At 62.4% G+C, this 55,322-nt stretch carries 56 protein-coding genes and 1 tRNA gene (2 of these 57 cut by a window edge); 28 read left to right on the top strand and 29 right to left on the bottom strand.

What is annotated here, in order from left to right; genetic code table 11:
• From NH195_RS20565 to recN, 14 genes are all read left to right on the top strand, one after another.
• Positions 1–263: the 3' portion of a UDP-N-acetylglucosamine--N-acetylmuramyl-(pentapeptide) pyrophosphoryl-undecaprenol N-acetylglucosamine transferase gene (locus NH195_RS20565; protein WP_066705525.1), read on the top strand. 835 nt of this gene lie to the left of the window's left edge; the window shows 263 of its 1,098 coding nt (coding positions 836–1,098); its start codon lies off the left edge, out of view; its stop codon occupies positions 261–263.
• A 37-nt stretch (positions 264–300) separates the two neighbouring features.
• On the top strand, positions 301–1,704 hold the full coding sequence (gene murC / locus NH195_RS20560; protein WP_066705523.1) for a UDP-N-acetylmuramate--L-alanine ligase: 1,404 nt from the start codon (positions 301–303) through the stop codon (positions 1,702–1,704).
• An 86-nt stretch (positions 1,705–1,790) separates the two neighbouring features.
• Positions 1,791–2,114 (top strand): hypothetical protein, encoded by a 324-nt coding sequence (locus tag NH195_RS20555; RefSeq protein WP_066705521.1) that lies wholly within the window; start codon positions 1,791–1,793, stop codon positions 2,112–2,114.
• Between the two features lie 43 nt (positions 2,115–2,157).
• Complete coding sequence (locus tag NH195_RS20550) at positions 2,158–3,360, top strand: APC family permease (RefSeq protein ID WP_066705519.1); 1,203 nt, start codon at positions 2,158–2,160, stop codon at positions 3,358–3,360.
• Positions 3,361–3,380: 20 nt separating this feature from the next.
• Positions 3,381–3,611 carry a DUF2484 family protein gene (locus NH195_RS20545; protein ID WP_157779714.1) on the top strand — a complete coding sequence of 77 codons (231 nt, stop codon included), beginning with the start codon at positions 3,381–3,383 and terminating at the stop codon, positions 3,609–3,611.
• A gap of 5 nt (positions 3,612–3,616) precedes the next feature.
• A complete protein-coding gene (locus tag NH195_RS20540; RefSeq protein WP_066705515.1) occupies positions 3,617–3,877 on the top strand; it encodes a DUF2484 family protein in 261 nt (86 codons plus the stop codon).
• Positions 3,874–4,839, top strand: a complete 966-nt coding sequence (murB, locus tag NH195_RS20535) for a UDP-N-acetylmuramate dehydrogenase (RefSeq protein WP_066705513.1) — start codon at positions 3,874–3,876, stop codon at positions 4,837–4,839. Before NH195_RS20540 ends, murB begins: the two co-directional genes overlap by 4 nt.
• 129 nt (positions 4,840–4,968) lie before the next feature.
• The gene (locus NH195_RS20530; RefSeq protein ID WP_202906496.1) at positions 4,969–5,880 is read left to right on the top strand and encodes a D-alanine--D-alanine ligase; all 912 of its coding nucleotides are present in this window, start codon (positions 4,969–4,971) and stop codon (positions 5,878–5,880) included.
• Positions 5,868–6,851 carry a cell division protein FtsQ/DivIB gene (locus tag NH195_RS20525; RefSeq protein WP_081423844.1) on the top strand — a complete coding sequence of 328 codons (984 nt, stop codon included), beginning with the start codon at positions 5,868–5,870 and terminating at the stop codon, positions 6,849–6,851. The genes NH195_RS20530 and NH195_RS20525 overlap by 13 nt, the downstream gene beginning before the upstream one ends.
• Positions 6,848–8,179 (top strand): cell division protein FtsA, encoded by a 1,332-nt coding sequence (ftsA, locus tag NH195_RS20520; protein WP_066705511.1) that lies wholly within the window; start codon positions 6,848–6,850, stop codon positions 8,177–8,179. The genes NH195_RS20525 and ftsA overlap by 4 nt, the downstream gene beginning before the upstream one ends.
• Before the next feature lie 399 nt (positions 8,180–8,578).
• On the top strand, positions 8,579–10,213 hold the full coding sequence (ftsZ, locus tag NH195_RS20515) for a cell division protein FtsZ (RefSeq protein WP_066705510.1): 1,635 nt from the start codon (positions 8,579–8,581) through the stop codon (positions 10,211–10,213).
• A 312-nt stretch (positions 10,214–10,525) separates the two neighbouring features.
• The gene (gene lpxC / locus NH195_RS20510; protein WP_066705834.1) at positions 10,526–11,461 is read left to right on the top strand and encodes a UDP-3-O-acyl-N-acetylglucosamine deacetylase; all 936 of its coding nucleotides are present in this window, start codon (positions 10,526–10,528) and stop codon (positions 11,459–11,461) included.
• Positions 11,462–11,668: 207 nt separating this feature from the next.
• Positions 11,669–12,505, top strand: coding sequence for an outer membrane protein assembly factor BamD (locus NH195_RS20505; RefSeq protein ID WP_066705509.1), 837 nt, complete (start codon positions 11,669–11,671; stop codon positions 12,503–12,505).
• Between the two features lie 13 nt (positions 12,506–12,518).
• Positions 12,519–14,171 carry a DNA repair protein RecN gene (recN, locus tag NH195_RS20500; protein WP_066705506.1) on the top strand — a complete coding sequence of 551 codons (1,653 nt, stop codon included), beginning with the start codon at positions 12,519–12,521 and terminating at the stop codon, positions 14,169–14,171.
• A 166-nt stretch (positions 14,172–14,337) separates the two neighbouring features.
• Here the strand turns inward: recN and NH195_RS20495 are convergent, their stop codons facing one another.
• The gene (locus NH195_RS20495; protein ID WP_066705504.1) at positions 14,338–15,705 is read right to left on the bottom strand and encodes an FAD-binding oxidoreductase; all 1,368 of its coding nucleotides are present in this window, start codon (positions 15,703–15,705) and stop codon (positions 14,338–14,340) included.
• Positions 15,706–15,822: 117 nt separating this feature from the next.
• On the opposite strand from NH195_RS20495, the gene NH195_RS20490 reads away from it, so the two are divergent.
• Positions 15,823–17,508, top strand: a complete 1,686-nt coding sequence (locus NH195_RS20490) for a chloride channel protein (protein ID WP_066705832.1) — start codon at positions 15,823–15,825, stop codon at positions 17,506–17,508.
• Between the two features lie 272 nt (positions 17,509–17,780).
• On the opposite strand, the gene NH195_RS20485 is transcribed toward NH195_RS20490, so the two are convergent.
• From NH195_RS20485 to cobT, 4 genes are all read right to left on the bottom strand, one after another.
• Positions 17,781–18,332, bottom strand: coding sequence for a fasciclin domain-containing protein (locus tag NH195_RS20485; RefSeq protein WP_096804459.1), 552 nt, complete (start codon positions 18,330–18,332; stop codon positions 17,781–17,783).
• Between the two features lie 501 nt (positions 18,333–18,833).
• Positions 18,834–19,175, bottom strand: a complete 342-nt coding sequence (locus tag NH195_RS20480) for a DUF427 domain-containing protein (RefSeq protein ID WP_066705502.1) — start codon at positions 19,173–19,175, stop codon at positions 18,834–18,836.
• 73 nt (positions 19,176–19,248) lie between these two features.
• Positions 19,249–21,033, bottom strand: coding sequence for an aminopeptidase P family protein (locus tag NH195_RS20475; RefSeq protein ID WP_066705500.1), 1,785 nt, complete (start codon positions 21,031–21,033; stop codon positions 19,249–19,251).
• Positions 21,034–21,077: 44 nt separating this feature from the next.
• Positions 21,078–22,952, bottom strand: coding sequence for a cobaltochelatase subunit CobT (gene cobT, locus NH195_RS20470; RefSeq protein WP_066705498.1), 1,875 nt, complete (start codon positions 22,950–22,952; stop codon positions 21,078–21,080).
• A gap of 202 nt (positions 22,953–23,154) precedes the next feature.
• On the opposite strand from cobT, the gene NH195_RS20465 reads away from it, so the two are divergent.
• On the top strand, positions 23,155–23,742 hold the full coding sequence (locus NH195_RS20465; protein ID WP_066705496.1) for an NADPH-dependent FMN reductase: 588 nt from the start codon (positions 23,155–23,157) through the stop codon (positions 23,740–23,742).
• A 78-nt stretch (positions 23,743–23,820) separates the two neighbouring features.
• On the opposite strand, the gene NH195_RS20460 is transcribed toward NH195_RS20465, so the two are convergent.
• The 3 genes from NH195_RS20460 to cobS all read right to left on the bottom strand — a co-directional run bounded on the left by NH195_RS20460 (position 23,821) and on the right by cobS (position 25,849).
• Positions 23,821–24,252, bottom strand: a complete 432-nt coding sequence (locus tag NH195_RS20460; protein WP_066705491.1) for a hypothetical protein — start codon at positions 24,250–24,252, stop codon at positions 23,821–23,823.
• 107 nt (positions 24,253–24,359) lie between these two features.
• Complete coding sequence (locus NH195_RS21390; protein WP_155846117.1) at positions 24,360–24,503, bottom strand: hypothetical protein; 144 nt, start codon at positions 24,501–24,503, stop codon at positions 24,360–24,362.
• Between the two features lie 377 nt (positions 24,504–24,880).
• Positions 24,881–25,849 carry a cobaltochelatase subunit CobS gene (gene cobS, locus NH195_RS20455; protein WP_066705490.1) on the bottom strand — a complete coding sequence of 323 codons (969 nt, stop codon included), beginning with the start codon at positions 25,847–25,849 and terminating at the stop codon, positions 24,881–24,883.
• A 227-nt stretch (positions 25,850–26,076) separates the two neighbouring features.
• On the opposite strand from cobS, the gene NH195_RS20450 reads away from it, so the two are divergent.
• A complete protein-coding gene (locus NH195_RS20450) occupies positions 26,077–27,054 on the top strand; it encodes a DUF808 domain-containing protein (RefSeq protein WP_066705489.1) in 978 nt (325 codons plus the stop codon).
• On the opposite strand, the gene NH195_RS20445 is transcribed toward NH195_RS20450, so the two are convergent.
• Positions 26,999–27,547, bottom strand: coding sequence for a hypothetical protein (locus tag NH195_RS20445; RefSeq protein WP_066705488.1), 549 nt, complete (start codon positions 27,545–27,547; stop codon positions 26,999–27,001). The genes NH195_RS20450 and NH195_RS20445 overlap by 56 nt on opposite strands.
• A gap of 128 nt (positions 27,548–27,675) precedes the next feature.
• Positions 27,676–28,311, bottom strand: coding sequence for a J domain-containing protein (locus NH195_RS20440; RefSeq protein ID WP_066705485.1), 636 nt, complete (start codon positions 28,309–28,311; stop codon positions 27,676–27,678).
• A 69-nt stretch (positions 28,312–28,380) separates the two neighbouring features.
• Here NH195_RS20440 and NH195_RS20435 point away from each other — a divergent pair, with 69 nt between their 5' ends.
• Positions 28,381–28,638, top strand: coding sequence for a BolA family protein (locus NH195_RS20435; protein WP_066705479.1), 258 nt, complete (start codon positions 28,381–28,383; stop codon positions 28,636–28,638).
• Here NH195_RS20435 and NH195_RS20430 read toward each other — a convergent pair whose 3' ends face one another.
• The 4 genes from NH195_RS20430 to gatB form a co-directional block, all read right to left on the bottom strand.
• The gene (locus NH195_RS20430; RefSeq protein ID WP_066705477.1) at positions 28,639–29,094 is read right to left on the bottom strand and encodes a DUF4177 domain-containing protein; all 456 of its coding nucleotides are present in this window, start codon (positions 29,092–29,094) and stop codon (positions 28,639–28,641) included.
• Between the two features lie 233 nt (positions 29,095–29,327).
• Entirely contained in the window at positions 29,328–29,594 is a 267-nt protein-coding gene (locus tag NH195_RS20425; protein ID WP_066705475.1) for a hypothetical protein, read from the bottom strand.
• Positions 29,595–29,663: 69 nt separating this feature from the next.
• Positions 29,664–30,149 carry a thioesterase family protein gene (locus tag NH195_RS20420; RefSeq protein WP_066705471.1) on the bottom strand — a complete coding sequence of 162 codons (486 nt, stop codon included), beginning with the start codon at positions 30,147–30,149 and terminating at the stop codon, positions 29,664–29,666.
• A gap of 72 nt (positions 30,150–30,221) precedes the next feature.
• Positions 30,222–31,739 (bottom strand): Asp-tRNA(Asn)/Glu-tRNA(Gln) amidotransferase subunit GatB, encoded by a 1,518-nt coding sequence (gene gatB / locus NH195_RS20415; protein WP_066705469.1) that lies wholly within the window; start codon positions 31,737–31,739, stop codon positions 30,222–30,224.
• 132 nt (positions 31,740–31,871) lie between these two features.
• On the opposite strand from gatB, the gene NH195_RS20410 reads away from it, so the two are divergent.
• Positions 31,872–32,612: a transglycosylase SLT domain-containing protein gene (locus NH195_RS20410; protein ID WP_238379729.1), complete on the top strand. Its 741-nt coding sequence runs from the start codon at positions 31,872–31,874 to the stop codon at positions 32,610–32,612.
• On the opposite strand, the gene NH195_RS20405 is transcribed toward NH195_RS20410, so the two are convergent.
• Together NH195_RS20405 and NH195_RS20400 are read right to left on the bottom strand one after the other, a co-directional pair.
• The gene (locus NH195_RS20405) at positions 32,596–33,699 is read right to left on the bottom strand and encodes a Hint domain-containing protein (protein WP_066705467.1); all 1,104 of its coding nucleotides are present in this window, start codon (positions 33,697–33,699) and stop codon (positions 32,596–32,598) included. The genes NH195_RS20410 and NH195_RS20405 overlap by 17 nt on opposite strands.
• A gap of 21 nt (positions 33,700–33,720) precedes the next feature.
• Complete coding sequence (locus NH195_RS20400) at positions 33,721–34,848, bottom strand: Hint domain-containing protein (RefSeq protein WP_066705465.1); 1,128 nt, start codon at positions 34,846–34,848, stop codon at positions 33,721–33,723.
• 297 nt (positions 34,849–35,145) lie between these two features.
• On the opposite strand from NH195_RS20400, the gene NH195_RS20395 reads away from it, so the two are divergent.
• Positions 35,146–36,276, top strand: coding sequence for an aminotransferase class V-fold PLP-dependent enzyme (locus NH195_RS20395; protein ID WP_066705463.1), 1,131 nt, complete (start codon positions 35,146–35,148; stop codon positions 36,274–36,276).
• Positions 36,277–36,376: 100 nt separating this feature from the next.
• On the opposite strand, the gene NH195_RS20390 is transcribed toward NH195_RS20395, so the two are convergent.
• From NH195_RS20390 to NH195_RS20380, 3 genes are all read right to left on the bottom strand, one after another.
• The gene (locus tag NH195_RS20390; protein ID WP_066705462.1) at positions 36,377–37,591 is read right to left on the bottom strand and encodes an FAD-dependent monooxygenase; all 1,215 of its coding nucleotides are present in this window, start codon (positions 37,589–37,591) and stop codon (positions 36,377–36,379) included.
• Between the two features lie 119 nt (positions 37,592–37,710).
• Positions 37,711–37,941, bottom strand: coding sequence for a hypothetical protein (locus tag NH195_RS20385; RefSeq protein ID WP_066705460.1), 231 nt, complete (start codon positions 37,939–37,941; stop codon positions 37,711–37,713).
• 176 nt (positions 37,942–38,117) lie between these two features.
• Positions 38,118–38,771, bottom strand: a complete 654-nt coding sequence (locus NH195_RS20380; RefSeq protein ID WP_066705459.1) for a pyrimidine 5'-nucleotidase — start codon at positions 38,769–38,771, stop codon at positions 38,118–38,120.
• Between the two features lie 130 nt (positions 38,772–38,901).
• Between NH195_RS20380 and NH195_RS20375 the strand changes: the two genes are divergently transcribed.
• On the top strand, positions 38,902–39,546 hold the full coding sequence (locus NH195_RS20375) for a GntR family transcriptional regulator (RefSeq protein ID WP_066705458.1): 645 nt from the start codon (positions 38,902–38,904) through the stop codon (positions 39,544–39,546).
• A 124-nt stretch (positions 39,547–39,670) separates the two neighbouring features.
• On the opposite strand, the gene NH195_RS20370 is transcribed toward NH195_RS20375, so the two are convergent.
• On the bottom strand, positions 39,671–42,046 hold the full coding sequence (locus tag NH195_RS20370; protein WP_420795683.1) for a glycosyltransferase family 2 protein: 2,376 nt from the start codon (positions 42,044–42,046) through the stop codon (positions 39,671–39,673).
• Positions 42,047–42,426: 380 nt separating this feature from the next.
• Positions 42,427–43,596 (bottom strand): glutamine-hydrolyzing carbamoyl-phosphate synthase small subunit, encoded by a 1,170-nt coding sequence (gene carA / locus NH195_RS20365; RefSeq protein WP_066705456.1) that lies wholly within the window; start codon positions 43,594–43,596, stop codon positions 42,427–42,429.
• Here carA and NH195_RS21500 point away from each other — a divergent pair.
• The gene (locus NH195_RS21500) at positions 43,595–43,735 is read left to right on the top strand and encodes a hypothetical protein (protein WP_162265858.1); all 141 of its coding nucleotides are present in this window, start codon (positions 43,595–43,597) and stop codon (positions 43,733–43,735) included. The two genes, carA and NH195_RS21500, sit on opposite strands and share 2 nt — an antisense overlap.
• Before the next feature lie 60 nt (positions 43,736–43,795).
• Entirely contained in the window at positions 43,796–44,254 is a 459-nt protein-coding gene (locus NH195_RS20360; RefSeq protein ID WP_066705454.1) for a GatB/YqeY domain-containing protein, read from the top strand.
• An 86-nt stretch (positions 44,255–44,340) separates the two neighbouring features.
• On the opposite strand, the gene NH195_RS20355 is transcribed toward NH195_RS20360, so the two are convergent.
• A complete protein-coding gene (locus NH195_RS20355) occupies positions 44,341–44,865 on the bottom strand; it encodes a DUF2244 domain-containing protein (protein ID WP_066705452.1) in 525 nt (174 codons plus the stop codon).
• 7 nt (positions 44,866–44,872) lie between these two features.
• Between NH195_RS20355 and NH195_RS20350 the strand changes: the two genes are divergently transcribed.
• Genes NH195_RS20350 through NH195_RS20340 form a run of 3 tightly spaced genes read left to right on the top strand, consistent with a single transcriptional unit; the run spans position 44,873 to position 45,661 of the window.
• The gene (locus NH195_RS20350) at positions 44,873–45,220 is read left to right on the top strand and encodes a hypothetical protein (protein ID WP_066705450.1); all 348 of its coding nucleotides are present in this window, start codon (positions 44,873–44,875) and stop codon (positions 45,218–45,220) included.
• A complete protein-coding gene (locus NH195_RS20345) occupies positions 45,201–45,446 on the top strand; it encodes a hypothetical protein (protein WP_155846116.1) in 246 nt (81 codons plus the stop codon). Before NH195_RS20350 ends, NH195_RS20345 begins: the two co-directional genes overlap by 20 nt.
• Before the next feature lie 20 nt (positions 45,447–45,466).
• Positions 45,467–45,661, top strand: coding sequence for a hypothetical protein (locus tag NH195_RS20340; RefSeq protein WP_066705443.1), 195 nt, complete (start codon positions 45,467–45,469; stop codon positions 45,659–45,661).
• Here the strand turns inward: NH195_RS20340 and NH195_RS20335 are convergent.
• The 6 genes from NH195_RS20335 to lipB all read right to left on the bottom strand — a co-directional run bounded on the left by NH195_RS20335 (position 45,658) and on the right by lipB (position 52,227).
• On the bottom strand, positions 45,658–46,107 hold the full coding sequence (locus tag NH195_RS20335; RefSeq protein ID WP_066705441.1) for a hypothetical protein: 450 nt from the start codon (positions 46,105–46,107) through the stop codon (positions 45,658–45,660). The genes NH195_RS20340 and NH195_RS20335 overlap by 4 nt on opposite strands.
• Before the next feature lie 164 nt (positions 46,108–46,271).
• Positions 46,272–47,963 carry a cytochrome c oxidase subunit I gene (ctaD, locus tag NH195_RS20330; RefSeq protein WP_066705432.1) on the bottom strand — a complete coding sequence of 564 codons (1,692 nt, stop codon included), beginning with the start codon at positions 47,961–47,963 and terminating at the stop codon, positions 46,272–46,274.
• 257 nt (positions 47,964–48,220) lie between these two features.
• Positions 48,221–48,709: a hypothetical protein gene (locus tag NH195_RS20325; RefSeq protein ID WP_162265857.1), complete on the bottom strand. Its 489-nt coding sequence runs from the start codon at positions 48,707–48,709 to the stop codon at positions 48,221–48,223.
• 387 nt (positions 48,710–49,096) lie between these two features.
• The gene (locus NH195_RS20320) at positions 49,097–49,606 is read right to left on the bottom strand and encodes a c-type cytochrome (RefSeq protein WP_066705426.1); all 510 of its coding nucleotides are present in this window, start codon (positions 49,604–49,606) and stop codon (positions 49,097–49,099) included.
• Positions 49,607–49,879: 273 nt separating this feature from the next.
• Complete coding sequence (locus NH195_RS20315; RefSeq protein ID WP_066705423.1) at positions 49,880–51,400, bottom strand: hypothetical protein; 1,521 nt, start codon at positions 51,398–51,400, stop codon at positions 49,880–49,882.
• A gap of 104 nt (positions 51,401–51,504) precedes the next feature.
• A complete protein-coding gene (lipB, locus tag NH195_RS20310; RefSeq protein WP_274377274.1) occupies positions 51,505–52,227 on the bottom strand; it encodes a lipoyl(octanoyl) transferase LipB in 723 nt (240 codons plus the stop codon).
• A gap of 127 nt (positions 52,228–52,354) precedes the next feature.
• On the opposite strand from lipB, the gene NH195_RS20305 reads away from it, so the two are divergent.
• Both NH195_RS20305 and NH195_RS20300 read left to right on the top strand, forming a co-directional pair.
• Complete coding sequence (locus NH195_RS20305; protein WP_081423842.1) at positions 52,355–53,674, top strand: peptidoglycan-binding domain-containing protein; 1,320 nt, start codon at positions 52,355–52,357, stop codon at positions 53,672–53,674.
• Between the two features lie 146 nt (positions 53,675–53,820).
• Positions 53,821–53,907: transfer RNA gene (locus tag NH195_RS20300), tRNA-Leu, on the top strand.
• A 485-nt stretch (positions 53,908–54,392) separates the two neighbouring features.
• Here NH195_RS20300 and NH195_RS20295 read toward each other — a convergent pair.
• Positions 54,393–55,322, bottom strand: the 3' portion of a protein-coding gene (locus tag NH195_RS20295; protein WP_066705418.1) for a formylglycine-generating enzyme family protein. It continues 60 nt past the right edge of the window; the window shows 930 of its 990 coding nt (coding positions 61–990); the start codon falls outside the window, past its right edge; it ends in the stop codon at positions 54,393–54,395.

The raw sequence follows: 55,322 nt of genomic DNA, 5'->3' as shown, positions 1-55,322 counted from the left end.
GTCCGTCGATCCTGATCCCCTATGCGGCCGCCGCTGGCGATCATCAAACCGCCAATGCGCGCGGGTTGGTCGAAGCAGATGCCGCCGTGATGATCCCCGAAAGCCAACTGACGCCGGAGAGCCTGGCCGAACAGATTTACAACGTGCTGGCTCACCCGCAGGGCGCAACGATGATGGCCCATGCCGCGCTTTCGGTCTCGAAACCGATGGCGGCAGAGGAACTGGCGGCTCTGGTCGAAGAGCTGGCCTTCAACAAACAATGATGGCCCGAACGGGCGACAGACGAGTGAGACGAAACAGATGAACGCTTCCGTGACCAAGCTTCCCACAGAGATGGGCGCAATCCATTTTGTCGGCATTGGCGGCATCGGCATGTCGGGGATTGCCGAGGTGCTTTTGAACCATGGCTATCAGGTGCAGGGCTCCGATCTGAAAGCGTCGAAAATCACCGACCGGCTCAAGGCGCTGGGTGCGGTGATCTACGAGGGGCAGCGCGCGGAAAATCTGGACAATGCCGAGGTCGTGGTGATCTCAAGCGCGATCAAACCCGGCAACCCGGAGCTTGATACCGCCCGCGCCAAAGGCCTGCCGGTGGTACGCCGCGCCGAGATGCTGGCCGAGCTGATGCGCCTGAAATCCAACGTCGCCATCGCGGGCACCCACGGCAAGACCACGACCACCACGCTCGTCGCTGAATTGCTCGTCGCGGGCGGCATCGACCCGACCGTGATCAACGGCGGCATCATCCACGCTTACGGCTCCAACGCCCGGATGGGGCAGGGCGACTGGATGGTCGTCGAGGCCGATGAGAGCGACGGCACGTTCAACCGTCTGCCCGCCACCATCGCCATCGTGACCAACATCGACCCTGAGCACATGGAACACTGGGGTACGATCGAGAACCTGCGTCAGGGCTTCTACGATTTCGTCTCCGGCATTCCGTTCTACGGCCTCGCGGTCTGCTGCACGGATCACCCGGAGGTTCAGAGCCTCGTCGGCAGGATCACCGACCGCCGCGTCGTCACCTACGGGTTCAATGCTCAGGCCGATGTGCGTGCTGTCAATCTGACCTACAAGAAAGGTGTGGCGCATTTCGACATCGTTCTGGCCGCCGACAATATGGTGATCGAAGGTTGCACCCTGCCCATGCCCGGAGATCACAACGTGTCCAATGCTTTGGCCGCCGTTGCTGTGGCGCGTCATCTCGGGATGAAAGCCGAAGAGATCAAAAAAGCGCTGGCCGCTTTCGGCGGCGTCAACCGGCGCTTCACCCGTGTGGGTGAGGTGAACGGCGTCACCATCATCGACGATTACGGCCACCACCCGGTCGAGATCGCGGCCGTTCTGAAAGCCGCGCGTCAGGCCTCCGAGGGGCGCGTCATCGCCGTGCATCAGCCGCACCGCTACTCGCGTCTGCATAGCCTGTTCGACGATTTCTGCACCTGTTTCAACGAAGCCGATGTCGTCGGCATCGCCGAGGTTTACGCCGCAGGCGAGGAGCCGATCCCCGGCGCGTCCCGCGACGATCTTGTGGCCGGTCTCATCCGTCACGGCCACCGCCACGCCCGTGCGGTGACCTGCGAAGACGATCTCGAACGGCTGGTGCGCGAACAGACCCGTCCCGGCGACATGGTTGTCTGCCTCGGGGCCGGGACCATCTCGGCTTGGGCGCATAACCTGCCCGAGCGCCTGTCGAAAGGCTGAGCATCGCAGGCCGTGTCATGTGAGGTCCGCGTCTGTGGGGGCACACATATTCCGACAGGTCGTGTGATGAGAAAGGTGAGCCTCACATGGAGCGGCTGATCATTGTTCTGATCTTTTGCGGACTGGGTGGTCTCACGGGGCTGTTCATGGCCTTTTCACAGGTGCGGACGAAACGCGGGCTCTTGGCGCTGCTTCTGCCTTGGGGGGTGCTCTTCTGTCTTGGGCTTCTTTGGGTCAGGTTCGGGGTGCTTTCGGTCGATGCGATCTTGGATATGCAGTATTATGCCGCTTACGCCTTGTTTATGTGGCCGCGCGTGCTGATCTATAATGCGGTTTCAGCACTGTTGTTTTTCGCTCTCGGACGCGGCGCTCGAAAGCTTTTGCGCCATCTCAGATACAAGGCCGGTTGAAGTTGATACTCTCGGCTTATGTCGTCCCTGTTGAGGCACTCTCATGTCCCCCAAACCCCAAGCTTCCCAACTCAAACGCCGCATTGGCCCCGGATTGCTCACGGCTTACGGCGTGGGCGTCATGGTCGGGGCGGGGATTTACGTGCTCGTCGGCACGGTCGCGGCCGAGGCCGGGCTTTACGCGCCCCTGGCCTTCCTTTTGGCCGGGCTGATCGCCGCGCCCTCCGCGCTCTCTTATGCCGAATTGTCCACCCGTATCCCCGAGGCGGCGGGCGAGGCGGCCTATGTCGAGGCGGGAACCGGATCGCGTTTTCTCGGCCTGCTCGTCGGGCTCGCCATCGTCGCGGGGGGCACCCTGTCGGCGGCGGCGGTGCTCAGGGGCGGGGCAGGCTATCTCATCGGGGTCGTCGATGTCCCATTCGCCGTTGCCGTGGTGGGGCTCGGCCTCGCGCTGATCGCGGTCGCCCTGGTGGGGGTGTTGGAGAGCCTCGCCGTTGCGGCGCTGTTTACCGTGGTCGAGGTCGGCGGGCTGGCACTGGTGATCTGGTCCGGTTGGCATGCTCCGGTCTCCCCGGATTTCCTCAGCCCCGCAGAGCCGTATTTCCCGGGCATCGGGGTGGCCGCGACGCTGGCCTTTTTTGCCTTCATCGGGTTCGAAGACATCGTCAATATGGCCGAGGAGGTCAAGCGCCCCGAACGCACTCTCCCCATTGCCATCATCGCTTCTCTGGTCATCACGACGCTGCTTTATGCCGGTGTCACCATCACCGCCGTGCGTGCCGTGCCGCTCGAAAATCTCGTCGGCTCCGAGCGCCCGCTCGCATTGGTTTTCGAAGCGGGCGGCGGGCCGGTGGCCGTGCTCTCCGCCATCGCCGTTGCCGCCGCGCTGAACGGTGTGCTGGCGCAGATCGTCATGGCGGCCCGTGTGCTCTTCGGTCTTGGCAAACGCGGCGGTTTTCTGGGCCTGTTCCATCACGCCCATCCGCGTTTTGGCACGCCGGTTCTGGCCACGCTGCTGATCGGGGGGGCGGTTCTGGGGGCGAGCCTCGCCTTGCCGGTCGCCGATCTCGCGGGGGTGACCTCGACGATCCTTCTGGTCGTCTTCGCTCTGGTGAACGGCGCGCTCATCCTGTTGAAGCGCCGCACCCCGCAGGCGCCCTTCCGTATTGCGGACTGGGTGCCCGTGGCGGGCCTGGTCTTCGCCGTTCTGGCGCTTCTGGCCTTCGCCCTCGGAGGCGTGTCGTGACCCTGTTGCAGGAACCATTGGTGGCGCTCGCAATTTGGGCGCTTGCCACCATGGCCCTCGCTCCGTTACCCTTGCGCTATCAGATTCTCCCCGGATTGGCGCTTTTGCTCGTGCTGCCCGTGGTGCTTCTCTGGACCGGTCGGGTGCATGGATACCTGCCGGTGTTGCTCGGTTTCGCTGCTGCCGTGTCTTTGTTTCGAAAGCCGCTCAAGGTGCTGTGGAGGCGACTTGTGCGGCGAACCAGGAAGTAGGCCGCATGACTCTGTCCCTCACCCTTGCCTGTCTCTGGGCGGTGCTCGCCAATGTGATCGCGATGTTTCCCTCGCGACGCAATCACTGGCCTGCGGCCTATGCGCTGATTGCGCTGGGGGTTCCTCTTCTAGGATTTGTCACCTATGAGAACGGTCCATGGATCGGGCTTTTTGTCTTCGCGGCGGGCGTCTCGATCCTGCGCTGGCCTGTGGTGTATCTGGGCCGGTGGATGCGGCGCACATTGGCAAAGGACCCTGCGGAATGATCTATCCCGAAACCCGTGGCAAGCTGACCGAGAACCGGACGCTTTCCGATCTCACGTGGCTGCGTGTGGGCGGGCCGGCGGATGCGTTGTTTCAGCCTGCCGATCTTGCGGATTTGCAGGGATTTCTTGCCGCGCTCGATCCCTCCGTTGCGGTTTTTCCGATGGGCGTGGGGTCGAACCTGATCGTGCGCGATGGCGGCATTCGGGCCGTGGTGATCCGCATGGGGCGGGGCTTTAACGGCATTGGGATCGAGGGCAATCGCGTGACCGCAGGTGTCGCGGCGCTCGACGCTCATGTGGCGCGCAAGGCCGCCGAGGCCGGGCTCGACCTGACTTTCCTGCGCACCATCCCAGGTGCCATCGGTGGCGCTGTGCGGATGAATGCTGGCTGCTACGGCTCCTATGTCGCCGATCATTTCGTCTCGGCCAGGGCCGTGACGCGGGCAGGGGAGTTGGTGACGCTCACCGCCGAAGACCTGAGCTTCCAATATCGCCAGACCGACCTGCCCGAAGGCTGGGTCATCGTCGAAGCCACGTTTGAGGCCGAGAGCGCCGATCCCGAGATGCTCAACTCCCGCATGGACGACCAGCTTGCCAAACGCGACGCCACGCAGCCCGTCAAGGAGCGCAGCGCGGGCTCGACCTTTCGCAACCCGGCGGGATTCAGTTCGACAGGGCGCGCCGATGACGTGCACGATCTCAAGGCCTGGAAGGTGATCGACGAGGCCGGGCTCAGGGGTTTTTCCATCGGCGGGGCACAAATGAGCGAAAAACATTCCAACTTCATGATCAACACCGGTGTGGCCACCGCGCACGATCTCGAGCTTTTGGGAGAAACGGTGCGAAAAAAGGTATTTCAAAACGCGGGTCTCACGTTACAATGGGAAATCAAACGCATCGGTGAATTTTCCGGCGATCCGATCCCGGACGGTCTTGCCGAAGCACAGCAGTCCGGCGCATAAGAGCTGGAACAGCGTCCTGAGCAGGGCGTGAAGACAGATCCCGAAACGGGGCGTTTTTCAAAGGGTCGCGCTAGACGACCCAAAATGGAGCGGGTCGCAAAAGACGATCCCATATTGAGGCGAGTGGACATGTCGAGCAGGCAGTCCCCGAAAGTGGCCGTGATCAAGGGCGGGCCTTCGTCAGAGCGCGAAGTGTCTTTGTCCTCCGGTCTGGAATGCGCCAAGGCGCTTCGGGGTGAAGGATTCGAAGTTGTTGAGATCGACGCGGGCGAGGATCTGTGCGCGCAATTGGCCGCGTGTCAGCCCGATGTCGTGTTCAACGCGCTGCATGGCCGGTTCGGCGAAGACGGTTGTGTGCAGGGGCTTCTGGAATGGCTGCGCCTCCCCTACACCCATTCCGGCGTGCTGGCCTCGGCCCTCGCCATGGACAAGGAAAAGACCAAAGAGGTCTACCGTGCCGCCGGTCTGCCGGTCGTGCCCTCCACGCTGGCCTCGCGTCTCGAGGTCGAAGCCGGTCATGTGATGGACCCGCCCTATGTGGTGAAACCCTATAACGAAGGCTCGTCTGTGGGGGTCTATATCGTGCGCGAAGGCTCCAACGCGCCGCGCCTGTCGGAAGACATGCCTGCCGTCGTGATGGTCGAAGCCTATGCGCCGGGCCGCGAGCTGACCTGCTCCGTGATGGGCGACAAGGCGCTTTCCGTCACCGATATCCTCACCGACGGCTGGTACGATTACGACGCCAAATACAAGGCGGGCGGTTCGCGCCATGTCTGCCCGGCCGAGATCCCCGCCGAGATCACCGCCGCCTGTCAGGACTATGCGCTGCGTGCCCACAAGGCGCTCGGTTGCCGCGGCCTGTCGCGTACCGATTTCCGCTGGGACGAAGCCCGCGGCATCGACGGTCTCGTGCTTTTGGAAACCAACACCCAGCCGGGGATGACGCCGACCTCTCTGTCGCCGGAACAGGCGCAAAAAAGCGGCATCAGCTTCGGTCAGTTCTGTGCCTGGATGGTGGAGGACGCCTCATGCGACCGGTAGATCCGATCGAGTTTGCCAAAGGCCCGACCGCAGGCGGCTCTGCCCGTGTCTCCGAGGCCGTGGCCCGTGCGATCCGGGCCCGCCGGGGGGACACGGAGGCCGCCCCTCAGCGCCCTCGTGACCCGGCGCCGTCGCGCGCCGCTTACCGGATGAACCGGCTCTGGCTCACGCCGTCCTTTCGTTTCTTCCTGCGCCGCATCGCGCCGATGGCGGCCGTGGCGGCCTGCGTCGGGCTGTGGTTCGCGTCCGAGGACAACCGTACCGCTTTCACCGATCAGATCGCGCTGTGGAAAAGCGAGATCCAGAACCGTCCCGAGTTCATGGTGAAACTCATGGCGATTGACGGTGCCTCCGCACCTCTGGCCGAGGACATTCGCGAGATTGCTGCGGTGGATTTCCCGATTTCCTCCTTCGATCTCGATCTGCCGGAAATGCTCGAGCAGATCGAGGATCTCGACGCCGTCGCGTCCGCCGGGCTGCATGTGCGTGCGGGCGGCATTCTTCAGATCGACATCACCGAACGCACCCCCGCCGTGATCTGGCGCTCTTCCGCCGGGCTCGAAATGCTCGATGCCGAAGGCCACCGGGTGGCGGAATTGCCGCATCGGGGCGACCGGCCCGACCTGCCGCTGATCGCGGGCGAGGGCGCGGAGCGCGCGGTGGTCGAGGCGCTGGCACTTCTCAAGTCCGCCGGTCCGCTTCTGCCGCGGATGCGCGGGCTGGTGCGCGTGGGCGAGCGGCGCTGGAACGTCGTTCTGGACCGCGATCAGGTGATCATGCTGCCGGAAGAGAACCCGCTCGGCGCGCTGGCGCAGGTGGTGGCGCTCGATCAGGCGAAAGACCTTTTGGGCCGCGATGTCGCAAGCGTCGACATGCGCCGCCCGACCCGACCGACAGTGCGGCTGACCGAGGCCGCTCAGGACGAACTCAAGCGCCTGCGCGGCGTCGAACTTGGAGTGTCTTACAGATGACCGATTTGTACGAGGCCCAGCGGGCCATGCGGAACATGCGCAAGGCCGCTCTGCAGCGTGGCGTGATCGCCATTCTCGATGTCGGCACCTCCAAGATTGCCTGTCTGGTGTTGCGCTTCGACGGCGAACGCTTCATGGGCGGCGATGGGGTCGGGGCGCTGGCCGGTCAGTCGTCCTTCCGCGTCATCGGGGCCGCCACCACGCGCTCGCGCGGGGTGCGTTTCGGCGAGATCGATTCCATGCCGGAGACCGAACGCGCGATCCGTACCGCGGTTCAGGCCGCCCAGAAAATGGCGCAGACCCGGGTCGACCACGTCATCGCCTGTTTCTCCGGCGGCAGCCCGCGCTCCTACGGCATCGCGGGGCAGGTGGATGTGGAATATGACACCGTGTCCGAACAGGACGTCGCCCGCGTGCTCGCCTCCTCCGACGTGCCGGAGTACGGCACCCATCGCGAAGTGTTGCACGCCCAGCCGGTGAACTTCCAGCTCGACCACCGCTCCGGCCTCAAGGACCCGCGCGGTCAGATCGGCCAGAGCCTTGCCGTCGACATGCATATGCTGACGGTGGACACGGCGACGATCCAGAACCTTCTGTACTGTATCAAGCGTTGCGATCTCGAAGTCGCGGGGCTGGCCTCGGGCGCTTATGTCTCCGGCATTTCCGCCCTCGTCGAGGATGAGCAGGAGCTGGGCGCGGCCTGTGTCGATCTCGGCGGTGGCGCGACCGATGTGTCGATCTTCATGAAGAAACACATGATCTATGCCGATAGCGTGCGCATGGGCGGCGAGCATGTGACCTCCGACATTGCCATGGGGCTGCAAATTCCCTTTGCCACCGCCGAGCGGATCAAGACCTTTTACGGCGGGCTTGTCGCCACCGGCATGGATGACCGCGAGATGATCGAAGTGGGCAGCGATTGCGGCGATTGGGAGAAAGACCGTCGCACCGTGTCGCGCGCCGAACTGATCGGCATCATCCGCCCGCGCGTCGAGGAAATCCTCGAAGGCGTGCGCGAATGTCTCGATGCGGCGGGGTTCGAGCACATGCCCAGCCAGCAGATCGTGCTGACCGGCGGCGGTTCGCAAATCCCCGGCCTGGACACGCTGGCGCCGAAGATCCTCGGTCAGAATGTGCGCATTGGCCGCCCCCTGCGGGTTCAGGGCCTGCCGCAGGCTGCGACCGGCGCGGCCTTTGCCTCTGCCGTCGGGTTGTGCCTCTTCGCGGCCAATCCGCAAGACGAATGGTGGGATTTCGAGATTCCCGCCGAACGCTACCCGGCGCGCTCGCTCAAACGCGCGATGCGCTGGTTCAAGGACAACTGGTAAGAGATTGCGGCCGGGCGGGGGGCTGTGTTAGGGTTTGCCATAACAAAGTCTCCGCCTCGCGACGCGCAGGAGAGTGGTCGAGCAGGGCCCCGGCATGATGGTTGAAAGGCGAAGCCCGTGAGGCTTCGGGCGCGCGTTCGTGATGCGTGCTCTTGGGTTCTGTCGGAATCTATCCCCTAAATCTGCCGTTTTGCGCAAAATCCCGCCTAAATAAGCGGGCCGTATCCCCATATTTTGTGGCAATCTCATGTTTTGGGGATGACGAGACGGGCGAAACCCCATAGGATTTATCGTGAATAGGTGAATTTTGCCCCGATTCAGGGGTGGGGACAGTCGGGGAAGCGTGCAGAAGGTGCGACGACCCTGAGCACAACAGCTAAAAGAACACAGGCGGTACTCATGGCTTTGAATCTGACGATGCCCGAGCGGGACGAGTTGAAACCGAAAATCACGGTGTTTGGTGTCGGTGGTGCTGGCGGCAACGCGGTCAACAACATGATCGAGAAGCAGCTTGAAGGCGTCGATTTCGTCGTGGCGAACACCGACGCGCAGGCGCTGCAACACGCCAAGGCGCAACACCGCATCCAGATGGGTGTGAAAGTGACCGAGGGTCTTGGCGCCGGTGCGCGCCCCTCCGTCGGCGCGGCGGCTGCCGAAGAGAGCATCGAACAGATCGTCGATCACCTGGCAGGGGCCCACATGTGCTTCATCACCGCCGGCATGGGCGGTGGCACTGGCACAGGCGCCGCTCCGATCATCGCGCAGGCTGCCCGTGAACTGGGCGTGCTGACCGTCGGCGTCGTGACCAAGCCGTTCCAGTTCGAAGGCGCGAAACGCATGCGTCAGGCCGACGAGGGCGTCGATCAGCTTCAGAAGATGGTCGACACGCTGATCGTGATTCCGAACCAGAACCTGTTCCGTCTCGCCAACGAGAAAACCACCTTCACCGAGGCCTTCTCCATGGCCGATGACGTGCTTTACCAAGGCGTCAAGGGCATCTCCGACCTGATGGTCCGTCCGGGCCTCATCAACCTCGACTTCGCCGATGTACGTTCCGTGATGGACGAAATGGGCAAGGCGATGATGGGCACGGGCGATGCGACCGGCGAAGATCGCGCCATTCAGGCCGCCGAAAAAGCCATCGCCAACCCGCTCCTCGACGAGATTTCGCTCAAAGGCGCGAAAGGCGTGCTGATCAACATCACCGGTGGCTACGACCTGACCCTGTTCGAACTGGACGAAGCCGCGAACCGCATCCGTGAAGAGGTCGATCCGGACGCCAACATCATCGTCGGCTCCACGCTGGACACCGATATGGACGGCGCGATGCGCGTCTCCGTGGTGGCCACGGGCATTGACGCCCGCACGACGCTCGAAGAAATGCCGGTGCCGCGTCGCCGTCTGGCCGAGCCGCTGCAAACCCCGGATGTGGTCGAAGAGAAGATGGAGCAGGCCGCGCCCGCCGCCGTCGCAGCCGCCGCTGCGGTGGAACATGCGGCCGAACCGGCTCAGCCGACCCTCGACGTGTTCGATCCGCAGGAAAGCCACCGTCGTGAAGAGCGCCGCGAAGAGTTCCGTGCGCTCGACGACGATCTGCCGCCGCCCGCCTATCAGCCGCGTCCGCAGCCGATGCCGCAACCGGCGATGCACGAGCCCGAAGCCGAAAGCTTCGTTGCTCCGCGCGCTCCCGCACCGGGCACGCCTTCGCCGGAGGCTCTGGCCCGTCTGCAGGCCGCCGTGTCGAAACAGCCCCGGGCCGACATGCGTCCGCAGCAGCACCAGCCCGCGCCGCAGCATCAGCAGCCCGCCGCGGAAGCCAAGGGTGGTCGCTTCGGGATCAACTCGCTGATCGGACGCATGACCGGGCACAATGAGCCGGAAGCCCGTTCCGCGGCACCGCAGCCGCAGGCCCGTTTCGGTGCCCAGCCGCAGGTCCGCCCGCAGGTGCATCAGGCCTATGACGAGGATCAGGATCCGAACCCGGAGCAGGAAAAGATCGAAATCCCGGCCTTCCTGCGTCGTCAGGCGAACTGACATAAATCCGTGAGTGGAGCGCTTTGAGGCCCCGGTCTCAAGATCACATTCACGAAGATTGCAGCATTTGAAAGGTCGCCAGAAGGCGGCCTTTTTCTTTTGTTTCAAGGGAGTTGCCGCGTTTCGGCAAAGATGTGCGCGGGTTTTTGCCTCTCTCCGCGTGACCATGTTTCAATCGGTTACAAAGATTGAGTTGAGCTTGGTGAACCGGATTGGTTAGGTGCGGGTTAACAAGACGCGTCGGCGCGGAGAAACCCAAATCTGTCCGCGAACTCCGATGCGCAACAAGATTGAAAGATTGTGAGGCCGGTGGTGCAGAGCACAGTTGCAAAACGAATTCGCTTCGACGGTGTGGGGCTCCACTCCGGCGCCCCCGTGCGCATGGATATCCTGCCAGCGCCCGCCAACAGCGGCATCACCTTCCTGCGGTCCGACATCGAAGCCGATGCGTCGGACACCCGCGATGCGCTGATCCCGGCGCGTTGGGACGCGGTCGTTCCCTCTCAGCTTTGCACGCTGATCCGCAACGACGAGGGGGTCGAGCTTTCGACCATCGAACACATCATGGCCGCGCTTGCGGGCTGTGGCATCGGCAATGCGGTGATCACCGTCGACGGGCCGGAAGTGCCGATTCTCGACGGTTCTGCCGCGCCCTTCGTCGACGCTATTCTCGCCGCCGGTCTGCGCCGTCAGGACGGCCCGACCCGCGCGCTGAAAATCCTCAAGCCCGTCGAGCTTGTCACCGACACGGCGCGCGCCCGTCTCGAGCCGTCCGAGACGATGGAGATCGACTTTCACATCGACTTCGCCGACCCGGCGATCGGCGTTCAGGACAAGCATCTGGTGATGGCCAATGGTGCGTTCGTCCGCGAACTGTCGAACTGTCGCACCTTCTGCCGCAAGGCGGACGTCGATTACATGCGCGAAAACGGTCTGGCCCTTGGTGGCACCTTCGAGAACGCCGTGGTGGTCGATGGCGATGCGGTGCTTTCTCCGGGCGGTCTGCGCCATGATGACGAGCCGGTGCGTCACAAGATGCTCGACGCTCTGGGCGATCTCTACCTTGCGGGCGCGCCGATCCTTGGCCGTTATGTCGGCGAAAAGGCGGGCCATGCGGTGACCAACAAGCTTCTGCGCAAGCTGTTCGACACGCCCGGTGCCTGGGCTTTCGTCACCGTCGATGCGGCCACCGCCGCGCGGCTTCCCGGCGCGGGCGTCAGCCCTGCCGATCTGGCGGTCTGCGCCTGATCTCCCTCCCCATGCCCGGTGCGTCCGGGCGGGGAAACCGGGGCGAGGCAGGGGGAAGGCCAGGGGGCAAACTGGCCGCACAAAGCACACTCTCCATGCCGTGATGACTTTTCCGCCGTTAAGGCGTTTTGCACCGGATTTTTCTGTGCTAGGAGTGTGGACACGACCCGGTCAAACGGGCGGTGAACGGTGAGGGTAGGGCCTTTCATGACGGCATGTAAAACAGGCAAACTGGCTTTAACGCTCGGTGTTTCCATGGCTTTTCTGACGGCCTGCGGGAATTATTCGCCGCGCGAGAACCTCGAGGGCTATCCGGCGGATGACATCTATGAGCGGGCCGAGTTCGAGATCACGCAAAAGGATTTCGGCGATGCGGCCTTCTATTTCGGCGAGGTGGAGCGGCTTTATCCCTATTCCGACTGGGCCAAGCGCGCGTTGATCATGCAGGCCTTCTCCTATCACCGCGACAAGGATTATGAGAACGCCCGTGTTGCGGCACAGCGTTTCCTCGACTTCTACCCGGCGGACGAAGATGCCGCCTATGCCCAGTATCTGCTGGCCCTGTCCTATTACGACCAGATCGACGACGTGGGGCGCGATCAGGGCCTCACCTTCCAGGCGCTGCAGGCGCTGCGTGTGGTCATTGAACGCTATCCCAACAGCGAATATGCCCGCTCCGCGATCCTGAAATTCGATCTCGCCTTCGACCACCTCGCGGCGAAGGAAATGGAGATCGGGCGCTATTATCTGAAAAAGAAACATTACACTGCCGCCGTGAATCGTTTCCGTGTGGTGGTGGAACAGTTCCAGACCACCCAGCATACGCCGGAGGCGTTGCATCGTCTGGTCGAAAGCTACCTGTCGCTGGGTCTCACCGAAGAGGCACAGACCGCAGGCGCGATTCTGGGTCACAACTACCAGTCCTCCGAATGGTATCAGCACAGCTACAAGCTGCTGACCGGGCAGGGGCTGGAACCGAAAGTCTTCGAGAACAACTGGCTTGGCGCGATCTATCGTCAGATGATCCGCGGCGAATGGCTCTGAGGCTCAGACCCCCATGCTGAGAAGTCTCGACATCCGGGACATGCTGATCATCGACCGGCTGGAATTGGAATTTCAGCCGGGTCTCAATGTCTTGACCGGCGAGACCGGCGCGGGCAAATCCATCCTCCTCGACAGTCTCGGCTTTGTCCTCGGCTGGCGCGGGCGCGCCGATCTAGTGCGCACGGGCGCGGCGCAGGGCGAGGTCACGGCGGTGTTCGATCTGCCGAGAGGCCACGATGCCGAAGAGGTTCTGGCCGAGCTGGGCATGGACACCGACGACGGTGAGCTGATCCTGCGCCGGGTCAATACGGCGGACGGGCGCAAGACTGCATGGGTCAATGATCGGCGGGTCTCGGGCGATGTGCTGCGGCGGCTGTCCGACGTTCTCGTGGAATTGCATGGTCAACATGACGACCGCGGGCTTCTGAACCCGCGCGGGCACCGGCTTTTGCTCGATGCCTTCGGCGGCATGGCGCCGCTTCTGGAAACATCGCGCGGCGCTTGGAAAGCCCTAAGTGCCGCACGCAAAGCGCTTGCCGAGGCTGAGACCCGGCAGGCCGCCTTGAAATCCGAGGAAGAGTTCCTTCGTCATGCGGTGGGCGAGCTTGACGGGCTGAACCCGGAGCCGGGCGAGGAGGCCAAACTCGACGCCGAACGCCGGCTGATGCAATCGGCGGAAAAGATCGCTGGCGATGTGGCGAAAGCCCATCAGGCCCTGTCCTACGATGGCGGCGAAGGGATGTTGACGGATGCGCTGAAATGGCTCGAAGGGGCGTCTGATCGCGCCGACGGGCGGCTGGACGCGGCGATCGACGCGCTGGGCCGGGCGCTCAACGAACTGGCGGAGGCGCAAGCGGGCGTCGAGGATTGTATCGAAGCATTGCAATTCAATCCGCATGAGTTGGAGCGGGTCGAAGAGCGGCTTTTCGCCATTCGCGGTCTCGCGCGCAAACACAATGTACTGCCCGACGAGCTTGGCTCCTTTGCCGACGGTCTGCGAGAGAAACTCGCCGCCCTCGATGGCGGGGAAGGCGATCTGGCGAAGCTTGGCAAAACCGTACGTGACGCCGAATCTGCCTATGACGCCGCCGCCATGGCGCTCACCGAGGCCCGCATGAAAGCGGCGCAGGAGCTCGACGCGATGATGGGCCGCGAACTGGCTCCGCTCAAGATGGAGCGGGCGGTGTTTGCGACCGAGATCACCCCCGGCGAACCGGGCCCCGAAGGTCGTGACGCCGTGGCCTTCACCGTGGCGACCAACCCCGGGGCGCCCGCGGGGCCTTTGAACAAGATCGCCTCGGGCGGTGAGCTGTCGCGCTTCCTGTTGGCGCTCAAGGTCTGTCTCACCCGCGATCAGACCGGTGTGACGATGATTTTCGACGAGATCGACCGCGGCGTCGGTGGCGCGACCGCCGATGCCGTAGGCCGCCGCCTCAAGGCGCTCTCGGACGAGGGGCAGGTGCTCGTCGTCACCCACAGCCCGCAGGTCGCGGCCCTTGGCGGTCATCACTGGCGCGTCGCGAAACGGGTCGAGGCGGGGATGACGTTGTCCGAGGTGACGCCGCTCGATGCGGACAACCGGATTGATGAGCTGGCGCGGATGCTCTCGGGCGACACGATCACGGAAGCGGCGCGTGAGGCGGCCCGTGCGCTTTTGGCACGCTGACTTAACCTGAGCGCTTTGGGCGTGTTGAACAGGTCGCCCGTCGCATTTTCACGGAAGTTTAATGATGTCTTGCTAAGCTGCCCGCATATTCCGAGTGGCTTTGTTTCACGAAAACGGCGCGAAAGGGGGGACCTTTTCGCGCCTGCTTTCTCTTGCGGAACGCGGCTCAGGGCACCATCTTGCCCGGATTTAGGATGTTCTTCGGGTCCATCGCCGCCTTGATCTGCCCCATGAGGCCCCAGGCCGCGCCATGTTCCTCTGCCATAAGGCTTTTCTTGCCCATGCCGATGCCATGTTCGCCGGTGATCGTGCCGCCGAGCGCCAGCGCGCGTTCGGCCATGCGATGCGCCAGATCTTTCGCCAGCTTGATCTCTTCGGCGTCGTTCGGGTCGACCAGCAGGATCGCATGGAAATTGCCGTCGCCGACATGGCCGAGAATCGGCCCGTCGATGGGCGAAGCCGCAATATCCGCCGCGGTTTCCTCCACCGCCTGCGCCAGTTTCGAGATCGGCACGGAAATATCCGTCACCACCGCCTTCGCGCCTTTCCGGAGCGCCAGACAGGCCCAATAGGCATGGTGACGCATGGTCCAGAGCGCGTTGCGATCCTCCGCTTTCGAGGCCCATTGGAAATCCGAACCACCGAATTCATGCACGATCTCGCCGAACATCTCGACCTGTTCGGCCACTCCGCTCTCCGAGCCGTGGAACTCGACGAAGAGATGCGGTTTGAGCGGGAAATCGGCACCGGAATATTTGTTCACCGCGTCGACGCTTTCCGCATCGAGAAATTCGATCCGCGCCATCGGCAGCCCGACCTGAATGGTGGCGATTACGGCCTGCACCGCGGGGCTGATTTCGTCAAACGAACAAACGGCGGCGGAGATCGCCTCCGGCTGACCATGAAGCCGCACGGTCATTTCCGTGATCAGGCCCAGCGTGCCTTCGGAGCCAACGAAAAGCGAGGTGAGATCATAACCCGAGGCCGATTTGCGCGCCCGCGAACCGGTGTGAATCACCGTCCCGTCGGCCAGCACCACCTCGAGCCCGATGACATTTTCCTTCATCGTGCCGTATTTCACCGCCGTCGTCCCCGAGGCCCGCGTCATCGCCATGCCGCCAAGGCTTGCATTGGCCCCCGGATCGACCGGAAACATCAGCCCCGTGGTCCGAAGCTCGACATTGAGCGCCTCGCGGGTGATGCCGGGCTGGACGACCGCGTCCATATCCGCGTCGTTGACCCGGATGACCCGGTTCATCCGCGAGAAGTCCACGACGAGACCGCCCTTCACCGCAAGCGTCTGGCCCTCCAGAGACGTGCCCGCGCCAAAGCCTGTCACCGGGACCTCATGGGCGTGACAAATCTTCATCAGTTCGGAGACCTCTTCGGTGGTCTCGGGATAGGCCACGGCCTCCGGTGGGGTCGGCGGAAACCACGTCTCCGACAGCCCGTGCTGGTCCAGTTCGGACTTGGATCGGCTGATCCGACCCTCTAGAACGGTGGAAAGCTCGGCATATACGGTTTCGGAAATCATGGTCGACTCGCTGTCTGTTGGGGTCCGGCGACCATAAAGGAAGCGAGCGGTCGGGAAAAGCGGACCGAAACGACAGGTCCGGGCGGTGGCGGTCGAATGCGTCTGGAAGGGGCGGGGATGTCAGAGGAAAAACCGGCCTATCCGGCCAAGGCGCTGAACGAGATCCGCGACGGGCTGCGCGACACCCTGATGTTGATCCGCCGTCGCGGTCCGAGCCAGATCCAGTTCTGGTTCATCGCGCTGGTCATCGGCATCGCCTCGGGCGGGGCCGCGCTGTTCTTCCGCCTCGGGATCGAGAAACTTCAGGCCTTTCTCTACGGCACGCACGATCTGCGCCATCTGCACACGGTCGCCCGCGACCTGCCGTGGTTCTGGGTGCTCGCCCTGCCGGTGATCGGCGGGCTGGTCGTCGGCATCATCCTCAACTGGTTCACCCCCGACGGCCGTGTGCGTTCCGTCGCCGATGTGATCGAAGGCGCGGCCCTCAACGACGGTCGGGTCGAAAAACGCGCGGGCCTCGCCTCCGCCGCGGCCTCTCTCATCACCCTCTCCACCGGCGGCTCCTCGGGCCGCGAAGGCCCCGTGGTCCACCTTGCAGGCGTCATCGCCACATGGGTCTCGAACCGCCTCCACGCCGACGGCATCACCGGGCGCGATCTCCTGGGCTGCGCCGTCGCCGCCGCCGTCTCCGCCTCCTTTAACGCACCGATTGCGGGCGCGCTTTTCGCCCTCGAAGTGGTGCTGCGCCATTTCGCCGTTCATGCCTTCGCCCCCATCGCCATCGCCTCCGTCGCAGGTACGGTGATCAATCGGATAGAATTCGGTGGCGTCACCGAGTTCACCCTCGCCGATGACGGGGCGCTGTCCTTCTATGTCGAACTGCCCGCCTTTCTCATGCTCGGGCTCCTGTCCGGCCTCGTCGCCGTGCTGCTGATGCGCACGATTTTCATGGCTGACGATTTCGGCTCCTGGGTGCAGGAAAAACTGCACCTGCCGCCCGTGCTGCGGCCTGCGGCAGCGGGGCTTTTGCTCGGCTGTATCGCGATCTTCTTTCCGCATATCATCGGCGTCGGCTATGAAACCACCTCCGCCGCCCTCACCGGGCAACTGATCCTCTGGCAGGCTGTGGTCTATGCCGTACTCAAGGTCATTGCCGTCGCGATCACCATGGCGGGGCGCATGGGCGGGGGCGTATTTTCCCCCGCGCTCATGGTCGGCGCGCTCACCGGCCTGTCCTTCGGGCTGATCGCCACCGGGATCTTCCCCGACGTTTCCGGCACGGTCACGCTCTATGCGCTGGCGGGGATGGGGGCGGTGGCGGCGGCCGTCCTCGGCGCGCCGATCTCAACAACTTTGATCGTCTTCGAACTCACCGGCGACTGGCAAACCGGGCTGGCCGTGATGGTCGCCGTGTCGCTCTCGACCGCGCTGGCCTCGCGCCTCGTCGACCGCTCTTTCTTCCTCACCCAGCTCGAACGTCGCGGCGTCCACCTCGCCGCCGGACCGCAGGCCTATTTGCTCGCCACCGTGCGCGTCCACCAATGCTACCGCAAACCCGACGCGCCGCGCGCCGCCACGGAAGAGGCTTGCAAGGAGCTGATCGGGCAGGGGATTTACATCTCTCCCAACGCCACGCTGGAACGTGCCATGCCCTTGTTCGAGAAGAACAACCTGATCTTCGTTCCCGTCGTGACGCTGCACGAGGACACCGGGCCGGAACTGCATGGTGCGCTGTTCCAGGTCGATGCGCTCCGGGTGTTCTCGCGCAAACTGGCCGAAACGGCGGCGGAAGAGCATTCGTGAGGGATCTGACGAAGCATGGGGGGTGTCTGGCGCACAATCGGACATGGGTCCGAAGCTCTGCGCTCGCCATCAGGTTGACGCTTCGGCCCAGAGCAACCTTCGAGCCCACGATATAGTCAGCTTACTCCAACGGCCATTCGGCAAAACAACGGCAGGTGCCAGCGCGATCAGGACGGCCCCCGTCGTCAAAAGAAATGTTCTGCGTTTCCATTAGAAAATGCCCGGATAGGCCTGCCAAATGTGCTTGGCCCATCCGAGCGGATCTGTCCGACTTACTTCGGAACGAGGACGGTGTCGACAACGTGGATCACGCCGTTCGACTGATCGACATCTGCAATGGTCACGCGAGCGGCGTTGCCGCTTTCGTCGTAGATATATACATTGTTGCCTTTGACCTGTGCCGACAGGGCGTCGCCCGAGACAGCATTGAAGTGATAAAAGCCATCGGCTGAGGCGCGCGCTTGACGTGCGATCTGTGCTGCGGACCAGTCACCGGCCACCACATGCGCCGTCAGCACTTTGACGAGCATGTCCTTGTTTTCCGGTTTCAGGAGCGTCTCCACCGTTCCCGCCGGAAGGGCAGAAAAGGCATCGTTCACGGGGGCAAAGACTGTGAACGGGCCGGGGCCTTGCAGCGTCTCGACCAGACCTGCGGCCTGAACAGCGGCGACCAGGGTGGTGTGATCTGCCGAGTTCACCGCGTTCTCAACGATGTTCTTGGTCTCGAACATGGGCGCGCCACCCACCATCGGGTTTTCAGCATAGGCCGCGGTTGCAATGGTCAAGGCTGCGGCGGCGGTTGCCAGTTTGGACATGGTTTTCATTTTAGTCTCCTCTCTGAATGAGCCGCTTTCTTTCGCAGCTACCGAGGAGACACGGCGTGTGGTGTGGAATAGTTTCAGCCGGACTGAAATAAATTTGCGTCGAAGAATTCGTCGCTCGCCCGGATGGCTCATGTGGGCACGCGAATGGGCGAACCGCCTTCAGGTTCATCGGAGACTTACGCTAAGTGGTCGTTCGTCCTGAGCGCAGAGAACGTCAGGAAGCCCCCTTTACACCTCAAACGCGCCTTGCGTGAGCGTCTGCGATGGTTTCAAATCCTGAAATTGGCGAGACATATCTGTCGATCATTTCGTCCCGCCGCATGTGGTTCATGTGATCTGAAAAGACATCATAGGGTTCAAACAAAGTCCATGTTCACGGAGTGCTCTGGTGTCTTCCCGTACTCGGAGCAGGGTCCGACAAAAGTCCGACAGAAGTCCGACACTTTGCCGACCGCTGGGAACGCCGTCCAAGAGAGAGCTCCCATGGACGGCGTTTGTCTGTCAAAGCTGTTCGACAGCCGCCTTTTGCGGGTAGAAAGCGACGTAGCCTTTGACCTCGGCGGCGCGAGGTTTTGGGTCTTCGTAGGACCATGCCGCATTGGCGATCACGACGGATTTCGTATGAATATCAAAGTGTTTCGCCTCGCCCTTGAACGGGCAGACGGAGACGATCTCGGTCGGTTCGAGAAAGGCCATGGCAAGGTCCTCGCGCGGGAAATAGATCACCGGCGGGAACTCTCCTTCGCTCAGCTCCAGCGCCCGGTCGGTCTCCCCCAACACGGCGCCGCCCGCCCGCACGACCCATTTGCCGCTCGCCGGGCGGATTGTGATGTGATCTCCCATGTTCTCGTCCTTTTGTTCGTCTTCTTATCTGTTTTCGCACAGACCTTATCAGGGTTATTGCATCAGGTATATGTCAGACTGGTGCAACCGCTTGCCGCAGCCAGGCGCGTGCCGGTTCCGACACCCGGTCCTTGAGCTTGTCCCAGACTTCATCGTGGTAATCGTTGAGCCAGTCCCGCTCCCAAGGCGCAAGCTCATCGGCGAGGATCAGGCGGCGGTCGATCGGCACCCATGTCAGCGTCTCGAAGCTCAGCATGTCGCGTTGCGGATCGGCGCTCTCGAGCGGCGGAGCAGGGGTCACCACGATCAGGTTCTCAATGCGGATGCCATAGGCACCCTCGCGATAATAGCCGGGCTCGTTCGACAGGATCATGCCTTCACGAAGCGACAGGGCCGAGAGGCGCGAAATCCGTTGCGGGCCTTCGTGGACCGACAGATAGGCGCCGACGCCGTGGCCCGTACCGTGGTCGTAATCCCGTCCCATGCGCCACAGGGGCGCACGGGCCAGCGCGTCGAGATGGCTGCCCGCCACGCCGCGCGGAAACCGCGCCGTGGAGATCGCGATCATGCCCTGCAACACGGCGGTGAAGGCCGCGCGTTCCTCCGCGCCCGGATCGCCCAGAGCGACGGTGCGGGTGATGTCGGTTGTGCCGTCCTGATATTGCGCGCCGCTGTCGATCAGCAGAAGCTCGCCCTCTTTCAGCGCGCGGTTGGTGTCCTCCGTCACCCGGTAATGCACGATGGCGCCATTTGGGCCGGAGCCGCAGATGGTGTCGAAGGAAATCTCCTTGAGCCGGTTCGTCGCCGCCCGGCAGGCTTCGAGGTGTTTCACAACCTCGATCTCGGTCAGGTCCTGTGGTGCCTGTTCCGACAACCATGCGAGGAATTCGACCATTGCCGCCCCGTCGCGCAAATGCGCCTCGCGCGTGCCCGCGATTTCTTCCGGCGTTTTACAGGCTTTTGGCAGGATGCAGGGGTCTTCGCCCGCGACGATCCGGGCCTGTTTCAGCAGCGTCTTGACCGCCTGCGGCGCCGATCCGGGATCGACCAGAACCTTGCCTGTCACCTCGCCCAGAGCCTCGGAAAACTCGGAGCGCGGGCGCAGGGAAATCCGTGGATCTGGCCCGAGATGAGCATATTTTGAGGCATCGTCAAAGAGTTGCAAGCGACCTGTGGTGGTCAGAATGGCAAAGGTCTGCACCACCGGGTTGTGCGCAATGTCCGATCCGCGAATGTTCAGCAGCCAGGAAATGCTGTCGGGTAGGGTGAGCACCACCGCCTCCGCGCCGGTTGCGGCGACCGCCGCGCCGATTTGAGCAAATTTTTCCTCTGAGGTTTTGCCCGAAAGCTCGAACGGCTGCACGCTGACCGGTTCGGCGGGGCGGTCGGGGCGGTCTTTCCAGATGCGATTGACCAGATTGGGGCTGGCGATCAACTCCTTGCCGGTGCCTTCGAGCGCGCATCGCAGCCCCTCGATTTCGCGTATGGTGTGCAGCCACGGGTCAAAGCCGATCTTCTGCACATCGCTCGCCAGAATCCAGTCCGCTAGTGTCGTCGCGGGCCAGTCGACATAGTCGAAAATCGCCGGATCGCATTGTGCACGGACCTGCACCGTGTAGCGCCCGTCGGTGAACACCGCCGCGCGGCCCGCAAGGATGACGGCGAAGCCCGCCGATCCGGTGAAACCCGTGAGCCAGGCCAGTCGGTCGTCGCAGGGGGCGACATATTCCCCCTGATGGGCATCTGCGCGGGGCACAATGAAGGCGTCGAGGCCGATTTCCTGCATTTCTGCGCGCAGGGCAGTCACGCGGGGAGCGGCCTGTTCCGGTCGCGCGGTCACGTCAAAGCTTTGGAACATTTTGCAATGGTCCTTTCGGTTGTTCACATTTCGGACGGCCCCGCTCAGGAGGCGCGGCGCATGCCCATGACACGGGCGCGGGCGCGCGGATCGCTGTCGAAGAGCGAGGCGAGCTGTTCGGTCATCGCGCCGGCCAGTTGTTCGGCGTCGGTGATGGTCACGGCGCGGTTGTAGTATCGCGTGACGTCATGGCCGATGCCGATGGCCAGAAGCTCGACCTGACGGCGTTTTTCGACCATGGCGATCACGTCGCGCAGGTGTTTTTCCAGATAATTCGCAGGGTTGACCGACAAGGTACTGTCATCGACCGGCGCGCCGTCGGAAATCACCATGAGGATCTTGCGCGCCTCAGGCCGTGCAGAAATCCGCCGGTGCGCCCATTCAAGCGCCTCACCGTCGATGTTTTCCTTGAGCAGTCCCTCTTTCATCATCAGGCCGAGATTGGCCCGCGTTCGACGCATCGGCGCGTCGGCGGATTTGTAGACGATGTGGCGCAGATCGTTCAACCGGCCCGGCTGTTGCGGGCGACCGGCGGCCAGCCATTCCTCGCGCGACAGCCCGCCTTTCCAAGCCCGTGTGGTAAAGCCCAACACCTCGACCTTGACGCTGCAGCGCTCCAGCGTGCGCGCCAAAACATCGGCACAGATTGCGGCGATGGAGATCGGGCGACCGCGCATCGAGCCGGAGTTGTCCAGAAGCAGCGTCACCACCGTGTCGCGGAATTCCGTGTCTTTTTCGACCTTGAAGGACAGGGGCGTCGTCGGGTTCGCCACCACACGCGCCAGACGCCCGGCGTCGAGAATGCCCTCTTCGAGGTCGAATTCCCACGACCGGTTCTGCTGTGCCTGAAGACGACGTTGCAGTTTGTTCGCGAGGCGCGACACGGCACCTTTGAGCGGTTCGAGCTGCTGGTCGAGATAGGCGCGCAGGCGTTCGAGCTCGGCGGGTTCCGCGAGCTCCTCGGCCATGATCTCTTCGTCATGGGCGGAGGTGAACACCTGATAATTCGGATCGGCATCGGAGACGGGGGCGGGTTGCGGCGGCTCGACATCGGCCTCGTCCTGCGGCAGCTCGACCTCTTCCGAGAACTCCTCGTCGGCCATGTCGTCGGAGGAGACGGAAGCCTCCTGCATGTCCTGCTGCTGTTCCTGGCTGTCCTCGGCGCTGGCCTCGTTCTCGTCGTCCTGGTCCTGCTCTTCGCCCTGGCTGTCGGGCTCTTCCTCCTGCTCGTCGGTCTCGGCGCTCTGGTCCTCTTCGGGATCGGTCTGATCCGGGTCGTCACCAAGCTGATCGCCATAGCCCAGTTCCTCGATCACGCGGCGGGCGAGGCGGGCAAAGCCCTGTTGATCTTCCAGAAGGCTGTCGAGGTCCTCGAACGTGTCCTGAGTCTGGCCGTCTATGAAGTCGCGCCAGAGATCGAGGATGTTTTCCGCCGCGTCCGGCATGGTGCGTCCGGTGGCCTTTTCCCGCAGGTAATAGCCCATGGCCTGAGCGAGCGGCGCATCTTCGCGCCGGGAAATGCCGTCATAACCGCGCCGCAGCGCCTCGTTTCCGATCTTGGCGTCGATATTGCCCGCGGTGCCGGGCATGTAACGCGCTCCCGCCGCTTCGCAGCGCGCGCTCTCCAGAGCGTTATAAATGTCAAAAGCCATCTGGCCTGGCGGGGCGTAGCGCTGGAAAGTGGCCTCGTTGTGGAACTTGTGGCGTAGCGCCAGCGCATCGGCCGTGCCGCGCGCGATCAGCACCTCTTCTTTCGACATCCGCCGCGACACTTGCGGCAGGCGCATCGTGTCGCCGGAGAGGCCCGAGGGGTCCATCGTGTAGGTGACCGTCAACTCGCTGTCGTCGGCCAGCACTTTGGTCGCTTCCGCGAGCGCTTTCTTGAAGGGATCTGCCGGGTTGTCGCTGGGCTTTTTCATGGCTTCGTTAAATCACGCGGCGCGGGGCCGGGCAAGCGAAAGAGATGCGCAACAGGGTCGGCGCGAGGTCGCACAGGTTTTGTGTGTTTGTGCGCAGAGATTGGCATTGATGCGCGGCCCTGTGCGGATTTACGACTGGCGCAAAGGTGCGCTCCTCCCTCGATTGTTTTTCCAACCGGCGTGCCGTGAAAAGGAATTCAACATGTCCAATCCCAAGATTGCCATCGTCATCGGCTCCACCCGCGATGCTCGTTTCGCGGACAAACCGGCCCAGTGGCTGTTCTCCAAGGCGCAAGAGCTGTCCTCTGAGCTTGATTTCGAGCTCGTCGATCTGAAAGATTTCGATCTGCCGATGTTCAACGAAATGGCTTCCAACCTCTGGATGCCGTCCTCGGATGAGAACGCGATCAAATGGCAGGAAAAAATGGCCGAATTCGACGGCTATATCTTCGTGACGCCGGAATACAACTCCTCGATCCCGGCCTCGCTGAAAAACGCGCTGGATCAGGCCGGTAAGGAATGGGTCCGCAAACCCGCCGCTGTCATGGGCTATGGTGCAGTCGGTGCGGCCCGTGCCGTCGAGCATCTGCGCGCCGTGGTGATCAACCTGCAAATGGTGCCGGTGCGCTCCGCCGTCTACATTTCCGGTTCCGATTTCTTCAAGGTTTCGCCGCTGGGTGCCAATGGCGAGATGAGCGAGATCGAAGCGGGCATTCTGCCCTCCGTCGAAGCCATGCTGGGCGATCTGGCCTGGTGGACCAAAGCCACCAAAGCTGCCCGCGACGCATAATTCTTATAAAATCACGCACATTTATCAGGCAGAAAGGCCCGCGAAAGCGGGCCTTTTTCTTTGCGCAACTCAGGAAGTTTAGCCGCCCAGCAACATGTTCCGACAGTGGCGGATGTTGCTTTCCGCCAGCGTCTCGGCCCGATGCGCTTCTTCCGTGTCGAAGGAAAACCGCGACAAGGCCAGAAGTTCGGTCTGAGAGACGTGGCCCGCGATGCGCAATTCCTCATAGGAGGGCGCGGTCTCCGGTGCAATGACGGCGGCAAGCAGGTCTTGCATCGCGCGTTTGAGCGCCATCAACTCCCGGTCTTCGCGATGCGCGGCCTCCGCCGAGAGCCGCCCGGCGCAATAGGCGAAATCGCGGGCCAAAGGATTGTCTGCCCGAGGATCGACCGGAGGATCGCTTTGAGGCGCGCCCTGCGCCGCAGGTATCCACACAGCATTCCACAGCGCGGGCAACACCAGCGCCCAAAGGGTCTTTCGCATCGAAAACCTGTGGAGAAATTCGGGCATGGTCTGTCTCTGTGTTTGTCCTTGTCATCGAAGTGTTACATTGAGGCTAGGCGCGTTTTGCGAGTCTGGCAAGGAATTTGTATATACGCGAGATATACGATTTGGCGCTAGGTCAGGATCAGAGAGAGACATCGTCCAAGCGCGTTTCCGGCGTACTTCTGTGTAGTTTCGGCGTGCGCCGGGTCCTGTTCGAACGCGACGCGGCGCAACAGATCGGCATGGGCGAATTTTGCCGAAAGTCGAAGGGTCATCAGCGCGCCCCCCCTGATCGGGCGGGCTGACCGTTTCCAACAGCGAAATCATCGCGCCGCGTTGGCGTTCGGTCAGATCGGAGGCGGGATCGGAGAGCAGCCATTGGTGCTCCATCGTGGCCGAAAGACGCCCTACGCAATAGGCGAACTCACGCGCGATAGGATCCATCTCCCGAGCCGGGATGGCCGGGGCGGGCAGGGCCGCAAGCAGGGTTGTGACTGTCGCGGCGAGTATGATCGCAAGTCCACGCATGGCAGAGAGCGTGGCACAAATTGGTTGCCAGCCGTTTAACCACGGCGTGCGTTGCGTTACGCCTTTGGTCACAAAGAAAAAGCGGACCCGAAGGCCCGCTTTGACGCATGGAATGGCGGAGAGATTACCCGGCCAGAGAGACCGCCGACTCGGGCAGTTCTTCATCGAAACAGCGTTGATAGAACTCGGCCACGGTCTGACGTTCCAACTCATCGCATTTGTTGAGGAAGGTCAGGCGGAAAGCATAGCCGATGTTGCGGAAGATCTCCGCGTTCTGCGCCCATGTGATCACCGTCCGCGGGCTCATCACGGTCGAAAGATCGCCGTTCATGAAGGCAGTACGAGTGAGATCGGCCACGGCAACCATCTGGTTGATCTGCTTGCGGCCTTTTTCATTGTTGTAATGCGGCGCTTTCGACAGGACGATGGCGGCTTCGGCGTCGTGGCTCAGGTAGTTGAGCGTGGCGACGAGCGACCAGCGGTCCATCTGCGCTTGGTTGATCTGTTGCGTGCCGTGATAAAGACCCGTCGTGTCGCCGAGGCCGACGGTGTTGGCCGTGGCGAAGAGGCGGAAATACGGGTTCGGCGTGATCACCTCGTTCTGGTCCAGAAGGGTGAGTTTGCCGTCGGTTTCCAGCACGCGCTGGATCACGAACATCACGTCGGCGCGGCCCGCATCGTATTCGTCGAACACGATGGCGCAGGGGTTGCGCAGGGCCCAGGGCAGGATGCCTTCCTGAAACACGGTGATCTGCTTGCCGTCCACGAGCTTGATCGCGTCTTTCCCGATCAGGTCGATCCGGGAAATGTGGCTGTCGAGGTTGACGCGCACGGAGGGCCAGTTCAGCCGGGAGGCGACCTGTTCGATATGGGTGGATTTGCCGGTGCCGTGATAGCCCTGGATCATCACGCGGCGGTTGTGGGAAAAGCCGGCAAGGATCGCCAGCGTGGTGTCCGGATCGAATTTGTAGGTCGGGTCAAGCGCGGGCACGCGGTCGGTCGGCTCGGCGAAGCCTTTCACGGTCATGTCGGTGTCGATGCCGAAAACATCGCGAACGGAAATGGTTTCGGTCGGTTTTGCGGTCGCGTCCATGATCTTGCCCGTTTTCTTGAAAATTTGGAACTCACCTGACTTCTTGCCCTGTCGGGGCGGCGGGTGCAAGGGGCGAGGCGTCGCAGAAATGCTCAAAGGGGGATGCCAGAAAACGGCGGCCTGTGACGAAGATGCATGCGGACGCGGCAAAATTCCCCGCTTCGGGGGCTTTGCCTCGTTGCCCGCGCCGCCTACATTGCGGCAAAGCTTTGACAAAGGGGATTGGCATGAGCGGCCTTCTGGCTCTTCTGGACGATGTCGCAGGGATTGCGAAAGTGGCGGCGGCGCAGGTCGATGACGTGGCCGGGCAGGCGGCCAAGGCCTCGGCCAAGGCAGCCGGCGCGGTGATCGACGACGCGGCGGTGACGCCGAAATACGTCCATGGCTTTGCTCCTGCGCGTGAATTGCCCATCGTGGGCAAGATCGCGCTCGGTTCGGTCCGCAACAAGCTGGTGATCCTGTTGCCGCTGGCGCTTCTGCTGTCGAGCTTTGCGCCCTGGCTGATCACGCCGCTCTTGATGCTTGGCGGCTCCTACCTGTGTTTCGAGGGCGCGGAAAAGGTCTATCACCTGTTCAAGCCGCACACGCCGCATGCCGACGGGCAGGTGATGAATGGCGATCCGAGCCATCTCGAGGAGCAAAAGGTGGCGGGTGCGGTGAAAACCGATTTCATCCTCTCCGCCGAAATCATGACCATCATCCTCGCCGCTCTCGAACCGGGCCAGTCGATCTGGGTCGAGGCAGGTGCGCTGGCGCTGGCCGGGCTCATCATCACGGCGGTGGTGTATGGCGGTGTGGCGCTGATCGTGAAGGCGGACGATTTCGGTCTCTGGCTCAGCCGGGTCGGACGGCTCTCCGTGACGCGTGCGCTGGGGCGCGGCATCGTCAAATTCATGCCGCTGTTCATGAAGCTCCTGATGATCGTCGGCACGGCGGCGATGATCTGGGTCGGAGGCTCCATCGTGATCCATGGGTTGCACGAGCTGGGGATGCATCAGCCCTATGAGGCGATCCATCATGTGTCCGTTCTTGCGGCGGAGGCGGCCGCTGCGGCGCAAGGTTTTGTCCAATGGGGCGTCACCGCGTTTTTCGATGGCATTTTCGGCCTCGTTTATGGCCTGATCCTCACTCCGGTCGTGGCGAAAGGGATCAACCCGCTGATCCGTGCCGTGCGCGGGCAAAAGGCAGGGGACGCCGGGCATTGAGGCGCGGGGGGCTTGGCGGCCCCCGATGTCCGGGGCGCAGGCTCAGCCGGGCGAGGGCCGCGGTGAGCACGCTGCCCATCCCCCAGGCGAGTGCGGCCATCGGGTGAGAGATCAGCTCGATTGGCACGAGAAAGGCCGCTGCGGCGAAGGTCACTGGCAGCGACAGGAAGCTGAGCAAGGGATCGCCGAAGACCAGAATCCTGACCGTCTGAGTAAAGGCCAGCGCCGTTCCCGAGGCCAGAAGCGAGGTGACGGAGGCCGCCCAGAACACATTGATCGGTCCCGAGGCCCAGAACGGGCGCAGGCGCGGGCCGATGAGTGTCGCGGCAACGATTGCGACAGTCATCAACAAAACCGTGGTGTCGCGCCCAAACTCCCGCATGAAATGGTCATAGGCCGAGAGGCGCAGGCTCACCACACTGGTCCAGACGAAGGACAGATGAAAGCCTGTGTCCCAGACGATATGTGATATGTGATGTGATGCGCGTTTCATCGGCCTCCGCCTCTCCCAAAAAGACTGATCTCCGGGATAGACGGTGAAAGTTACCGGGATGTTGAAAACTGCCAGACACATGAAAAACCGCCCCGGAGGGCGGCTTTCGGCGGCTGCCATGTCGGGTTTTACTTGAACCAGCGGCTGTCCTTGAGCTGATCCCAGGCCCAGACCACCTGTTGCAACTGCTCTTCCTGCGAGCGGTCGCCGCCGTTCACGTCCGGATGCAACACCTTGATGAGGGCGCGGTACTGTTTCTTGATCTCCGCCTTGGTCCAGTGGTCCTTGGCCTCGAGAATGTCGATGGCCTGACGCTCGACGGGCGGCAGCTTGCGGGTCGGCGCGCTCGGGTCGGATTTGCCCGGGTTGCGTGTCGCATTCTCTCCCAGGACCTCATGGGCATCGTCGATGCCGAGGCGCTCCCAGGCGCGTTGCTCCACCGATTTGCGCCCGAAGGGCTGGGTCGGGCGATCGCCCGTCTGCGACGACTTGTAGGCCGCATCCATCTCGGCCTCGGTCGCATTGGTGAAGAAATTCCACTGCAAATTATATTCGCGCACGTGTTCCTTGCAGAACCATTTGTACTCGTCCAGATGATCCGGAGAGCGCGGCGCGCGATACTGCCCCGGCTCGTTGCAGCCCTCCCACTCGCAGGTCCGCTTGGAGGTCTCGAACGCGCCAGACATGCCGCGTCGCCCTCCGCGCTTGTTCTTTTTCGCGGAAGATACCGACATATCAAAACCGAAAGGATCTTTTTTATCCATCTGCCTCAACCTTTTCGACTCGGACGCGAGACTTTAGATGAGAAAGGCCAAATGCGAAAGGGGCAGAGCATGAAGATTGCCGATCAAATGCGTGACCGACTTGAAAAGGCTTTTCAACCCAGTGTGTTGGAGGTCGTTGACGACAGCGCGCGCCATGCCGGACATGCCGGTGTCGAGGGCGCCTCGGGCGAGACGCATTTCAACGTGAAAATCCGCGCGGCGGGTTTTACCGGCCAGTCGCGGGTCATGCGGCACCGCATGGTGCACAAGGCGCTGGGCGATCTCGTGCCGCGCATTCATGCGCTGGCGCTCGATCTGGATGTGTGATCAGGATTCGCGATCTTCCGCGATTTCCTCTGCCACTTCGGGGGACAGTTTGCGCGCCTGGGCGCCCGCACCTTTCTCCACCTTGGCGGGGAAGGGGACGGCGGGGGGCGGGGCGTTGCGGTCCGCGACCGGGGAGCGGCGCGCGGGCCTGGTCTCGTCGGTCGTGTCGCTGGTCTCCTCCGTGTCGGGATAGGCGCTGAACACCCGGCTGACGTCTGTGGCGTCGCGTTCGCGGCGGAACACCAGAACCGTGTGGTAGCTCACGGTCTTCGAAGTGATCCCGGCGCGTTCCTCCATCGGCACCAGATCGGCGCGCAGATACTCCCAGCCCTCGGCGCCCTTTTCGTTGAGGAGGCTCTGCATGGCCTGCGCGATGCGTGCTTCCGGGGTTTTCACGCCTTTGGCTTTCTCGCCTTTGCGCGGCGCGGGTACGGTCAGGTATTCGAAACGGGGCATCGCGGGGGTCTCCTTGCCTTTGGCGCAAGGTTTAGCGGCCCCTGCGCCCGGGTCAAGCCGGGCCGGGCCACAGATGGATCACGCGCGCGTCAGATCGGCAGAGCCGTGCCGAAAGCCTGCCGCCCGATCGCTGAGACAGGAGATGTGGCGGGAGACCGTGTCACAGGTGCAACATATGAGCGCCGCACGCGCCGCGCCAAAATCCTCGTGGCTCAGTTTTGGGGTGCGCTGCCTTATTCTGCGACGAACGTGCCGTATTCTGGCTTGTCGGCGGCGAAGACACCGAAATCGCTTTCCCGGCGAAAGATCAGCACGGCCTGTTTGCCCTCCACGCCGTTGAGCGCGAATGCGTCGGAGCGCAGATAGATCCAGCCCTCGGCGGCCATGGCGTTGAGGCGCGTGGTCACCGCCTCCGCAAGCCGGGCCTCCGGCGTCTGCGCGGCGGAGGTGGCTTCGCCGTCATGCGGCGCGGGGATGGCTTTGTATTCGAAATGCGACATGGCGGTCTCCTTCCCCGGAGCACAATAAGCCCATGGGCTTAACAAGGGATTGACGCCTCAGGTTGTGTTCTAGGCGGCTGTGTTGGTCAGCGAAATCGACCGTCCTGCCTGCGCCGGTCGGGGAAGGGCAGAGTGGGCTTGTTTCAGCGCCGAGAGCTTTTGCACGATTCCCGGCGGGAAGGGCACGACACGCGGGCCGGACATGTCGATATGCAAGAGCAGCTCTTCGGCGGTGGCGGCGATCCAGCCGTCCTCGTGATGGATCTCGTGAAATAGCACCATGCGTTTCGCATCGAAATCCAACAACTGCGTCTGTACCCGCACCCGGTCACCCAGTTTCAGCTCGCGCTTGTAACAGATGTGCACCTCGGCGGTGTAGCTCGTGTGGTGTTGCGTCTTGGCGTAGGTCTCGCCCAGCCCGATCAGTGGGTACATCTGATCGCCGCCCAAATCCATGATCACGGCGTAATAGGCCATGTTGATGTGGCCGTTGTAATCCACCCACTCAGGGCGGACGTCGATCAGCGTGGAGATATGCGGGGCGGGGAGTGTCATGCTGTGCTCCTGATATGAAAAAGCCGCCCTACTCTCACACGTGAAGGACGGCTTTTGATGTTTGGCTTTGTTTCAAAGGCCGAGTTTGGATTTGACCAGCTCGTCCACCGCTTTCGGGTTGGCCTTGCCGCCAGTGGCTTTCATCACCTGACCGACGAACCAGCCCGCGAGTTTCGGGTTGGCTTGGGCCTTTTCGACCTGCGCCGGGTTGGCGGCGATGATTTCGTCTACGGCGACCTCAATGGCACCGGTGTCCGTCACCTGTTTCATGCCGCGCGCTTCGACGATCTCAGCGGGGTTGCCGCCCTCGGTGTAGACGATCTCAAACAGGTCTTTCGCGATCTTGCCGGAGATCGTGTCCGCCTTGATCAGCTTGACGATCTCGCCGAGTTGCTCCGGGCTGACCGGGCTTTCCGCAATATCCGTGTCGTCCTTTTTCAGACGACCGAACAGCTCGTTGATCACCCAGTTGGCGGAGAGCTTGCCATCCTCGCCGACCGCCACGACTTTCTCGAAGAAATCCGCGTTCACCGTGTCGGCGGTCAAGACGCCCGCGTCATATTCCGACAGGCCGAAGTCCTTGACGAAACGTGCTTTCTTCTCGTCCGGCAGCTCTGGCAGGGTTTTGGCGATGTCGTCCACCCACGCCTGTTCGATCTCCAGCGGGAGCAAGTCGGGGCAGGGGAAATAGCGGTAGTCATGCGCCTCTTCTTTCGAGCGCATCGAACGGGTTTCGTTCTTGGCCGCGTCATAGAGACGGGTTTCCTGATCGACCGTGCCGCCGTCTTCGAGAATGGCGATCTGGCGACGGGCCTCATAGTCGATGGCGGCCTGAATGAAGCGCGTGGAGTTCATGTTCTTGATCTCGCAACGGGTGCCGAGATGCGAGAAATCCTGCGTCTCCTGGTATTTCTCATACTGACCCGGACGACAGACCGACACGTTCACGTCGGCGCGCAGGTTGCCGTTCTGCATGTTGCCATCGCAGGTGCCCAAGTAGCGCAGGATCTGGCGCAGTTTCAGCACGTAAGCGGCGGCCTCTTCCGGCCCGCGAATATCGGGGCGCGAGACGATCTCCATCAGCGCCACACCGGTGCGGTTCAGGTCGACGAAAGACATCGTCGGGTCCATGTCGTGGATCGACTTGCCGGCGTCCTGTTCGAGGTGAATGCGCTCGATCCGCACCTTGCGGGCGACACCCGGCTCCATATCTACGATCACTTCACCTTCGCCCACGATCGGGTGGTAAAGCTGGGAAATCTGATAGCCCTGCGGCAGGTCGGGGTAGAAGTAGTTCTTGCGGTCAAAGGCGGAGAACAGGTTGATGTCGGCCTTGAGGCCCAGCCCGGTGCGCACCGCCTGTTCGACGCAATATTCGTTGATCACCGGCAACATGCCCGGCATCGCCGCATCCACGAAGGACACATGCGAGTTGGGTTCTGCGCCGAAACCGGTGGACGCGCCGGAAAACAGTTTCGCCTCGGAGGCGACCTGCGCATGGATTTCCATCCCGATCACGAGTTCCCAGTCTTCTTTCGCACCGGAGATGACCTTCGGTTTCGGTGCGGAATATTCGAGATGATCCAGCATGCGCATGTCCTTTAAAGCGAGGGCTTTCAGGCGTTCTAGGCGCTCTCTTGCCGGGGGGCAAGGGGGCGGGTTTGCAAACGGGGCGCTTTGGGGCATATTGCCCGGCAGAGTAAAGTGCGTTTGAGGTTCCGCATGCGGATGCGAAAATGGGCGGCGGCGATGGCGCTGTGTTTCATCGGAGTGGGGTCTCAGCTCTCGGCCGGAGAACTGAGAGAGAACCTGCCAGATCAAATTGCCTTTGCGCTCGCGCCGATGGAAGCAAGCCCCGTTCCCGCCCCGCGCCCCTATGTGGTGCGCATGCCGAAACTGCGCTGGAAGAACCAGAGCCAGGGTCCGGCCTGGACCCGGGCCGCGATGAAGGCGGTGCTGTCGCACGGGCAGGGGCTTGTAGATACGGTTCCGGCGGATATTGCGGCCTGGTGCCCGGGTTATGCCACGCAGGACGACAGCGGTCGGGCGGCGTTCTGGGCCGGACTTCTGTCGACGCTGTCCTATCACGAAAGCACCTGGCGCGAGACGGCGGTGGGCGGCGGCGGGCAGTGGTTCGGTCTGGTGCAGATCTCGCCTGCGACCGCACGACATTATAATTGCAACGCAGGCACTGGTGAGGCGCTCAAGGACGGGGCCAGCAACCTGTCCTGTGCGATCCGCATCATGAGCCGCACGGTGGCACGCGACGGCGTGGTGAGCCGGGGCATGCGCGGCGTGGCGGCCGACTGGGGGCCGTTCCATTCCGAGACCAAGCGCAGCGACATGCAGCGCTGGGTGCGTGCCCAGCCGTTCTGCCGCCCGGTGATGCAAAGCTCGCCCCTGCCATTGCCGCGCCCGTTGACCATCGCAGCCGAAGAGACCGCCGTCAGCCGGCCTTTCTGAGCGCTTCCGCCTCCCAAGCTTTCAGCTCGTAGCGCGACAGATGCGCGTCGTTCTGGCGGAGAGTGAGTTCCGGGAAGAGCGCCACGATTTCCGCTCTTGCCTCCGCTCCGACCGTGTTGAGCGCCTGTTCGCCGGGGTAGAGGCTTTCGGTCGGGCAGGCCTCGGCAAAGACGATCTGGTGGGTGTCGAACAGCATGTGGAAATACTCCACGGTACCGCCCTCGACGATGCGGATCGTGCCATCGTTCACCAGATGTTTCGCCGCCACCAACACGTCGCGCTCGCCGAACAGCACCTCGGCCTGCGGTCCCCGGATGAGCATGCGGTGGTTCTGGCTCACCTTCAGGTCGCGCAGGTTGCCGAGTGCGCCCATGCGGATCAGCACCGGGGCGAGATTGCCTGCCGCAGGCACGCGGCGCGCGCCGATCCAGCGGATGGGCTGGGCGCCGTGATCGAGCGTGTTCACCAGATCGCCCGCCCGCAGCGTCTCGATGAAGCGCGGTCCCTCGGGCGTCTCGATCAGGGTGCCACGGGTGAGGCAGACCGCACCGTTGATGATCTCTTCGGCGATGAGGTTGTTGTCGACGTTGAAATTGCCGTCGCCCTCGTTGTCGATCACCCCGTCGCTGTCGTAATCCATGTCGGTCTCATGGTCGATCTGGATGACGGGGCGCAGCTCGGTCAGGTCCTGCCCGGGCGCGACGAGCACATTGTTGAGGCCGGGTCCCCCGTCCGAGGACACCATCACATTGGCGTTGAAACGCAGATAGGTGTCGCCCAGCCCCGAAAGATCGCTCTGGATATTGGCGGTCTGGCCGGGGTTCATCGGATGATAGGTGTATTTCGCGACCCCGTTGACGTAATCGGCAGCGCTGTCATAGACCACGATCCCGGTGATCTGGCTCGCTCCGGTGACCTCGCCATTCTCGACATTCTGGACGGTGATCACGACCACATCGTCCCCCTCGAAGGGCGAGGTGCCGCCGTGGATCATGATATGCCCGCCATGGCCGCCACCGGAATTGGTGCCGACGGAGACATTGTCCAGAAGCGATGATCCCATCACGAGGATGTCTTCGGTGGCCATTCATTCACCTTCTCATGGCGTTCAGGACGCCTGTTGCAGGGCCTGGGCTTCCCAGGCCTTCAATTCGTACCGGGACAGGGCGCAGCGGCGGGTTTCCAGCTCGGGGAAGAGCGTCAGGATCTCGGCTCTGGCCGCCGCGTCCACCGCCTTGAGCGCCTCTTGGCCGGGGTGCAGGCTTTCGGTCGGGCAGGTCTCGGCAAAGATGATCTCGTGACGGTCGAGAAGCAGGTGAAAATACTCCACCTGGCCGCCCGGCACGGCGCGGATCGTGTCGTCATTCACCAGATGTTTCGCCGCCACCAACACGTCACGTTCGCCGAACAGCATCTCGGCCATCGGGCCACGGATCAGCATGCGGTGGTTCGGGCTCACGGTCAGATCGCGCAGGTTGCCAAGCGTGCCTGCCGTGATCCGGATCGGCGCAAGCGCGCCCTTGGCGGCCACCCGCCGCGATCCGGTCCAGCGGATTTCCTGCGGCCCGTGATCGAGCGTGTGCACCCGGTCGCCGACCTGTAGCGTCTCGATGAAACGCGGTCCCTCGGGCGTGTCGATCAATGTGCCCCGTGCAAGGCAGACAGCGGCGGCGATCGCGTCTTCCGCGAAAATGTTGTTGTCGGTGGTGAATACCCCGTCGCCGCTCTCGTTCCCGGCAATCGTGCCGTCGGCGTTATAATCGACATCCTGCTCATGCGAGAGCCAGATCGGGAATTCCTCCGACAGATCGACCCCGGGTGCGAGAAACAGCCCGTCGAGATCTGGTGCATTCGGATCGGTCGAGGTGAAGTTGTTGGCCTCAATATAGAGGTAGGTGTCGCCCATGTCATGCACGGCCGTGCTGATCTGGCCACTGGTGTTCTGGCCCCACCACCAACCGCCGTGCGTCAGCGTGTAATCGTATTTCGCCTCGCCGTTGAGATAATCCGCCGCACTGTCATAGACCGTGATGCCGGTGATCTGCGTTTGATTGTCGAACGTGCCGTCGGCATTGACGTTGGCCACGGTGAAGACCACCACATCGTCATCCTCGAACACGCTTTCGCCACCGGTCAGATAGGCGCCGTCATTCTCATCGCCGCGGGGGTCCTGAGAATAGCCGATCGGATTGTTCACGATGGAGGAGCCCATCACGATGAGTTCTTCTGTCGGCATTGCTGCTCTGCCCGTATGTTGCGGGGTGTGTGCCCCGGTCTGCCTCGATGCGCCTTGGCGATCTCCCGTCCTGTCGGATGTCCCGTCGAACTTCGGCCGCGTTTTCGGTCGCTTGCGTTTTGCCTCGCGCGGTGCTCTTGTTTGGCCCGATCCCTAGACATGACGCTTTGGTGTCATAATCCTGGCGCAGGGCGTTTCTGTCCAGTGTTTTCTGGGATTTAGGCCGCGGTGTTGCATCGGATGTGTCGTTACGGCACCGATTGGCCTGAAGAGGTTAGCTGAGAAGAGGAGGTTCTCATGCCCGCATTGCGCACCGACATCGACCCCGACGGGTTGCTCGAATTTTCCGTGGTCTTCACCGACCGCTCGCTCAATCACATGTCGAAAGCCTTTCAAAAGGTGATGACCGACATCCACGCCACGCTCTGCGAGGTTTATCATGCCGACACGGCTGTGGTCGTCCCCGGCGGCGGCACTTATGCGATGGAGGCGGTCGCCCGCCAGATTGCGGGCGGCGAGGACGTGATGGTGATCCGCAACGGTTTCTTTTCCTTCCGCTGGTCGCAAATCTTCGACGTGGGGCAAATCCCCGCCTCGCAGACCGTGCTGAAAGCGCGCCGGGTCGGCAATGAACCGACCTCCGGTTTCCTGCCCGCGCCTCTGGAGGAGGCCATTGCGAAAATCCGCGATTTGAAGCCCGCTGCCATCTTCGCGCCGCATGTCGAAACCGCCTCCGGCATGATCCTGCCGGACGCCTATATCCGCGCGCTTTCGGAGGCCGTCCATGACCACGGCGGGCTGATGGTGCTCGATTGTATCGCCTCCGGCTGTGCTTGGGTCGATATGAAGGAGACCGGTGTCGACGTGCTGATCTCCGCCCCGCAAAAGGGCTGGTCGGCGCAGCCGTCTGCGGGGCTCGTCATGCTGAACGACCGCGCCACCGAAGTGGTGAAATCCCGGCAAAGCTCGTCTTTTGCCATCGACCTTGGAAAATGGCTGACCATCATGGAGGCCTATACCGGCGGTGGTCATGCCTATCACGCCACCATGCCGACCGATGCGCTGCGGGCCTTCCGGGACGCGATGCTGGAGACCAAGGATTACGGCTTTGCCAAACTCTCCGAGGCACAATGGGAACTGGGACGCCGGGTGCGTCACCTGTTGGCCGGGCGTGGGTTCAAATCCGTCGCCGCCGAAGGCGTCGAGGCGCCCGGCGTGGTGGTCTGCTACACCGACGATCCCATGATCAGGACCGGCGCGGCCTTTGCTGCCCATGGGGTGCAAATCGCCGCCGGAGTGCCGCTGCAATGCGATGAGGGCGAGGGGTTCTCGACCTTCCGTCTCGGCCTGTTCGGTCTCGACAAGCTCTACGATGTGGACGCAACCGTCGCGCGCCTGGAGGCTGTTCTGGACGACGTTCTCGGCTGAGTTTCCTCCGATGTTTCCTTTGCTGCCCCAAATACTCAAAACGGCGCACGGATGATCGCCCGCGCGCCGTGAGTATTTAGAGGCACAAAGGAAACGGCGATCAGATCGGTCCCAGCCCGGCCTGCATGACCTTCATCCGCACGGGTTTGACGTCATGCACCGCTTTGAGACCCCAGAGTCGCACCATTTGCAGGATGTCGCTTTCGGAGCGGGTTACCCGGTTGAACAGATCGACGACACGGGCGCGTTTGGAGATGTCGTTCAAACGGTTGCGCGCGTAGGTGTCGAGCATGGCGTCTGTGCCGGGGTCTGAGCGATGCGCTTCGGCGAGGGCCAGCAGTTCGGCCAGATCGTTGAGCGAGGTATTCAGCCCCTGCGCGCCGATGGGGGGCAGGGCGTGGGCGGCTTCGGCGATGATCGCAACGCGCTCGGAGGCGAGGCGTTCGGCTACGCGGGTGATGATCGGGAAAATCGCCCGTCCGGACGCCAGTTTCATTTCGCCAAAGAGACCCGCAGAGCGTTCGGTCATCACCGCGTTGAACGCGTCGGGCGGCAGATTGAGAAGCTCGGTCGCATAGGCGCCCTTGTTCATCCAGACGATGGCGGAGGCCGGTTTGTCGTCGATGTCCGGCAGCGGCACCATCGTGAAGGGGCCGCCTTCGCGGTAGATCTCGGTGGAGACATTGTTGTGCGGCAGGTCGTGGGTGGCGGTGAAGGCCAGAGATTTTTGGCCGTAGCGCGTGGTTTTGACGCCGATTCCGGCGGCCTCGCGTACCGGGCTGTCGCGCCCGTCGGCAGCCACCACGAGTTTCGCGCGCACCATCGTGCCGTCGGTCAGGGTCACCATCGCCTCGGAAGAACGTGTCAGCAGGCTCTTGAAGCCGACGCCATAGCGCAGCTCGACATTGGGAATGTCCGGCACGGCACGGGCCAGTTCGCGACGGATCACCCAGTTGAGGAAGTTCCAGCCGAAGGGCTCGTCGCCCGTCTCCCGGCCTTCGAATTGCCGTTCGGTGCGGATTGTCGCGGGGCGACCCACGGTGTCGACGATGCGCAGGGCTTCGAGCGGGGTGGCATGTGGCGCGAGCGCCTCCCAAATGCCGATTTTCTCGAAGAGGTCGCGGGCCGGGCGTAAAAAGGCGGTGGAGCGCAGGTCCGAACTCGCTTCGTCGCCGGTGACAACCGGCGGGGTCGGATCGACCATCAGGGTGCGAAAGCCCGAGGCGCCAAAGGCCGCAGCCGCGATCAGACCGGCGATGCCGCCGCCTGAAACGAGGATGTCAACGGTCTGCGGGGATGTGCTTGGATCGGACATGAGACCTCCTTTGCGCTGCGGTCGCTTTTCAAGCGTATCCAAGAGATAGGCGCAAAGGAGGGGAATGTCCAAGGGGCAGGCTGTCTCAGGCGTTTTCCGGGCGCCGGGACAGCGCCGCTTTATTTTCCGACGGTGAGGACGAGCAGGACGATGTAGATCAGCGGCACGGTGGCCACGGCGGTGACGCCCAGCACCCAGGGGCCGATGGCGAACATGCCGTAGATCACGGCGGCGATCACGACGACGACGAACAGAAGGAAGAGGACGACGCCACGGGTGGTGGCAAGGCCTTCTTCGTGGTGGTCGTGAGTGTCGATAGCGTTGGTCGTGTCGAGGGCGGCGTCGGTCATGTGCGTGCTCCGGCTGTGAGGTCGTGTGTGATCTGTAGAAGTCAGTGCGAAAGGTTTGTGCGTGGGGCTGCGCGGGTTTGTGCGCATTTGTGTACCGGAGACAGATACAGGGCTGTGTGCGCTTCGGTCACGGCGGCGATTTGTCGCAGTTTGCGTTAACCGTCGCCCGCCGGGTTTCAGCCCGTCACGGCCCTCAGGAAGGCCGACAGATCGTCGGTGTGATGATGGATATGCGGGGCGGGCGGATCGAGCGGCAAGGGCGCGACATGCACGGTCTTCATCCCGAGCGCATGCGGCACTTCGAGATTGCGCGGATCGTCCTCGAACATGGCGGCGGCTTGCGGGTCGATCCCATCGCGACCGAGTACGGTATCGAAGGCGGCCGCCTGGGGCTTGGGGTGGAAATCCGCGTGTTCGATGCCGTAGACCGCGTTGAAAATCCCGGTCAGCCCGCGCGCCTCCAGCACGCGCTCCGCATAGGGCGCGGAACCGTTGGTGAAGACGATCTTGCGCCCGGGCAGGGCCGTGATCGCGGCTTTCAGCTCGGCATCGCGCGACAGCCCGGAGAAGTCGATGTCATGCACATAGCTGAGATAAGGCAGCGGGTCGGTGCCGTGTTTCGCCATCATGCCGGAGAGCGTCGTGCCGAATTCGCGCCAGTAGGTGTGCCGCAGCCGGTTCGCCTCCTCTGAAGTGACGTTCAGTTCGCGGGAGACCCAATCGGTCATCTTGACCTCGATCTGCGCGAAAAGTGCCGCCTCGGGCGGGTAAAGCGTGTTGTCGAGGTCGAAGACCCAGGTTCTGACATGGGAAAAATGATCGGCTACCATGCCTCCCTGTTAGGCGCAGCCTGCGGCACATGCAAGCAGATGGCTGGCGGAGGGGATGTTAGCGCTTGATCGCGGGGGGCGGGGCTGGCTATGGTCAGGTCCTGATCCCGATTGAGAAAAGTGACGTCCGATGAAAGACCAGCGTGCCAGCCAGAAAGACGCTTATGAGATGATCCTCGAGGCGATCGACACCGGGATTTACCGCCCGGGCGACCGGCTTGTGGAAAGCGAGCTGGCGGAGCGCTTCGGTGTGTCGCGCACCCCGGTGCGTGAGGCCTTGCAGCGGTTGGAGACCCAGTCGATGCTGAGCCGCGACGGGCGCTCACTCATTGTGGCCTCGCTCGATCACAATCAGATGGCCGATCTCTACGTCGTTCGTACCGAACTCGAAGGGCTGGCCGCGCGTCTCGCTGCCCGGCATGCGACCCCCGAGGAGGTCCGTGTGCTGCGCGATATGGTCGAGGACGACCGGGCCCTGATCGGTCACCCGGACGATATGTCCCGTGCCAACCGCCGCTTTCACAAACAGATCCATCTGGCCTCGCACAACAAGTATCTCGTGCAGCAGCTCGACTTGGTGCACCGCTCCATGGCGCTTCTGGCAAGCACGTCTCTGGCGGCCGAGGGTCGTGGCGAGGAAGCGATCAAGGAGCACGACCTGATCGTGTCCGCGATAGAGGCGGGCGACGGCGAGGCGGCGCACAAGGCATTGTCGGATCACATTTCCAAGGCCTTTATCACCCGTCTGAAAATCGACGCGGACAAGGAACGCTAAAGCGTCACGCCTTTAAGCTTTCGGCACCGGATGAAGGCACTGGATACAGGTAAGGCGCGTGCAGCGCCCGTATCTTGTCCTGAGGTCCTGCAAAAGCGGTGTCCCAATGGCTTGGCGAGCCACTTTAAACCGTCATCCCTCTTAACCGGGGCGCTGGCATCAGGCTCCCCTTTTCGGCGCGCGCAATGAAGATGGGCCTCTCGGCGAAGGCGGCGATATGGGCCCAGTCGGGCGCGCCGGGGGCGTTGACGGCGGCGGGATGTGTGACCTCGGTGCCGTGCGGGGCTGCGGCGGGTTTGGGTTTGGGTTTGGGAGTGGGACGCAGGCGCTCCGGCTCAAAGGCGATGACGGCCGCATTCAGGGCGCGTCTGAGCGCCGGGCTTTCCGGTTTGTGCGTCATGTCGAGCCCGAATGTGAGCCGTCGGCCAGGCACAGGCAGGGCTCCGAAGGCCTGTTGTTCGATCCGGGCGCTGTCCGCGAACCCGGCCCTGAAACCGGCACTGAATTCCGTACTGGGCTCGGCAAAGCCGCGCGGCGCCTCGGCGGCCTCGGCAAGGGCGACGGAGGCGGCCGTGGGATAGAGGATCAGGGGGCGGCTCATGGGAGGATGTGACGTCTTGGCGGCGGCACTGCTTGTGCCGGTCAGCAGCAACGGTGCGGGGCGATCCGGGCTGTGCGATGGCGGAGGATCGGGCATGAGTTCTTCCTCGGGCAGATCTTCATGAAAGCCGAGATCATGCACCCCGTGGGCGGTCTTGTCCCAGTAATAGGGTTTGGTGATCATCTCCCAGAGCCCTTTGAGCGCCGCAAGCGTGGCGAGCGGATAGTAGAGATGTAGAGTCGGCACCCAGGGCCAGAGCCATTTGTGCTTGGGTGTCGAGGTGGCGACCATACCGGTGGCGACGGTGATCGCCTCCGATAGGAGGAAAATCCCGCCCAACCCGACAAGAAGGTCGTGCGGCAGCACCGCACGCATCGGATGCGGCAGGCCCAGAGGGAACATCCAGAAGGACCACAGGAAGGGCGCGAGGACGAACTGGCTCAGCGTACCGAGAAACAGCGCCTGAACTCCGAAGAACCGCCACGGACCGAGATCGGACCAGAGGCGGCGCGGGCTGCGCATATGGACGGCGTAGGTCATGGCATAGCCTTTGAGCCAGCGCGAGCGCTGCTTGATCCAGGGCCAGAAACGGCAGTTCGCCTCCTCCTCGGTCACCGTGTGCAAGAGTTCCGTGCGGTAGCCGTGCCGGGCCAGACGAATGCCGAGATCGGCGTCTTCGGTGACGTTATGGGCGTCCCAACCGCCCAGTTCCTCAATCGCCTCGCGGCGGAAGAACAGCGTGGTGCCGCCCAGGGGGACGGTCAGGCCAAGTTTTTCGTAACCGGGCAGGATCACCCGGAACCAGCTTGCGTATTCCACGGTGAAACAGCGGGACAGCCAGTTGGTGCGGGCGTTGTAGAAATCGAGAATCCCTTGCAGACAGGCGACTTCCGGCCCGGTCTGGGCGAAATGAGCGACGATCTTGTGGATCTGGTCGGGTTCGGGGGCATCCTCGGCGTCATAGATGCCGATGATCGAGCCACGACAGAAGTCTAGGGCGAAATTCAGCGCCCGCGGCTTGGTCTTGACCCCGCCGCGCGGCACGATGATCTGCCGCATCCAGCGCGGCAGGTCGGTATGGGCGATGGCGTCTTGTGTGATCGTGTCATCCTCTTCGACCACCAGGCAGATGTCGAGCAATTCACGCGGATAATTCAGCCGGGATACACGTTTGATCAGTCGTGTGGCGATCTCGCGCTCCTTGAACAGCGGCACCATGATCGACACAATGGGCAGGGCGTTGCGGGCGCGGCGTGTGGCGAAGGTGGATTTGCGGGAGCGCGCGGTCCGGGCCTGTGCGAAAGCGGCGGCAAGGCGCAGGCCGGTGGCGACCAGCAGGGTCAGCACCGCCCAGCCGGTCAGCAGGATCGAGGCCATGAGCGGCGACAGCAGAAACAGCAGCAGGCCGAACATACCGAGCGAGGAGAGTACGCCGGTGAGCTTGCGCACATCCATTTCGCGGCAGCTCTCATGGGCGGCAACGCGGGTTTCCGCCGCGCTTGCCAGACGTCGCTGACGCGAGCGTAACAGTGCCTCGTGCAGCGAGGTTTCCGGGGTAACCGCCATGCGCACCGGTCCGAAGATTGCGGTGAGCCGGGGGCGCATTCCTTCGAATTCTTCCGGGCGGCAGGAGGCGATGATCACCGTTCCCCCGGCCTGGCGCCAGGGCAGGAGGCCCTTGCGCAGGCAGACATCGGCGCCCAGACGGTCGATCAGCCGCACATCGGGGGGGCTACGCATCAGATTGGCGACCTCGGCGTGATACTGATGTCCGAGCGCTTCATACAGCGTGGCTTCGTTCACCATGCCGTGGGCCAGAAGGATGTCGCCGATCCGCGCATCCTCGCGCTGGCGCAGCACGGTGGCGCGCAGCAGGTCCTCGGCGGCGAGTGCCCCCATGTCGACAAGAACCTGCCCGATCGGTTTTCGGTTCGGTCGGGGGGAGGTGGCGGCAGGGGCCGCATCGCAGCGCTGCGATGCGTGCAGGGTCAAGGTCGGAACGAGAGGATGCCTGTCGAAGGACATCGGATGCCGTACCCCGGTTACGACCGTCTGAAAACAGGGCTGTCTGAAATCAGGACCGTCCGAAATCGGGACTGTCCGGAATGCCCCCGATCAGGTTTATCCCCAGCCCCTTGTGGGCAACTTGCGTCACGGAGGGTTAACAAGGGGTTAACCACGTCTTTAAAACGGGTAAATCAACCGTTCGCGTCACAAAAAAGGCGGGGAGCTCCCCGCCTTTTGCATCCTCTTGTGCCCTGTTCTGCGCTCTGTCGCGCTCAGGCCGGAGCGCCTGCGCGCTCGGCCATGGCGGTAGCGAAGCGTTCGAACAGGTAGTAGCTGTCCATCGGGCCCGGGGAGGCCTCCGGGTGGTATTGCACGGAGAACACCGGTTTTCCCTCGACCGCAATGCCGCAGTTCGAGCCGTCGAACAGCGAGACATGGGTTTCCTTGACACCGGCGGGCAGGGTCTGGGTGTCGACGGTAAAGCCGTGGTTCATCGAGGTGATTTCCACCTTGCCGGTGTCGAGATCCTTCACCGGGTGGTTGGCGCCGTGGTGGCCGTGGTTCATCTTGATGGTCTTGGCGCCGAGAGCGAGCGCAAGCATCTGATGCCCAAGGCAAATCCCAAAAACTGGCAAGTCTTTCTCAAGCACGCCCTTGATCATCGGCACGGCATATGTGCCTGTCGCCGCCGGATCGCCCGGACCGTTCGACAGGAATACACCGTCCGGAGTATGCGCCAGAACCTCATCGGCAGTGGCGGTGGCGGGAAGCACGGTCACATCGCAGCCTGCGGAGGCAAGACAACGCAGGATGTTGCGTTTTGCGCCGAAATCGACGGCGACGACTTTGAAGCCTTTACCTTCGCGTTTCGGGAAACCATCCGGCCAGGACCAGCGCATCTCATCCCATTTATAGGACTGCGCACAGGTCACATCCTTGGCGAGGTCGAGGCCGACCAGACCGGAGAAGTCCCGCGCCTGTTTGACCAGCGCTTCGATGTCGAAATTGCCGTCCGGATCATGGGCGATGGCGACATGAGGCGCGCCTTGTTGGCGGATCGCGCGGGTCAGGCGACGAGTGTCGATGCCGCCCATGCCGATGCGACCGTGCCTGGCAAGCCAGGGGCCAAGCTCGTCCTGCGCACGCCAGTTAGAGGGCTCGGTCGGGTCCCATTTCACGATCATGCCGGCGGCCACCGGATCGGCGGTCTCCTCGTCTTCGCTGTTCACGCCGACGTTGCCGATGTGCGGGAAGGTGAAGGTCACGACCTGCCCGGCATAGGAAGGATCGGTCATGATTTCCTGATAACCGGTCATCGCGGTGTTGAAGCACAGTTCGGCGGTGGTGGTGCCCGTCGCGCCGAAACCCTTCCCATAGAAGATGGTTCCGTCGGCCAGGGCCAGACAAGCGGTTGGTTTTCCGGTGGTTTGACCAGATGCCATGACACGACTCTCCTATATGGGCAAAATTGGCCGGAACCTAAGGAAAGGCATCTCCGGCGTCAAGCGCAGCCGGACGGGTTTTTCCGGCATTTCTGCGACGCAGCGTTTTCAGGATGTTATCGCTCTCATCGGTGGTTGAGAATGTGTCGGGCTTTCGCTATGTTGACCACTTGCGATGTCATCAGGGGATGAGGCCCATATGGATATGCGAAGCCGGCTAAGCGCCGCACTGAAAACGGCGATGAAGGAAAAGGACAGCGAGCGCCTCGCGACGCTGCGCCTGATCAACGCCGCCATCAAGGACCGCGAGATCGCCAATCGCGGCGAGGGCGACGATGTGGCTGTCACCGACAGCGATATTCTCGCCATCCTCGGCAAAATGGTGAAACAGCGCCAGGAAAGCGCCAAGGCCTTTGAAGAGGGCGGGCGTCTTGAACTGGCCGAAAAGGAGCGCTCCGAGATCACCGTGATCGAGGAATTCCTGCCGCGTCAGCTCTCCGAGGTTGAGGTCAAGGCCGCAATCGAGGCGGTGATCAATGAGACCGGGGCCGAGAGCATCCGTGACATGGGCAAGGTCATGGGCGCGCTCAAGGCGAAATACACCGGTCAGATGGATTTCGGTGCCGTCGGTGCGCTGATCAAGGCGCAGCTGAGCTGAGCTGTCCTTTCGGATTGAATGAATTGAGAGCCGCCCGGTCGTTTTGATCCGGGTGGCTTTTGAGTATTTGGGCCATCAGAAAAGCCTCAGCGATTGAGCTGTGCCAGCACGCGCGTGAGGTTCCCATGCAGGACCTTGCGCTCTTCGGGGCTGAGAAAGGCGCCGAGTTCGACCTCGCGATGGTCCCCTGCGCCCTTGAGTGTAATGTAATTTTCGACCTTGCCGTCTTCGGTATTGAGCGAGAGGCGGACCCAATAGGGATTGGCCTCCCATGTGAGCGGCGCGCCCTTTTCCGGCCAGTGGGTGAGGGTGACGCGGTCGGGCCAGATCAGCATTTCCTCGTGTAGCCGGTCGCGGTCCGAGCGCCGAAGTGCTGTCCAGAGCGCGGTCAGGGCGATCAGCATGAAACCCAGCAGCACCCAGAAAGCCATGGTGCCGATGAATGGTACGATGGGAATGAGACCGCCGCCGAACATGATCCAGATCGCGGCGGAAAAGCCTTTGCCCTTCAGACTGCGATAGGGCCAGAGTTCGAGCCGCCAGAGCGGCGTGCCGGTCTCGGGGGAGCCGGTCGGAACGGTGTCATGGGGCGGGGTCCAGAGGTAGGGCATATGCGTGATGAGGGTGCGTTTTTATCAGTGTAAAACCTTTGTGCATGTCTTTGAAGCACGCGATGCGATAGCATGGCGCCATGCCGAACGATCTTTCCGACTGGCCTCCCTAAGCTCTGACCTTGATCTGGCCGAACGGCTTTATGGTGTCGAAGGCGAGGGGCGTGTGGCCGACTGGATTGCGGAGCAATGTGCGCGGATCGACGGTTTGGCCTTCGCACGGCTGTTTTCCGATCATATCACCCTGCCGGGGATCGCCCTTTCGACTATGCGCATCGCCTTGTCACGTCGGGCGGGGTCGGTTGATCGGCGGCATCCGGTTTTACGCACAGGATGTGACACGGCCTTTCGTTGAGGTGATTGCACATGATTTCTCGGATCTGAACGAGCTGGCGGAGGTGGTGGCAGGGGAATGGTGCGGCTTTCATCCGGGCGCGATGCGGCTGCGGCAAAGCACCGGCGCGCCTCTGGGGGCGAGGTGGATCGACACCAGCCTCTATGCCGGGCATATGAGCGAGATGGCGCGTGACCCGCAAGTCGATCTCTGCCTTTCGAACTCCCGGAAGACGCGCTTGCGCTGATCCGTGCCCGGTTCGCCCGCATGGCGCAGCATCAGCCCGGATTGTGCCGCAATGTCTCGCCGCGTGAGGAGGACGAACTGGCCCGGCGGCTCGGCACGGATTGCGATCGGCTGATGATCGGAACCATCGACGGGCAGAACATCGCTTCGCGCAAAACTGCCGTGCGGTCGGGGCGCAGGACGGTGCTGGATTACGTATTTCAGGGTTTGCCTTAAAGTGTGACGCATTGAGCGGCGGAGGTATCGTCGAACGCCCGTCCGCGCGGCACCAGATTGCCGATGCGGGTTCCGTCGAATTCGTAATAGGCCTTGACCCGTTGCTCGGGGGCTGCATAGGCGCCTATGGCGGTGTGTTCGAGTACCGCGACGAAGCTTGTGGTTTCGTCTGCGCCGAAGAATCGCGTTACCCGTTCGGCTTCCCGACTGGTCCATTTCGCGCGCACGATGCGCTCGATCTCTTCGGCCAGTGCGTCGATGCGGGCGGGGTCGGGGGGATGATTTTCGAACAGGGGCTCGGGGCAGGCGATCAGCATCGCCACCCGGGTCTCGCGCACCCGGGCGTCAAAGATCTTCGAGAATTGCGGTACGTGCCAGCGGTCGGAAATCTCCGTCGCGCGGGGCATCTCGCCGCTGTCTCTGGGTTTGAAGAAAAAGGTCAACATGGGTGCTCCTGCTCATCCCTGTTGTCAGGCTAACGCGGGATTGGGCACAAACCGTGGCTGTGACAGGGCGGAGCGTGTCTTATGTCTTAACTGGTTAACGTGGGCTTGAGGCCAACATGAAAAAGGCCCCCGGTCGGGGGGCCTTTCGAGTTGGTGTAGTCCGCTCAGTGCGAATGCTGGTGATCCCAGTCTTCGCGCTTGGGGAGCTGTTCGAACGTATGCTCCGGCGGTGGGCAGGGCAGGGTCCATTCCAGCGTATCGGCATATTCGTTCCAATAGTTGTTTTCGGTCACACGACGCCCGGCCAGAAGCGTGTAGGCGACGATGCCGATGAACAACAGGAAGGAGGCGAAGGACAAAAGCGCACCATAGGACGAGATCTTGTTCCAATAGGCAAAGGCCTCCGGATAGTCGATATAGCGGCGCGGCATGCCTTGGCGGCCGAGGAAATGCTGCGGGAAGAAGGTCAGGTTCACGCCGATGAAGAACAGCCAGAAGTGAATCTTGCCCGCAAGCTCCGGGTATTGACGACCGGACATCTTGCCGATGTAGAAATAGATCCCGGCAAAGATACAGAAGGCCGCGCCCATCGACATCGTGTAGTGGAAATGCGCCACCACGTAATAGGTGTCATGATAGGCCCGGTCGACCCCCGCCTGAGACAGCACGACGCCAGTCACGCCGCCGATGGTGAAGAGGATCAGGAAGCCGAAGGCAAATAGCATCGGCGTCTTGAACTCGATGGACCCGCCCCACATGGTCGCGATCCAGGAGAAGATTTTCACCCCCGTCGGCACCGCAATGACCATGGTGGCCATCATGAAATAGGTCTGCTGCGAGAGCGACAGCCCGACCGTATACATGTGGTGCGCCCAGACGACGAAGCCCAGAACCCCGATCGCGATCAGCGCCCAGACCATCGGCAGATAGCCGAAGACCGGTTTTTTCGAGAAGGTCGCGATGATGTGGGAGATCAGGCCGAAACCGGGCAGCACCACGATATAGACCTCCGGATGCCCGAAGAACCAGAGGATATGCTGGTAGAGGATCGGGTCACCGCCGCCTGCGGGCTGGAAGAAGGAGGTGCCGAAATTGCGGTCGGTCAAAAGCATGGTGATCGCGCCCGCCAGAACCGGCAGGCTTAGGAGGATCAGCCAGGAGGTGACGAAAATCGACCAGGCGAAGAGCGGGACCTTGAACATGGTCATCCCCGGGGCGCGCATGTTCAGCATGGTGGTGATCATGTTGATCGCACCGAGGATCGACGAAGCGCCGGAAACGTGTACCGCAAAGATCGCCAGATCGGTGGAATAGCCCGCTTCCGAGGTCGAAAGCGGCGGGTAGAGCACCCAGCCGATGCCGGAACCGGCCTGATTGTTGCCGCCGGGGGCAAACAGGGACGCGATGCCGAGCGCCACGCCGCAGACATAGAGCCAGTAGGACAGGTTGTTGAGGCGCGGGAAGGCCATGTCCGGCGCGCCGATCTGGAGCGGCATGAAGTAATTGCCGAAGCCTCCGAACAGGGCCGGAATGACCACGAAGAACATCATCAGCACACCGTGATAGGTGATCATCACGTTCCACAAATGACCATTCGGTGCGCAGTCTTCCGCCCCGAAACCGGACAATAGCCGTGCGGCGGCCTCACCGGATTCGTTGAGGCACATGAACTGTACCCCCGGCTCCATCAGCTCGAGCCGCATGTAAACGGTGAAACACACCGAAATGAACCCGACCACGGCCGCCGTGATCAGGTAGAGAATCCCGATATCCTTATGATTTGTCGACAAGAACCAGCGGGTGAAGAACCCGCGGCTGTCCTCATGGCCGTGGCCATGAATGGCGGCGTCTGCCATGCTTTCCTCCCTATTCCTCCTCGGGGTTGCCCCCTGGACGTGCGTCCGCGCCGTCCTGTCTGCCCCGTTTTCGGGGTCTGTGCGACAGATTGACACATACAGTCTTAGAGAGGAACAATCCCGAGAGCAAATTTTTTGCGCAATGTGACAGAGAAAATATCTGCTGAGACATATGCGGCTGTAAAATATGCGCATTTCTGGATGCGCGGGGGCGCCCACGTTTCTGTCGGGGGCGCCTGAGGCTTGATCGGGACGGTTCAGATCAGAATATCCGTGACGGTGTCGAGAACCCCGCCGACGACGCCTCCCAGAAGGCCGCCCAACAGATCGCCGCCGAGCAAATCGCTGACCAAGGGAATCTCGATACTCTCGAGCACATCGTTGCCATCTGGCCATTGGAAGCTGTCGTAATCCTGCTGAAGTCCTTCGGCGAATTCCTCGGCTTCCTGCGTGAATGCTTCAATATCCTCCTCGGTCAGGTCGTAGCCGACCAGATCCTTGAGGGTGAGATTGGTGATGTAATCCGCACCGGCGATCAACAGGGTGCTGTTGAGCAGGCTGCCCGCAGTGCCGGTCCCGACCAGCCACCCGTTCGCGCCGCCTGCGGGTGCGCTCACAGCCGGATCGTTCATAGCACTCAGTGTCACGGGCACCTCCTCCTCGTAGAGCAGTGCGAAGGGGTCTTCGAGCGGATTTTCCGTCAAAGGCTCTATCGCCGACTCTATACGTTCTTCGGCGAGGGGCATCGGTTCGTCAAGAGTGTCCGTCGCGGCGGTTTCTGTGGCGGGCGCAACCGGTTCCGTTGCGAGTGTGGCCTGTTGCAGGGCCGTTACGAGGCTTTCAGTCAGTGGGTCTGTCAGGCGGGGAAATGAGCTGGGGAGGCTGAAGAAGCTAAGCATGATGTCTCTTTTCTTGGGGAAGGTCTTGGGAGAAATAGTGGCAAACCTATACAAAAGGACAAGTCGAAAAGGTGTGTTTCGTGGCGGGCCACACAAAGATTTTCGGTCTGACTGTTTTGGGTGACTCTAGAAATCTGATCGTTTTTTTGAATGGTAATGGGTGGATAGGGACGTCGGTCATAAAAAAACGCCGCCCCAAAGGGGACGGCGCCTGATCTGACCTCGAAATGCGGCTTATTCGGAGGCCGGTGCCTCTTCGGCGGGCATTTCTTCCATGGCTTCGTCACTTTCCTCTTCCGTAGCTTCCATCGCTTCCGGAGCGTCGGAGAAGGTGGAGAGATAGGCCACGACGTCGGAGGCGTCTTTCAGCTTGAACGTCATCTTGGAGCGCCCGGAACCACCATGGGTGTCGATGAACTTGGTCGGGTCGACGGCATATTCGGTGATCAGTTCCGGGGTCCAGACCATGCCGGTCGCGCCCACGGCAAGAATGCCGTCGCCATATTTGAAGTCCGGGTAGGAGGCGACGGGGCGTCCGACGACGCCGAAGAGGTTCGGACCGGTCTTGCCGCCCTTGACGATGGTTTCACCCGAATCCGACACGATCGTGTGGCAGGCCTTGCATTTGTTGAAGTCCTTGGCGCCTTTGTCCGGGTCGCCATGGCCATGCCCGTGGCCATCGGCAAACGCGGCGGCGGAGGTTGCCAACAGGGCGGCGGCTGTGAAGGCAAAAAGCTTGGTCATTCGGTTCTCTCTCCCGTGTGATTCATGTGTCCCGGTCTCAGCATAGTGACTTCGGATCGTGATACCAGCCCGCGATGGTCGTACTTTGATCATGCTCAAATGCGGGGTGCGACCTGAAGTTGACCTGTGGTGTGTCCGGCTCTCGGCAGATTATGCGCGCATCCCTCCCGGATCAGTCCTGCGGCATCTTGCCTGTTGTCTGATGCCAGTAAAAGCCCGCCCTTATCAGATCGCCATGGTCCCGTGACGCGAGTGCGGCCTCTGCAAGACGGCTCAAGGCCTGCCGTTCGATGTCCTGATTGCCCAACTGGGCGCCGAGGCGCGCCAGCGTGGCGTAGATGACCCCCGCGCGCGCTCCGTCAAACCGCTTCGCCTCAAGCAGGTCGTGTGCGGTTGCGCACGCAGATAGGCCTGTCCGTCCTCGGGCAAGATATTCTCCGATGCGGCCAGAAGATCGTTCAGAGCGTCGAGAGGAATATCAGCGCTCAGCATGTCATTCCATGCGAATACAGGCTGGTCGATCCCTTCCATGATATGAACCGCTTCGGAAACATCGCCCAGCCGTGCTTGCATGGTGGCGATGTCGCGACGGGCCTCAGACGCGAGCCCCGATTTCCCCCAGCGATACGCGCCGCCGATGGCGCCGACCGCCACGACCTTGTTCGGGTTTCCGGGAATCGCCGCCTCAGCGCGTGCCAGACTGGCGCGGACCTCTGCCTCGGGGGCCTTTGCGCTCAGAAGGGCGCGGGCGGCAGTGAGGTGCGGAAAGACCGGCAGCGCGGAGGGCGCCGTTTGTGCCTGTTCCGCGAGAGCGCGCGCGAGCCGGAGCGACAACGCGTCCAGCCCGAGCGCCGCCGCGCGCTCCACAGTGTTTTCCATGCCTCGAAAATCGGGGAAAATCTTTTGGGCCTGAAACTCGGAAAATGCCTGTTCCAGAACCTTCGTGGCGCGGGTCCCGTCGGTTTCCGCCTCGGCAATGGCCAGCAGGAAGGACGTGCGTTGCCCTCCGGCATCGCGGTACATCCTCAGGGCCTCGGGGGCGCCGATGATCCGGATCAGATCTTCGCTCATGATCAGGAGAGGATTTTCCATGTTTTGGGGCAGGGCCGCGAGCACTGCCATGGCGCGGTCACGTTGGCCGAGTGCGGCGTGCAGTTCTGCGGCATGGATCAGCGCGTTCGCGCGGGGCTTTTCCGGTTGTTGTTGCGCCAGCGTCGCGATGGCGGCGGCGATCTCGAAAACGACAGTTCGCGTGCGGTCGGCGGGGCGCTCTTCGGGGGCCGTATTTGTGTCGTAGGGGTGACGACCGAGCAGATCGAGCGCGCCGATATACAAGACGCCGGTGTCGACGCCGGGCGTGTCCGCCATTGCTGCCTGCAGATTTCCGCCACCGCGCAGAGCGGCGGCCAAAAGATGCGGGGCGAGCCTGCGGTTGACCGAGGCCTCAATCGTCTCCGGCGGGATTTCCTGCGCGCGTTGCTTCCCGCTTTCCACGCGCATTGCCAAAGCGCGTGCCTCCTCGAACCGGCCCATCTGGGCCAGTATATCGACTTCGCGCAGATATCCTGGCAAAGATCGGCGGTGCATAGCCTGAGCGACGCCGAGATCGGTGAGGCACTGGGCGGAGGGCACGCGGCGACAGGCGGCGAATGCGGTTTTATCGGGCCGGGATGGTTCGGTTTGGGGCAGATGGGGCTGGGACAGATGACGGGGCGGGGCGGAGGTCAGCAGGAGCAGGGCGATGACACCCGCCAGAGCGCCTGCCGTCAGATATCTGAAAATCGCCCTGAACAAGGAAGGCCCGTCCTGAAATCTTCTGGAAATATGGACTTTCCTAACACGCCTTTGCGCAGTTCGGCAAACCTGTCGCGGGGCTTCTCACAGAGCGACCGTCGAGATCAGTCGCCGAACACCTCGTCAAAGGCACGCCTGAGTGCAATGTCAACGTCCTCCATCGTCACCGGCAGGCCGAGATCGACCAGCGACGTCACGCCATGGTCGCGGATGCCGCAGGGCACGATGCCGCCGAAATGGCTGAGATCCGGCTCGACATTGATCGACAGGCCATGGAACGACACCCATTTGCGCACCCGCAAACCGATGGCGGCGATCTTGTCTTCAGGTTTGGCGCCGGTGATGGTCAGCGGCTTGTCCTCGCGCACCACCCAGACGCCGACGCGGCCCTCGCGGATCTCGCCCGTCACGTTGAACTCGGCCAGCGCCGCGATCACCCAAGCTTCCATATCGGCGACGAATTTGCGGACATCCTTGCCACGCGTGTTCAGGTCGAGCATGGCATAGGCCACACGCTGCCCCGGCCCGTGATAGGTATACTGCCCGCCGCGTTTGCTCTCATAGACCGGGAAACGGTCGGGATCGACAAGGTCCTCGCGCTTGGCGGAGGTGCCCGCTGTATAAAGCGGGGGGTGCTCCACCAGCCAGATCAGCTCCTCGGCCTCTCCCCTGGCGATGGCCTCGGCGCGGGCCTCCATTTCGGCCACGGCAAAGTCGTAATCGGTCAGCCCCTCGGAAATCCGCCATTCCACCATATCATGCCTCCGCGCGTTCGATCTCTGGCGAGATGTAGCCCTTGCCGCGTGCGGGGGAAAGGGCGTTGGCACTGCGGCATGCGCCCAAAGAAGATGCAAAGCACCTGTCTTTTACCTTTGCAGGAAAAAAATCCTACGAATCTCACGATCGCGTGATAGGCTTTTCCCAGTTTTTTTATATGTAACGGGGGGGAATCCGATGCGATTCAAACATGTCATTTCCGCAGCTCTGGCCGCCGTCCTGGTGATGGGGACCACGTCACGAGTTCAGGCCGATGGCGGCGATTTTATCGCCGGGGCGGTGATCGGCGGGTTGCTTGGCGCTGCCAGCCAGCAACCGAAGCGCAAAACCACCACCACCTCGTCCTACCGGCCGCGCCTGCCCTCGACGCAGGAGGGCAAGGAAATCCAGGCCTCCCTCAATTATTTCGGCTTCAACGCCGGCACGGTGGACGGTCAGCTCGGGCAAAAGACCCGCAATGCCGTGTCGTCCTATCAGGCTTATCTCGGCTATCCGGTGACCGGCCAGCTCTCGCCCTACGAGCAGGAACTGCTGATTTCGTCCTATAACAGGGCGCAGGCCGGGGGGGCACAGACGGCCCAGCTCGTTGCCGCCAACCCGGATGGCACGCGTGGTCTTCTTAAGCAGTATCGCACCGAGATGGCCAGTGGCGGTGCGACCATGGCAGCCGCACCGACGACCACCGTCGTGGTCAACCCGGTGATGCCGCAGACCATGCCCGGCACGACGGCGCAGCAGGGCACGATGCCGAGCTTTGCCGCCGCCGCTCCGGCCGCTCCGGAAAGCGCGATGCCCAATTTTCTCGGCAATGGTGCGACCGTGTCGCTGGCATCGCATTGCAATAAGGTCTCTCTGCTGACCAACACCAACGGCGGGTTCGTGACCGAAGCGTCGATGTCCGATCCCAACCAGGCGCTCAACGAACAGTTCTGCCTTGCGCGCACCTATGCGATTTCGCAGGGCGAAGACATGATCTCGAAGGTTCAGGGCTTCACCCCGCAGCAGATCGCCGCCCAATGCGAGGGGCTGGTGCCCTCGATGACGACACAGATCGCGGCGCTGTCGCTCAAGCCGCGCGATCAGGTTCTGATGGACACGTCCTCCTTCGTGCTGGCGTCCGGCATGTCTCCGGCACAGCTGTCGGGCACGGCAAAAATCTGTCTCTCCGTTGGCTATCGCACCGACAAGATGGATGTGGCGCTGGCTTCCTCGCTGCTTCTGGTGGCGCTGGGCGAGCGTGCCTATGGCGAGCTTCTGGGCCATCACCTGAGCCAGGGCGTCGGTGTCAGCCTGCGTCCCGATCTGGCGAAGGCCTGGTATGAGGACAGCCTGACCGCCGTTGAAAGCGGTGTGCCTGCGGTGTTTGCTCCGGGGCAGCCGGAACGCACCGGGCTTTTGCGCAAGGCGGCCTTCGCGGTGTCTGGCGCTCCGGCTCCCGCCACGCTGACGCCGGTTCCGGCCAGCACCACGTTGCCGAGTTTTTCGGTCACGGAATGAGCCTTTGACGAGGCCGGGCAGGGGGGCAGACCTCCCTGTCACAACAGCTTTCGGGGGAGGCGGAAAAAAATTCGCCTCCCCCTTCATTTTCCTCTTCACTTCCCCGAACCGCTTCGCTACATAGCCCCTCACCAAGCCTAGACAGTGCGGTCGTGGCGGAATTGGTAGACGCGCAGCGTTGAGGTCGCTGTGGGGTAACTCCCGTGGAAGTTCGAGTCTTCTCGACCGCACCACTCTTCTTTTGAAGGGTATAAACACTCCCAAAAGCCTTGAATTGTAAGGCTATTTCCGGGGTTCTAGCACCCAGTTTTCGATCATAGACAACGCGCTCTGCGAACGCCAGTTTTGCGACCAGTCTGCGGGCGTGGATATGACCCGTTTCCCAGAGTTTCCAAGGGTTTGCGAGGAACGTCAGGACTGGTTCTGGCTTGTCTTCGAAGCTGTCTGGCTTCTGCGGCTGGTGATGCAGCGTTTCAGCCACCAAAGCCTTTTGCTGTTCCAGTTCTTCGATCTTGGTTTCATAGCTCTGAATCACGATGTGATTGCTCGCCACCATGATGCGGTCCAGCAGCGTGGCGATCTCTTTATCAATCGTCGCAATCCGCCGTTTGGCGGCATGGATGATATCCTGCGCCTGATCGCCGGTCTCTCGAAGTGCTCTTTCCCGCTCTCAAGGAAAAATCCTAGACTCACACTGAAGTCCCTCCAGAACAATCGCTTAGTCGGTGCCCCACCCCTCGGGGGACGTCGCGCGATAGGGCGGACTGAGCAGGATCGGCCCGGGCAAAGTTCCAAACCCGGTCTCGGAGGGCCTCTGATCCAGTTCGACAACACATCGCGCGCCGACATGAGTGGGAGGGAGCCCGTAAAGCTGTCCCATCTCCTCCATCTCTGCCGAGTCATACGCCCCCGTCAACATGGCCTTCAGCGCAGCGTCGTGCGCCCTGCCCGTCCGATCGGACATGCCGCGTGTTGGGACGGTTGCGTAAATGGCAGATGAGTCGTCGGTGCTGCCTTTGTAGATAAGTGCCTCTTCCGGGTCCGTAGCGGCGCGGTCGCTGACCCAGTCGGCCAATCCGCCAGACAAATCGTAAATCCCCAAGGGGTTGGGCGGGAAACTCGCCACATCGGGGCGGTCCTGACTCATCCGGGGCAGCGTGCTTAGATCGAACACGTTGCGCCCATATTCGAAACTGCCGTTGTCTGTGGGCCAGAAAGGCGTCTGCCCCCGGCTACGCGCCATATATTCCCATTCCGCCTCGGTCGGCAGACGCATTGGCAGGCCCGCCGCGTCTCCGAGCCAGGCACAATACGCCGTCGCCTCCTGATAGCTCAACGCGGCGGGCTTGTTTTCCATTCCTGCGGCGACATCACGCGCCCTGCCCTGCGCCCGGTCAAAAAGCGCAGCCTCCGCTTCCGTGACCTGACGCGGCGCGATGTAAAAGCTGTCGACGGTGACCTGACGCGTTTCCGATGTGCTGTGATCCGCCACATAGGTCTCGATCACAGTGCCATCTTGCCTCTGCAAAGGGGCGCGATAATTGCCCATGGTGAATGTGCCGCCTTCGACGAAAACCATCGTCGCGCGGGTGCTGTCGACCAAATTCGCACGGGCGCGTTTCTGGTCGATCATGTTGAACGTCAGGCC

The sequence above is a fragment of the Celeribacter ethanolicus genome (genome assembly GCF_001550095.1).
Taxonomy (GTDB): Bacteria; Pseudomonadota; Alphaproteobacteria; order Rhodobacterales; family Rhodobacteraceae; genus Celeribacter; species Celeribacter ethanolicus.
This window is presented reverse-complemented; position numbering and strand designations above follow the sequence as displayed.

Bases quoted from the DNA above. Each gene is read 5' to 3' on its own strand.
- murC (WP_066705523.1), top strand. From the start codon at position 301: ATGAACGCTTCCGTGACCAAGCTTCCCACAGAGATGGGCGCAATCCAT.
- NH195_RS20555 (WP_066705521.1), top strand. From the start codon at position 1,791: ATGGAGCGGCTGATCATTGTTCTGATCTTTTGCGGACTGGGTGGTCTC.
- NH195_RS20550 (WP_066705519.1), top strand. From the start codon at position 2,158: ATGTCCCCCAAACCCCAAGCTTCCCAACTCAAACGCCGCATTGGCCCC.
- NH195_RS20540 (WP_066705515.1), top strand. From the start codon at position 3,617: ATGACTCTGTCCCTCACCCTTGCCTGTCTCTGGGCGGTGCTCGCCAAT.
- murB (WP_066705513.1), top strand. From the start codon at position 3,874: ATGATCTATCCCGAAACCCGTGGCAAGCTGACCGAGAACCGGACGCTT.
- NH195_RS20530 (WP_202906496.1), top strand. From the start codon at position 4,969: ATGTCGAGCAGGCAGTCCCCGAAAGTGGCCGTGATCAAGGGCGGGCCT.
- NH195_RS20525 (WP_081423844.1), top strand. From the start codon at position 5,868: ATGCGACCGGTAGATCCGATCGAGTTTGCCAAAGGCCCGACCGCAGGC.
- ftsA (WP_066705511.1), top strand. From the start codon at position 6,848: ATGACCGATTTGTACGAGGCCCAGCGGGCCATGCGGAACATGCGCAAG.
- ftsZ (WP_066705510.1), top strand. From the start codon at position 8,579: ATGGCTTTGAATCTGACGATGCCCGAGCGGGACGAGTTGAAACCGAAA.
- NH195_RS20505 (WP_066705509.1), top strand. From the start codon at position 11,669: ATGACGGCATGTAAAACAGGCAAACTGGCTTTAACGCTCGGTGTTTCC.
- recN (WP_066705506.1), top strand. From the start codon at position 12,519: ATGCTGAGAAGTCTCGACATCCGGGACATGCTGATCATCGACCGGCTG.
- NH195_RS20495 (WP_066705504.1), bottom strand. From the start codon at position 15,705: ATGATTTCCGAAACCGTATATGCCGAGCTTTCCACCGTTCTAGAGGGT.
- NH195_RS20490 (WP_066705832.1), top strand. From the start codon at position 15,823: ATGTCAGAGGAAAAACCGGCCTATCCGGCCAAGGCGCTGAACGAGATC.
- NH195_RS20485 (WP_096804459.1), bottom strand. From the start codon at position 18,332: ATGAAAACCATGTCCAAACTGGCAACCGCCGCCGCAGCCTTGACCATT.
- NH195_RS20480 (WP_066705502.1), bottom strand. From the start codon at position 19,175: ATGGGAGATCACATCACAATCCGCCCGGCGAGCGGCAAATGGGTCGTG.
- NH195_RS20475 (WP_066705500.1), bottom strand. From the start codon at position 21,033: ATGTTCCAAAGCTTTGACGTGACCGCGCGACCGGAACAGGCCGCTCCC.
- cobT (WP_066705498.1), bottom strand. From the start codon at position 22,952: ATGAAAAAGCCCAGCGACAACCCGGCAGATCCCTTCAAGAAAGCGCTC.
- NH195_RS20465 (WP_066705496.1), top strand. From the start codon at position 23,155: ATGTCCAATCCCAAGATTGCCATCGTCATCGGCTCCACCCGCGATGCT.
- NH195_RS20460 (WP_066705491.1), bottom strand. From the start codon at position 24,252: ATGCCCGAATTTCTCCACAGGTTTTCGATGCGAAAGACCCTTTGGGCG.
- NH195_RS21390 (WP_155846117.1), bottom strand. From the start codon at position 24,503: ATGACCCTTCGACTTTCGGCAAAATTCGCCCATGCCGATCTGTTGCGC.
- cobS (WP_066705490.1), bottom strand. From the start codon at position 25,849: ATGGACGCGACCGCAAAACCGACCGAAACCATTTCCGTTCGCGATGTT.
- NH195_RS20450 (WP_066705489.1), top strand. From the start codon at position 26,077: ATGAGCGGCCTTCTGGCTCTTCTGGACGATGTCGCAGGGATTGCGAAA.
- NH195_RS20445 (WP_066705488.1), bottom strand. From the start codon at position 27,547: ATGAAACGCGCATCACATCACATATCACATATCGTCTGGGACACAGGC.
- NH195_RS20440 (WP_066705485.1), bottom strand. From the start codon at position 28,311: ATGGATAAAAAAGATCCTTTCGGTTTTGATATGTCGGTATCTTCCGCG.
- NH195_RS20435 (WP_066705479.1), top strand. From the start codon at position 28,381: ATGAAGATTGCCGATCAAATGCGTGACCGACTTGAAAAGGCTTTTCAA.
- NH195_RS20430 (WP_066705477.1), bottom strand. From the start codon at position 29,094: ATGCCCCGTTTCGAATACCTGACCGTACCCGCGCCGCGCAAAGGCGAG.
- NH195_RS20425 (WP_066705475.1), bottom strand. From the start codon at position 29,594: ATGTCGCATTTCGAATACAAAGCCATCCCCGCGCCGCATGACGGCGAA.
- NH195_RS20420 (WP_066705471.1), bottom strand. From the start codon at position 30,149: ATGACACTCCCCGCCCCGCATATCTCCACGCTGATCGACGTCCGCCCT.
- gatB (WP_066705469.1), bottom strand. From the start codon at position 31,739: ATGCTGGATCATCTCGAATATTCCGCACCGAAACCGAAGGTCATCTCC.
- NH195_RS20410 (WP_238379729.1), top strand. From the start codon at position 31,872: ATGCGGATGCGAAAATGGGCGGCGGCGATGGCGCTGTGTTTCATCGGA.
- NH195_RS20405 (WP_066705467.1), bottom strand. From the start codon at position 33,699: ATGGCCACCGAAGACATCCTCGTGATGGGATCATCGCTTCTGGACAAT.
- NH195_RS20400 (WP_066705465.1), bottom strand. From the start codon at position 34,848: ATGCCGACAGAAGAACTCATCGTGATGGGCTCCTCCATCGTGAACAAT.
- NH195_RS20395 (WP_066705463.1), top strand. From the start codon at position 35,146: ATGCCCGCATTGCGCACCGACATCGACCCCGACGGGTTGCTCGAATTT.
- NH195_RS20390 (WP_066705462.1), bottom strand. From the start codon at position 37,591: ATGTCCGATCCAAGCACATCCCCGCAGACCGTTGACATCCTCGTTTCA.
- NH195_RS20385 (WP_066705460.1), bottom strand. From the start codon at position 37,941: ATGACCGACGCCGCCCTCGACACGACCAACGCTATCGACACTCACGAC.
- NH195_RS20380 (WP_066705459.1), bottom strand. From the start codon at position 38,771: ATGGTAGCCGATCATTTTTCCCATGTCAGAACCTGGGTCTTCGACCTC.
- NH195_RS20375 (WP_066705458.1), top strand. From the start codon at position 38,902: ATGAAAGACCAGCGTGCCAGCCAGAAAGACGCTTATGAGATGATCCTC.
- NH195_RS20370 (WP_420795683.1), bottom strand. From the start codon at position 42,046: ATGGGGGCACTCGCCGCCGAGGACCTGCTGCGCGCCACCGTGCTGCGC.
- NH195_RS21500 (WP_162265858.1), top strand. From the start codon at position 43,595: ATGACACGACTCTCCTATATGGGCAAAATTGGCCGGAACCTAAGGAAA.
- carA (WP_066705456.1), bottom strand. From the start codon at position 43,596: ATGGCATCTGGTCAAACCACCGGAAAACCAACCGCTTGTCTGGCCCTG.
- NH195_RS20360 (WP_066705454.1), top strand. From the start codon at position 43,796: ATGGATATGCGAAGCCGGCTAAGCGCCGCACTGAAAACGGCGATGAAG.
- NH195_RS20355 (WP_066705452.1), bottom strand. From the start codon at position 44,865: ATGCCCTACCTCTGGACCCCGCCCCATGACACCGTTCCGACCGGCTCC.
- NH195_RS20350 (WP_066705450.1), top strand. From the start codon at position 44,873: ATGAGGGTGCGTTTTTATCAGTGTAAAACCTTTGTGCATGTCTTTGAA.
- NH195_RS20340 (WP_066705443.1), top strand. From the start codon at position 45,467: ATGGCGCAGCATCAGCCCGGATTGTGCCGCAATGTCTCGCCGCGTGAG.
- NH195_RS20335 (WP_066705441.1), bottom strand. From the start codon at position 46,107: ATGTTGACCTTTTTCTTCAAACCCAGAGACAGCGGCGAGATGCCCCGC.
- ctaD (WP_066705432.1), bottom strand. From the start codon at position 47,963: ATGGCAGACGCCGCCATTCATGGCCACGGCCATGAGGACAGCCGCGGG.
- NH195_RS20325 (WP_162265857.1), bottom strand. From the start codon at position 48,709: ATGCCCCTCGCCGAAGAACGTATAGAGTCGGCGATAGAGCCTTTGACG.
- NH195_RS20320 (WP_066705426.1), bottom strand. From the start codon at position 49,606: ATGACCAAGCTTTTTGCCTTCACAGCCGCCGCCCTGTTGGCAACCTCC.
- NH195_RS20305 (WP_081423842.1), top strand. From the start codon at position 52,355: ATGCGATTCAAACATGTCATTTCCGCAGCTCTGGCCGCCGTCCTGGTG.